Origin of the sequence: Mycolicibacterium bacteremicum, assembly GCF_002086115.1 — a bacterium.
In the GTDB taxonomy this organism is placed as follows: Bacteria; Actinomycetota; Actinomycetes; order Mycobacteriales; family Mycobacteriaceae; genus Mycobacterium; species Mycobacterium bacteremicum.
This window is the reverse complement of record NZ_MVHJ01000008.1, coordinates 115,012-170,657: the sequence shown is the minus strand read 5'-3', so window position 1 is coordinate 170,657 and position 55,646 is coordinate 115,012. Positions and strand designations below refer to the sequence as shown.

At 68.8% G+C, this 55,646-nt stretch carries 56 protein-coding genes and 1 tRNA gene (1 of these 57 running past the window's edge); 24 read left to right on the top strand and 33 right to left on the bottom strand.

The features are described 5' to 3' along the window. Positions 1-70 precede the first annotated feature (70 nt). The 3 genes from BST17_RS12175 (at position 71) to BST17_RS12165 (ending at position 2,497) form a co-directional block, all read left to right on the top strand. Positions 71-532 carry an RNA polymerase sigma factor gene (locus BST17_RS12175; protein WP_207573623.1) on the top strand — a complete coding sequence of 154 codons (462 nt, stop codon included), beginning with the start codon at positions 71-73 and terminating at the stop codon, positions 530-532. Continuing rightward, a complete protein-coding gene (locus BST17_RS12170; RefSeq protein WP_083058171.1) occupies positions 529-1,122 on the top strand; it encodes a methylated-DNA--[protein]-cysteine S-methyltransferase in 594 nt (197 codons plus the stop codon). Before BST17_RS12175 ends, BST17_RS12170 begins: the two co-directional genes overlap by 4 nt. Positions 1,123-1,267: 145 nt before the next feature. Next, a complete protein-coding gene (locus tag BST17_RS12165) occupies positions 1,268-2,497 on the top strand; it encodes an MFS transporter (protein WP_083058169.1) in 1,230 nt (409 codons plus the stop codon). Here the strand turns inward: BST17_RS12165 and BST17_RS12160 are convergent. From BST17_RS12160 to BST17_RS12145, 4 genes are read right to left on the bottom strand one after another with little or no spacing between them, the layout of a single operon-like run. Continuing rightward, positions 2,424-4,013, bottom strand: a complete 1,590-nt coding sequence (locus tag BST17_RS12160) for an ABC transporter ATP-binding protein (protein WP_083058168.1) — start codon at positions 4,011-4,013, stop codon at positions 2,424-2,426. The genes BST17_RS12165 and BST17_RS12160 overlap by 74 nt on opposite strands. Next, entirely contained in the window at positions 4,013-4,885 is an 873-nt protein-coding gene (locus tag BST17_RS12155) for an ABC transporter permease (protein WP_083058166.1), read from the bottom strand. The genes BST17_RS12160 and BST17_RS12155 overlap by 1 nt, the downstream gene beginning before the upstream one ends. Next, on the bottom strand, positions 4,882-5,832 hold the full coding sequence (locus BST17_RS12150; RefSeq protein ID WP_083058164.1) for an ABC transporter permease: 951 nt from the start codon (positions 5,830-5,832) through the stop codon (positions 4,882-4,884). Before BST17_RS12150 ends, BST17_RS12155 begins: the two co-directional genes overlap by 4 nt. Further along, complete coding sequence (locus BST17_RS12145; protein ID WP_083058163.1) at positions 5,829-7,352, bottom strand: ABC transporter substrate-binding protein; 1,524 nt, start codon at positions 7,350-7,352, stop codon at positions 5,829-5,831. The genes BST17_RS12150 and BST17_RS12145 overlap by 4 nt, the downstream gene beginning before the upstream one ends. Before the next feature lie 186 nt (positions 7,353-7,538). On the opposite strand from BST17_RS12145, the gene BST17_RS12140 reads away from it, so the two are divergent. Beyond that, positions 7,539-7,919 carry an STAS domain-containing protein gene (locus tag BST17_RS12140; RefSeq protein WP_083058303.1) on the top strand — a complete coding sequence of 127 codons (381 nt, stop codon included), beginning with the start codon at positions 7,539-7,541 and terminating at the stop codon, positions 7,917-7,919. A 33-nt stretch (positions 7,920-7,952) separates the two neighbouring features. Next, entirely contained in the window at positions 7,953-8,399 is a 447-nt protein-coding gene (locus BST17_RS12135) for an ATP-binding protein (protein ID WP_083058161.1), read from the top strand. Here BST17_RS12135 and BST17_RS12130 read toward each other — a convergent pair. The 5 genes from BST17_RS12130 to mbp1 form a co-directional block, all read right to left on the bottom strand. Beyond that, entirely contained in the window at positions 8,385-8,831 is a 447-nt protein-coding gene (locus BST17_RS12130) for a response regulator (protein WP_083058159.1), read from the bottom strand. The genes BST17_RS12135 and BST17_RS12130 overlap by 15 nt on opposite strands. Further along, positions 8,828-10,411 (bottom strand): sensor histidine kinase, encoded by a 1,584-nt coding sequence (locus BST17_RS12125; protein WP_083058158.1) that lies wholly within the window; start codon positions 10,409-10,411, stop codon positions 8,828-8,830. Before BST17_RS12125 ends, BST17_RS12130 begins: the two co-directional genes overlap by 4 nt. Next, the gene (locus BST17_RS12120; protein ID WP_083058156.1) at positions 10,408-11,622 is read right to left on the bottom strand and encodes a PP2C family protein-serine/threonine phosphatase; all 1,215 of its coding nucleotides are present in this window, start codon (positions 11,620-11,622) and stop codon (positions 10,408-10,410) included. Before BST17_RS12120 ends, BST17_RS12125 begins: the two co-directional genes overlap by 4 nt. A 156-nt stretch (positions 11,623-11,778) precedes the next feature. Beyond that, positions 11,779-11,851 (bottom strand) — tRNA-Arg (locus BST17_RS12115). 124 nt (positions 11,852-11,975) lie between these two features. Next, positions 11,976-12,215, bottom strand: a complete 240-nt coding sequence (gene mbp1, locus BST17_RS12110) for a microaggregate-binding protein 1 (RefSeq protein ID WP_083058155.1) — start codon at positions 12,213-12,215, stop codon at positions 11,976-11,978. Between the two features lie 229 nt (positions 12,216-12,444). Here mbp1 and BST17_RS12105 point away from each other — a divergent pair, with 229 nt between their 5' ends. Beyond that, entirely contained in the window at positions 12,445-13,422 is a 978-nt protein-coding gene (locus BST17_RS12105; protein WP_083058153.1) for a GGDEF domain-containing protein, read from the top strand. A gap of 43 nt (positions 13,423-13,465) precedes the next feature. Here BST17_RS12105 and BST17_RS12100 read toward each other — a convergent pair whose 3' ends face one another. From BST17_RS12100 to BST17_RS12085, 4 genes are read right to left on the bottom strand one after another with little or no spacing between them, the layout of a single operon-like run. Then, positions 13,466-14,266 (bottom strand): TIGR03621 family F420-dependent LLM class oxidoreductase, encoded by an 801-nt coding sequence (locus BST17_RS12100; RefSeq protein WP_083058152.1) that lies wholly within the window; start codon positions 14,264-14,266, stop codon positions 13,466-13,468. 17 nt (positions 14,267-14,283) lie between these two features. Then, positions 14,284-14,997 carry an anti-sigma factor gene (locus BST17_RS12095; protein WP_083058150.1) on the bottom strand — a complete coding sequence of 238 codons (714 nt, stop codon included), beginning with the start codon at positions 14,995-14,997 and terminating at the stop codon, positions 14,284-14,286. Then, entirely contained in the window at positions 14,994-15,611 is a 618-nt protein-coding gene (locus BST17_RS12090; protein ID WP_083058149.1) for a sigma-70 family RNA polymerase sigma factor, read from the bottom strand. Before BST17_RS12090 ends, BST17_RS12095 begins: the two co-directional genes overlap by 4 nt. Next, positions 15,608-16,348: a DUF1365 domain-containing protein gene (locus BST17_RS12085; RefSeq protein ID WP_083058147.1), complete on the bottom strand. Its 741-nt coding sequence runs from the start codon at positions 16,346-16,348 to the stop codon at positions 15,608-15,610. The genes BST17_RS12090 and BST17_RS12085 overlap by 4 nt, the downstream gene beginning before the upstream one ends. Before the next feature lie 303 nt (positions 16,349-16,651). Here BST17_RS12085 and BST17_RS12080 point away from each other — a divergent pair, with 303 nt between their 5' ends. After that, positions 16,652-18,286 (top strand): amidohydrolase, encoded by a 1,635-nt coding sequence (locus tag BST17_RS12080; protein WP_083058146.1) that lies wholly within the window; start codon positions 16,652-16,654, stop codon positions 18,284-18,286. A gap of 18 nt (positions 18,287-18,304) precedes the next feature. Then, a complete protein-coding gene (locus tag BST17_RS12075; RefSeq protein ID WP_083058144.1) occupies positions 18,305-19,660 on the top strand; it encodes an APC family permease in 1,356 nt (451 codons plus the stop codon). Positions 19,661-19,677: 17 nt separating this feature from the next. Here the strand turns inward: BST17_RS12075 and BST17_RS12070 are convergent, their stop codons facing one another. The 4 genes from BST17_RS12070 to ku all read right to left on the bottom strand — a co-directional run bounded on the left by BST17_RS12070 (position 19,678) and on the right by ku (position 23,811). Further along, positions 19,678-20,739 (bottom strand): poly-gamma-glutamate hydrolase family protein, encoded by a 1,062-nt coding sequence (locus BST17_RS12070; protein WP_083058142.1) that lies wholly within the window; start codon positions 20,737-20,739, stop codon positions 19,678-19,680. Between the two features lie 10 nt (positions 20,740-20,749). Then, positions 20,750-21,853, bottom strand: coding sequence for an NAD(P)H-dependent amine dehydrogenase family protein (locus BST17_RS12065; protein WP_083058141.1), 1,104 nt, complete (start codon positions 21,851-21,853; stop codon positions 20,750-20,752). An 8-nt stretch (positions 21,854-21,861) separates the two neighbouring features. Further along, the gene (locus BST17_RS12060) at positions 21,862-22,653 is read right to left on the bottom strand and encodes an SDR family oxidoreductase (RefSeq protein ID WP_083058139.1); all 792 of its coding nucleotides are present in this window, start codon (positions 22,651-22,653) and stop codon (positions 21,862-21,864) included. A 216-nt stretch (positions 22,654-22,869) separates the two neighbouring features. Further along, on the bottom strand, positions 22,870-23,811 hold the full coding sequence (gene ku, locus BST17_RS12055; protein WP_083058138.1) for a non-homologous end joining protein Ku: 942 nt from the start codon (positions 23,809-23,811) through the stop codon (positions 22,870-22,872). Positions 23,812-23,869: 58 nt separating this feature from the next. Here ku and BST17_RS12050 point away from each other — a divergent pair, with 58 nt between their 5' ends. From BST17_RS12050 to BST17_RS12040, 3 genes are all read left to right on the top strand, one after another. Continuing rightward, positions 23,870-26,167, top strand: coding sequence for an ATP-dependent DNA ligase (locus tag BST17_RS12050; protein ID WP_083058301.1), 2,298 nt, complete (start codon positions 23,870-23,872; stop codon positions 26,165-26,167). A gap of 85 nt (positions 26,168-26,252) precedes the next feature. Next, positions 26,253-27,125, top strand: a complete 873-nt coding sequence (locus BST17_RS12045; RefSeq protein WP_133053541.1) for an acyl-CoA thioesterase — start codon at positions 26,253-26,255, stop codon at positions 27,123-27,125. A gap of 13 nt (positions 27,126-27,138) precedes the next feature. Next, entirely contained in the window at positions 27,139-28,041 is a 903-nt protein-coding gene (locus BST17_RS12040) for an SMP-30/gluconolactonase/LRE family protein (protein WP_083058299.1), read from the top strand. Here BST17_RS12040 and BST17_RS12035 read toward each other — a convergent pair. Next, complete coding sequence (locus BST17_RS12035) at positions 28,036-28,467, bottom strand: VOC family protein (RefSeq protein WP_083058135.1); 432 nt, start codon at positions 28,465-28,467, stop codon at positions 28,036-28,038. The genes BST17_RS12040 and BST17_RS12035 overlap by 6 nt on opposite strands. 38 nt (positions 28,468-28,505) lie before the next feature. Further along, a complete protein-coding gene (locus BST17_RS12030) occupies positions 28,506-28,832 on the bottom strand; it encodes an antibiotic biosynthesis monooxygenase (protein WP_083058133.1) in 327 nt (108 codons plus the stop codon). A 68-nt stretch (positions 28,833-28,900) separates the two neighbouring features. Between BST17_RS12030 and BST17_RS12025 the strand changes: the two genes are divergently transcribed. Further along, positions 28,901-29,332, top strand: a complete 432-nt coding sequence (locus BST17_RS12025; RefSeq protein WP_083058131.1) for a MarR family winged helix-turn-helix transcriptional regulator — start codon at positions 28,901-28,903, stop codon at positions 29,330-29,332. Here BST17_RS12025 and rnhA read toward each other — a convergent pair. Together rnhA and BST17_RS12015 are read right to left on the bottom strand one after the other, a co-directional pair. Then, entirely contained in the window at positions 29,329-29,793 is a 465-nt protein-coding gene (gene rnhA / locus BST17_RS12020) for a ribonuclease HI (RefSeq protein ID WP_083058130.1), read from the bottom strand. The genes BST17_RS12025 and rnhA overlap by 4 nt on opposite strands. A 9-nt stretch (positions 29,794-29,802) precedes the next feature. After that, positions 29,803-30,462 (bottom strand): VOC family protein, encoded by a 660-nt coding sequence (locus tag BST17_RS12015; RefSeq protein ID WP_083058128.1) that lies wholly within the window; start codon positions 30,460-30,462, stop codon positions 29,803-29,805. A gap of 163 nt (positions 30,463-30,625) precedes the next feature. Here BST17_RS12015 and BST17_RS12010 point away from each other — a divergent pair, with 163 nt between their 5' ends. Next, the gene (locus BST17_RS12010) at positions 30,626-31,690 is read left to right on the top strand and encodes a GGDEF domain-containing protein (protein ID WP_234807645.1); all 1,065 of its coding nucleotides are present in this window, start codon (positions 30,626-30,628) and stop codon (positions 31,688-31,690) included. Here the strand turns inward: BST17_RS12010 and BST17_RS12005 are convergent. Further along, the gene (locus tag BST17_RS12005) at positions 31,687-32,235 is read right to left on the bottom strand and encodes an Rv1733c family protein (protein ID WP_083058126.1); all 549 of its coding nucleotides are present in this window, start codon (positions 32,233-32,235) and stop codon (positions 31,687-31,689) included. The two genes, BST17_RS12010 and BST17_RS12005, sit on opposite strands and share 4 nt — an antisense overlap. A gap of 208 nt (positions 32,236-32,443) precedes the next feature. On the opposite strand from BST17_RS12005, the gene idi reads away from it, so the two are divergent. Continuing rightward, positions 32,444-32,995 (top strand): isopentenyl-diphosphate Delta-isomerase, encoded by a 552-nt coding sequence (gene idi / locus BST17_RS12000; RefSeq protein WP_083058125.1) that lies wholly within the window; start codon positions 32,444-32,446, stop codon positions 32,993-32,995. On the opposite strand, the gene BST17_RS11995 is transcribed toward idi, so the two are convergent. Genes BST17_RS11995 through BST17_RS11970 form a run of 6 tightly spaced genes read right to left on the bottom strand, consistent with a single transcriptional unit; the run spans position 32,916 to position 39,791 of the window. Beyond that, the gene (locus BST17_RS11995; RefSeq protein WP_083058123.1) at positions 32,916-33,989 is read right to left on the bottom strand and encodes a DUF5914 domain-containing protein; all 1,074 of its coding nucleotides are present in this window, start codon (positions 33,987-33,989) and stop codon (positions 32,916-32,918) included. The two genes, idi and BST17_RS11995, sit on opposite strands and share 80 nt — an antisense overlap. Then, a complete protein-coding gene (locus tag BST17_RS11990; RefSeq protein ID WP_083058122.1) occupies positions 33,986-35,521 on the bottom strand; it encodes an FAD-dependent oxidoreductase in 1,536 nt (511 codons plus the stop codon). The genes BST17_RS11995 and BST17_RS11990 overlap by 4 nt, the downstream gene beginning before the upstream one ends. Continuing rightward, the gene (locus BST17_RS11985) at positions 35,518-36,222 is read right to left on the bottom strand and encodes a class I SAM-dependent DNA methyltransferase (RefSeq protein WP_083058120.1); all 705 of its coding nucleotides are present in this window, start codon (positions 36,220-36,222) and stop codon (positions 35,518-35,520) included. Before BST17_RS11985 ends, BST17_RS11990 begins: the two co-directional genes overlap by 4 nt. Then, positions 36,219-37,160, bottom strand: coding sequence for a phytoene/squalene synthase family protein (locus BST17_RS11980; protein WP_083058295.1), 942 nt, complete (start codon positions 37,158-37,160; stop codon positions 36,219-36,221). Before BST17_RS11980 ends, BST17_RS11985 begins: the two co-directional genes overlap by 4 nt. A gap of 13 nt (positions 37,161-37,173) precedes the next feature. Next, positions 37,174-38,685, bottom strand: a complete 1,512-nt coding sequence (crtI, locus tag BST17_RS11975; protein ID WP_083058294.1) for a phytoene desaturase family protein — start codon at positions 38,683-38,685, stop codon at positions 37,174-37,176. Further along, entirely contained in the window at positions 38,685-39,791 is a 1,107-nt protein-coding gene (locus BST17_RS11970) for a polyprenyl synthetase family protein (protein ID WP_407937744.1), read from the bottom strand. The genes crtI and BST17_RS11970 overlap by 1 nt, the downstream gene beginning before the upstream one ends. Positions 39,792-40,005: 214 nt before the next feature. Here BST17_RS11970 and BST17_RS11965 point away from each other — a divergent pair, with 214 nt between their 5' ends. Continuing rightward, entirely contained in the window at positions 40,006-40,398 is a 393-nt protein-coding gene (locus tag BST17_RS11965) for a DUF5709 domain-containing protein (RefSeq protein ID WP_083058117.1), read from the top strand. Here BST17_RS11965 and BST17_RS11960 read toward each other — a convergent pair. Next, positions 40,385-41,602: an MFS transporter gene (locus BST17_RS11960; RefSeq protein WP_083058116.1), complete on the bottom strand. Its 1,218-nt coding sequence runs from the start codon at positions 41,600-41,602 to the stop codon at positions 40,385-40,387. The genes BST17_RS11965 and BST17_RS11960 overlap by 14 nt on opposite strands. A gap of 79 nt (positions 41,603-41,681) precedes the next feature. On the opposite strand from BST17_RS11960, the gene BST17_RS11955 reads away from it, so the two are divergent. Beyond that, on the top strand, positions 41,682-42,839 hold the full coding sequence (locus tag BST17_RS11955; protein ID WP_083058114.1) for an ROK family transcriptional regulator: 1,158 nt from the start codon (positions 41,682-41,684) through the stop codon (positions 42,837-42,839). Between the two features lie 3 nt (positions 42,840-42,842). Here the strand turns inward: BST17_RS11955 and BST17_RS11950 are convergent, their stop codons facing one another. Next, positions 42,843-43,718: an LLM class flavin-dependent oxidoreductase gene (locus BST17_RS11950; RefSeq protein ID WP_083058113.1), complete on the bottom strand. Its 876-nt coding sequence runs from the start codon at positions 43,716-43,718 to the stop codon at positions 42,843-42,845. A 50-nt stretch (positions 43,719-43,768) separates the two neighbouring features. Here BST17_RS11950 and BST17_RS11945 point away from each other — a divergent pair, with 50 nt between their 5' ends. Beyond that, on the top strand, positions 43,769-44,974 hold the full coding sequence (locus BST17_RS11945; protein WP_083058111.1) for an MFS transporter: 1,206 nt from the start codon (positions 43,769-43,771) through the stop codon (positions 44,972-44,974). On the opposite strand, the gene BST17_RS11940 is transcribed toward BST17_RS11945, so the two are convergent. Then, positions 44,932-46,125: a diiron oxygenase gene (locus tag BST17_RS11940; RefSeq protein ID WP_083058110.1), complete on the bottom strand. Its 1,194-nt coding sequence runs from the start codon at positions 46,123-46,125 to the stop codon at positions 44,932-44,934. The two genes, BST17_RS11945 and BST17_RS11940, sit on opposite strands and share 43 nt — an antisense overlap. Positions 46,126-46,230: 105 nt before the next feature. Between BST17_RS11940 and cobF the strand changes: the two genes are divergently transcribed. Both cobF and BST17_RS11930 read left to right on the top strand, forming a co-directional pair. Then, entirely contained in the window at positions 46,231-46,971 is a 741-nt protein-coding gene (gene cobF, locus BST17_RS11935) for a precorrin-6A synthase (deacetylating) (RefSeq protein WP_083058108.1), read from the top strand. A gap of 5 nt (positions 46,972-46,976) precedes the next feature. Further along, a complete protein-coding gene (locus BST17_RS11930; protein ID WP_083058107.1) occupies positions 46,977-47,372 on the top strand; it encodes a phage holin family protein in 396 nt (131 codons plus the stop codon). Here the strand turns inward: BST17_RS11930 and BST17_RS11925 are convergent. Continuing rightward, entirely contained in the window at positions 47,369-48,967 is a 1,599-nt protein-coding gene (locus BST17_RS11925) for an FUSC family protein (RefSeq protein ID WP_109750115.1), read from the bottom strand. The genes BST17_RS11930 and BST17_RS11925 overlap by 4 nt on opposite strands. A gap of 39 nt (positions 48,968-49,006) precedes the next feature. Here BST17_RS11925 and BST17_RS11920 point away from each other — a divergent pair, with 39 nt between their 5' ends. The 5 genes from BST17_RS11920 to BST17_RS11900 all read left to right on the top strand — a co-directional run bounded on the left by BST17_RS11920 (position 49,007) and on the right by BST17_RS11900 (position 53,976). Beyond that, positions 49,007-49,876 (top strand): Fpg/Nei family DNA glycosylase, encoded by an 870-nt coding sequence (locus BST17_RS11920; RefSeq protein ID WP_083058105.1) that lies wholly within the window; start codon positions 49,007-49,009, stop codon positions 49,874-49,876. A gap of 14 nt (positions 49,877-49,890) precedes the next feature. Then, positions 49,891-51,387 (top strand): MFS transporter, encoded by a 1,497-nt coding sequence (locus BST17_RS11915; protein WP_234807644.1) that lies wholly within the window; start codon positions 49,891-49,893, stop codon positions 51,385-51,387. Beyond that, entirely contained in the window at positions 51,377-52,597 is a 1,221-nt protein-coding gene (locus BST17_RS11910) for a threonine/serine exporter family protein (protein ID WP_083058103.1), read from the top strand. The genes BST17_RS11915 and BST17_RS11910 overlap by 11 nt, the downstream gene beginning before the upstream one ends. A gap of 41 nt (positions 52,598-52,638) precedes the next feature. Further along, complete coding sequence (locus BST17_RS11905) at positions 52,639-53,388, top strand: SDR family oxidoreductase (RefSeq protein WP_083058101.1); 750 nt, start codon at positions 52,639-52,641, stop codon at positions 53,386-53,388. Positions 53,389-53,451: 63 nt separating this feature from the next. Continuing rightward, positions 53,452-53,976 carry a hypothetical protein gene (locus BST17_RS11900; protein ID WP_207573621.1) on the top strand — a complete coding sequence of 175 codons (525 nt, stop codon included), beginning with the start codon at positions 53,452-53,454 and terminating at the stop codon, positions 53,974-53,976. Between the two features lie 187 nt (positions 53,977-54,163). On the opposite strand, the gene pgi is transcribed toward BST17_RS11900, so the two are convergent. Then, positions 54,164-55,646 carry the 3' portion of a glucose-6-phosphate isomerase gene (pgi, locus tag BST17_RS11895; protein ID WP_083058099.1) on the bottom strand. 167 nt of this gene lie beyond the right edge of the window, so the window shows 1,483 of its 1,650 coding nt (coding positions 168-1,650); its start codon lies off the right edge, out of view; it ends in the stop codon at positions 54,164-54,166.

Here is a 55,646-nt window from a genome sequence, read left to right as displayed (position 1 = left end):
TACAACTAAGAGAGTTACTCGAGGACCGATCTCACGTTCCGCTGTCGCCGGCCGTCTACACAATGTGAGAGTGCGACCGTTCGAAGACATCGTGACCGAGTACGGCCCGATGGTGCTGCGGGTATGCCGGGCCGTTCTGGGCCCGGCCGATGCCGAGGACGCCTGGTCGGAGACCTTCCTGTCGGCCATGCGCGCCTACCCCGGGCTCGACCCGCACGCCAATGTGGAGGCCTGGCTGGTGACCATCGCGCACCGCCGCGCCATCGATGTCGGCCGCACCCTGACCCGGGCTCCCGCCCCTGTCGAGCGCCTACCCGATGCCGGACGCTCCGACAGCTACGACCCCGACCTGTGGGCGGCGCTGGGGACACTGCCCGACAAACAACGCCGCACGCTGGCCTATCGCTATCTGGCCGGGTTGCCCTATGCCGAGATCGCCGGCCTTCTCGGCGGCACCACCGAGGCCGCCCGCCGCGCCGCCGCCGACGGCCTCAAGACCCTGCGCACCACCTACCTGGAGGAGGCTCTGTGACCGAGATCTTCGATCGGCTGACCGCCGACGACGCCACCCTGGCGCGACTGCGCGCCAAGCTGGCCGGCGATGCGCAGCGTACCGGTGTGCTCGATGTGGCCTACCGGACCGTCGACACGTCGGTGGGCCCGCTGTTGCTCGCGGCGACGACCACCGGGCTGGTACGGGTGGCCTTTCTGGAGCAGGCCACCGAAGAGGCCGAGCTGCAACGGCTCTCGGACAAGGTCAGCCCCCGGGTGCTGCGCGCCCCGGCCCGGCTCGACGATGCCGCCAGCCAGATCGAGCAGTACCTGGCCGGCGCCCTGAGGGCGTTCGACCTGCCGCTGGACCTACGGCTCGCTGACGGGTTCCGCCGCACGGTCGTCGAGCAGCTGCGCCACATCGGCTACGGGCACCGGGCGAGTTACGCCGCCATCGCCGCCGCTGTCGGCAACCCCAAGGCGGTTCGTGCGGTCGGCAGCGCCTGTGGGCACAACCCACTGCCGTTGGTGATTCCGTGCCACCGCGTGGTCCGCACCGACGGATCGATCGGTCAATATGCCGGTGGGGCGGCGGTCAAGGCGAGGTTGCTTGCGTTGGAGGCGGTATGAACGCGTAAATGGAGGAACTCGACGCCGACGCCGCGTGACGTTCGCGCCGACGGTGCACACAGATCGAGAAGATGGCCGAGATCACGGTCCTGATGCACCGTCGACGGTCCAGCAGAACCGCCCGGTGCCGGTACGCTGAGGTACCGTGACGACGCGCCTGGGCAGAGCCAACACCCTGCGCCTGAGCCTGCTCGCACTCGCGCTCTTCATCGTCGGTACCAACGCCTTCGTCATCGCCGGCCTGCTCCCGAAGATCGGGCAGGGTCTGGGCGTCGGCCCCGGAACGGTCGGCTACGCCATCTCGGTCTATGCCGCCGTGGTGGCCGTCGCCTCCCCGGTGGTGTCGGTGGCCTGCGGTCGCATGCCCCAGCAGCGGGTGATGGCCGCCGGGCTGATTCTCATCGCCATCGGAACATTCCTGGCCGCGGCCGCCGGCACCTTCGCCGTCTTCACCGCGGGCCGGGTGATCGCCGCCCTCGGCGGTGCCGCGCTGGTGCCGACGGCCATCGCGGTGGCGCCGGTGCTGGTGCCCGCCGAGGTACGCGGGCGGGCTATCGCCCTGGTGGGGATGGGCTTCACGCTCGCCATGGCGATCGGATCGCCCATCGGTACCGCGCTGGCCGCTGTCGGCGACTGGCGGCTGCCGCTGGCACTGCTGGCCGGGTTGGCCGCTGTGCTGGCGCCGGTGCTGCTGCTCGTCGTGCGCGGCGTGCCCGGCGCCGACGGGGTGAGCCTGCGCGACCGGGCCGCGGTGATGCGCAACCGGCACATCGTGTTCGCCGTCGCCGCATCCCTGCTGATGATGTTGGCCTTCAACATGGTCTACATCTTCAGCGCGGTCATCACCCACGAGGCGACCGGTGGCGACAGCTCACGCACGGCGCTGCTGCTGCTGGTGTACGGCATGGCCGGGATCGCCGGGAACTTCCTGGGCGGCCGGCTCTCGGACCGCATCGGCAGCCGGCGCACCCTGCAGGTCGTCCTGGTCGTCCAGTGCGCGGCCTTCCTCACACTCATCCCGGCGCACCAGTCGATGGTCGCCACCGCGGCGGTCTTCGCCTGCTCCGGGGTGGCCGGGACGGCGGCCTCGGTGGCCATCCAGTACCGGCTGGCCGTCATCGACGCCCGCTATGCCGGTGTCGCGCTGGCCTGGTATTCGACCGCGATGTACATCGGCATCTCGATCGCACCGCTGATCGGTGCGGCCACCCTGCCCTACGGCTTCGCGGTGCTGCTGGCCGCCGCGTCGGCCTCCATCCTGATCGCGTTGCTCGCCTCGGAGCTGGGCCACTTCCGCGAGGTCAGGACCGAGTCGGCCGTGCCGGGGGAACTGCCGCCAACAGAGCTCGGGTGTAGTCCTGCTCGGGTGCGCTGAACAGCTCGGCCGCACTGCGGTATTCGACGGTGCGACCCGACTGCAGCACCAGCACGTCGTGGCTCATCCGTTCGATGACCGCCAGATCGTGACCGATGAACAGATAGGTCAGGTTCAGCTCGTCCTGTAGACGGGCCAACAGATCGAGCACCTTCGCCTGCACCGAGACATCCAGCGCCGCAGTGGCCTCGTCGAGGATCAGCAGATCCGGCTGCACCGCCAACGCCCGCGCGATGCTGATGCGCTGGCGTTGCCCGCCGGAGAGCTCGTGTGGATAGCGGGTGGCGAAGTCGGGATCCAGTCCCACCATGTCCAGCAGTTCGGCCACCCGGGCCCGGCGCTGCGCGCGACCGTCGGCCAACCCGTGCACCACCAGCGGCTCCTCGATCGAGACGCCCACGGCCATCCGGGGATTGAGCGAGGCGAACGGGTCCTGGAACACCATGCTGATGCGCCGCCGGTCGGCCCGGCGGCCGAGAACATCGACACCGTCCAGGCGTGCGGAACCGCCGTGCGGTGTGACCAGACCGGTCAGCGCCGCGGCGACGGTCGACTTGCCCGAGCCGGATTCGCCCACCAGCCCCAGCGTGGCGCCGCGGCGGATCTCGAAAGACACGTCGTCGACCGCGTGCACACCGGAATAGCGCACATCCAGACCCTGCACGGCCAGCAGCACCTCGGCGTCCGCGGGCGCCGTCCGCGGGCCGGCCCCGTCGAGCAGCGGCCGGGCCGCCAGCAGTTCGCGGGTGTAGTCCTGGCGGGGTTCGTCGAAGATGGCCTCGACCGCACCCTGCTCGACGACGGCGCCGTCGTGCAACACGGTCACCGTGTCGGCCACCTCACCGATGACACCCAGATCGTGGCTGATCCACACCACCGCCGTGCCGAAATCGCGTTGTAGATCCCGCACCATCGCGATGATCTGGGCCTGCGTGGTGACGTCCAGCGCGGTGGTCGGCTCGTCGGCGATCAGCAGCTCGGGGTCACAGGCCAGCGCGATCGCGACCATCACCCGCTGCCGTTGGCCACCGGAGAGCTGGTGCGGATAGGACTGCAGCCGCTCGGCGGGAGCCGGCAACCCCACCGCGGTCAGCAGTTCCAGGGCCCGGTCGCGCGCCGCGCGCCGGGTCAGCCGGCGGTGGGTCTCCAGCGATTCGGTGATCTGGCGTTCGATGGTCAGCAACGGGTTCAGCGATGTCCCGGGATCCTGGAAGACGAAGCCGATCCGGCCACCGTGCAATGCCCGCAACACCCGCGCCGACGCGCCGATGATCTCCTGCTCGCCGCCGAGCACACTGGACCCGGTCACCACGGCGCCGGGCGCGTCCAGCAGTCCGGTGGCCGCCAGCACCGTCATGGACTTGCCCGACCCGGACTCCCCGACGATGCCCACCGTCTGCTCGGGTTCGACCGTCAACGACACGCCCCGCACGATCTCGCGGCGCCCGATCCGTACGCCGAGGTCGTCGATCGCCAGGATGCTCGCAGACTGTCCGTTCTTCGCGCGAGCGCTCATCACCGCGCCCTCCGGGCCTCGATCATGGTGCGCTGCTTGGGATCCAGCACATCACGCAGTCCATCGCCGAGCAGATTCAGCGCCAGCACGATCAGGAAGATGGCCAGGCCGGGGAACACCGCCATCCACCACGCCAGCGTCACGAAGCCCTGCGCGTCGAAGATCATCCGGCCCAGCGAGGGCTGCGGCGGCTGGATACCCAACCCGAGGAAGGACAGCGCCGCCTCGGCCAGGATCGCGAACGCCAGCGACAGCGAGGTCTGCACGATCAGCGGTCCGCTGATGTTCGGCAGGATGTGCCGGGTCAGGATGTAGCGGGTGCCGGTGCCCATCGTGTAGGACACGGAGACATAGGGTTCCACGCGTACCGACAGCGTGCTGGCCCGCGCGACGCGGGCGAAGATCGGCGTGTAGACGACCCCGATGGCCAGCATGGTGGTGCCGATGCCGGGGCCCAGCACCGCGACGATGGCCAGCGCCAGCAACAGCACCGGGAAGGCGAACATCACGTCGACGATCCGCATCAGCACGGTGTCCAGCCAGCCGCCCTCGCGCCCGGCCAGATACCCCGCGATCACGCCCACCGTCACCCCGACGACCGCGGCGAACGCGACACTGACCACCGCCACCTTCATCGAGGCCTGCACGGCGACCATCACCCGCGACAGCACGTCGCGGCCCAGTTCGTCGGTGCCGAACCAGTGCGCGCCGCTGGGCGCCTGCAGGGCCTGGGGGACATCGACATCGTTGACGCCGTACGGTGTGATCCATTGCGCGGCAACGCTGATCACCACCACCACGGCCAGTACCAGCGCGCTGAGCACGGTCACCGGATTACCGGCCAACAGCCGCCAGGCGTTCACTCGGGTCATGACAGCCGGATCCTCGGGTCGACGATCGCGTACAGCAGGTCCACCAGCAGATTGATCGCCAGAAACGCCACCGCGATCAACAACACCGCGCCCTGGATGACCGGATAGTCGCGGGCGGCCACCGAGGTGTAGACCAGCCGACCCAGACCGGGCCAGGCGAACACGACCTCGACGACGATGACACCGCCCAGGATGGTGCCCAACTGGATTCCGGTGATGGTCAGAATCGGCACCAGCGCATTGCGCACGGTGTGGCGCAGCGTCACCGTGCGCGGCGGCAGGCCCTTGGACCGTGCGGTGCGCACATAGCCCATGGCCGCCACCTCCAACACGGCCGACCGGATGTAACGGGTCATGATCGCCGCGGCCACCAGACCCACCGTCAGCCCGGGCAGGATGATGTGCCGCACCCAGCCGCCCGGATCCTCCAACAGCGGTCGGTAGCCCGACGTCGGCAGCCAGCCCAGCGTCGTGGAGAACAGCGAGATCAGCAGGATGCCCAGCCAGAAGTCCGGGACCGAGACCCCGAACTGGCTGGTCACCCGGACGAGCGCATCGCTGCCGCGGCCCTCGTGCAGCGCCGCCCACGTCCCGGCCGGCAGCGCGATCAGCAAGGCCAGCGGGATGCCGACCAGCGCCAGTGACACCGTGGCCGGCAGACGCTCCAGCAGGATCGCGGTGACCGGGTCGCCGTTGCGGAAGCTGACGCCGAGGTCGCCGGTCACCGCGTTGCCGAGATACCCGAAGAACTGCGCGGCCATCGGCTCGTCCAGACCGCTGGCGGCCCGCAGCGCCGCGTAGGCCTCCGGGGTGTACCGGGTGCCCAGCGCGATGCGCACCGGGTCGCCGGGCACCAGGTGCACCAGCGCGAAGACCACGATCAGCACCCCGACCAGTACCGCCGCCGAGTAGGCGAGTCGCCGCGCCAGGAATCGCACGATCGTCACGAGGCCGCGCCCCCGGGGGCCAGTGCGGCGTCGCGGAACCGGATGGCCTTGTCGCGGCGGGCCTCGTAACCGGTCAGGCTCGGGGTCCAGGCCTGGATGACCGCCGGGTTGTAGAGGAAGATGTAGCTCACCCCGTCGGCGATCAGCGTTGCCGCGGTGGCGTAATCCTGTTTGCGCGCCTGCGGATTGGTCTGCGTGCGGCCGGCGTCCAGTGCGGCGTCGACGCGGGGGTCGGAGAACTTCTGGGCGTTGTTCGCGCCGTCGGTGTGGTGCTGGGCGTAATAGAAGTCATCCGGGTCGATGTTGCCCAGCCAGCCCATCATGAGCATGTCGAAGTTGCCATTGTTCTGCTCGTCGAGCCAGGTCGCGAAGTCGACGGTGCGGATGTCGACGGTGATGCCCAGCGGTTCCAGGTTGTCGGCGACGACCTGGGCCGCCGTCACCGTCTGCGGGTATTCGCTGGTGACCAGCATGTCCATCCGCTGCGGGGCGGCGCCGGCCTCGGCCAACAGCGCCTTGGCCCGGTCGATGTCCCGGCTGTAGCGGTCGTAGCCGGTGAACCACGGGTTGCCCTCGGGGATGGCCAGCTGGTTGGCCTGCGCCGTGCCGTAGCTGGTCGCCTGCACGATGGACGGCCGGTCGACGGCGTAGGCGACGGCCTGGCGGACCCGGACATCGTTCCATGGCGCCCGCGCCGCGTTCAGCGCGAAGTACCAGTAGTCGTTGCTCGGGGTCACGGCCAGGCGCAGTGAGTCGTCGCCGCGCAGCTGCGGCACGCGCTGGGCGGGCACCGCATCGGTCCAGTCGACCTCGCCGGCCTGCAGGGCCGCCAGCGCCGTGGACGTCTCGCTGATGAACCGGAAGGTCACCCCGGGCAGTTTCGGGGGGCCGCCCCAGAAGTCGGGGTTCGCGGTCAGCGTGATCGAGTCGCCGCTCTGGCGGCCGGTGAAGGCGAACGGTCCGGTGCCGATCGGGTGGGTGGCGATCGAACCGTCCTCGACATTGCGGCGGGACACGATCGCCATGCCCTTGAAGCCACCCAGGTTGGTCAGCAGATTCGGGGTGGGCCGGGACAGTGTGATCCGGACGGTCAGATCACCGACGGCCTCGACGGCGGTGACGGCGCTGAACTTGTCGACCGTGGACAGCTGCTCGTCGATGATGCGCCGGTAGGAGTAGACGACGTCGGCGGCGGTGAACGGGCTGCCGTCGTGGAACCGCACCCCGGGGCGCAACTGGAAGGTCCAGGTCAGCTGGTCCGGGGAGGTTTCCCAGGACTGCGCCAGCGCCGGCGCCATGGTCAGGTCGGCGGCCGGCTCCACCAGGGTGTCGAAGACGTTCTCCAGCACCTCGAACGAGAAGTAGGCGCTGGTCTTGTGCGGATCGAGCTGGTCGGGCTCACCGGCGATGACCGCGATGAGGTTGCCCGACCCCTGCCCGAGATCGACGCGCTGACCCGGCGAACACGACAGGGTGGCCAGCAGAGCGACGGCCGCGAGAATGGCCCCCAGCATCCGCATGCGAATTTCTGTACCCGCTTGTGCGCCGAACTACACAGCCGCTGACCTGTACGAACGACGGTGGCTGCGCACAGTGGCCGATATCTGCAGCTAGACGCGAATACCGGGTTGGCGGCAGGGCCAGGTAGTCCGGATAGACTTTGGCGGTTGCCACCTACGGGTGGGTCAGGAATGTCGGAGGTATCGATGAGTAGCCAGCAAGACCCCGCTCCCAGCCGTGCTGCGGCTGTCGGGGAGGTCGAGGAACGTCGGGTCGGCGATATCAGCGTGGTTGCTGTGAGCGGAACGGTCGACATGCTGACGGCACCGAAGCTGGAGGCGGCGATCAACGCCGCCGCGCAGAGCTCGCCGTCGGCCGTGGTCGTCGACTTCACCGCCGTGGAATTCCTGGCCTCGGCGGGCATGGGTGTGCTCGTTGCCGCCCACGGTGACCTGGCGCCGGCGGTCAAGCTGAGCGTCGTTGCCGACGGGCCGGCCACCAGCCGTCCGCTGAAGTTGGTCGGCATCGCGGACATCGTCGACCTCTACGCCACGCTCGACGAGGCGCTGGCCGCATTGCAGAGTTAGAAACTCCGCGGAACGGGTAGCCAGCAGGTCGATATGACAGAGCAAGGCGCCTCCGCAAGCTTCGCCAAGGTCGGCGTCGTCGCCGACCCGCAACTCGCCGCCCAGGTGCGTGAAGAGTTCGCGCAGTGGCTGCGGACCCACTTCCGGTTGGACCCCGAGAAGTCCAGCGATGTGTTGCTGGCCGTCTACGAGGCATTGGCCAACGCCGCCGAGTTCGCCTACGTGGGGGCCGGGCAGCCCGGCCTGATGCACCTGAAGGCCGACTATGATTCCGGGCTCGGCAGTCTGACCGTCACCGTCTCCGACGAAGGCCGGTGGCGGACCAAGGACGAGTCCATGGTGAGCACCGCGCGGGGACGGGGTCTACCGCTGATCCATGCCTTGGCCGACGATGCCGATATCGACACCACGGCCGCCGGGACCTGCGTCCGGCTGCGGTGGGATCACATCCCGCAGGGGCTCAGCTCAGAACTGCGGTAGCCGCACCACCTGGACGAAGAACTCGTCGATCTGTCGCACCGCGCTCATGAACTGGTCCAGGTCCACCGGCTTGGTCACATAGGCGTTGGCGTGCAGCTTGTAGCTGCGCAGGATGTCCTCTTCGGCCGAGGAGGTGGTCAGCACGACGATCGGGATGTGGCACAGGTTCTCGTCGTTCTTGATCTGCTCCAGCAGCTGCCGACCGTCGTACTTGGGCAGGTTCAGGTCGAGCAGGATCAGGTCCGGGCGCGGCGCATCGGCGTATTCGCCGCGCCGGTACAGAAAGTCCAGGCCCTCCTGCCCATCGTGGGCGACGTGCAGATTGTTCTTGATCTTGTTGTGCTCGAAGGCTTCCCGGGTGATCAGCTCGTCGCCGGGATCGTCCTCGACGAGCAGGATGTCGATGGCGCGACCGTCGTCGGGGAGCTTCATCGGGTGGTTCCTTCCAGCTGGGGTTCGGGCACCGCGTCGGGCGCCAGGTTGGGCTCGGTGATGGGGGTCTTGGGCAAGGTGAACACGAACCGCGTGCCGTCGGTGTAGTCGGTGTCGATGTAGATGGTGCCGCCGTGGTACTCGACGATCTTCTTGCACAGTGCGAGCCCGATACCGGTGCCAGTGTAGGCATCCCGGCCGTGCAGACGCTGGAAGATGACGAACACCTTGTCGACGAACTCGGCGCTGATCCCGATGCCGTTGTCGGTGACGGTGAACACCCAGTTCTCGGCGTCCTCGCCGGTGCCGTCGCGGAAGTCGATCAGCACCCGTGGCGCGACGCCCGCGCGGTGGAACTTGACGGCGTTGCCGATCAGGTTCTGCCACACCATGATCAGCAGGGTGGGGTCGCCGTCGATGGTGGGCAGCGGCTCGTTCGGACGGATGATCTCGGCCCCGGACTCCTCGATCGTGCTGCTGAGGTTACTCATCGCGGCGTCGACGGCGGCGTCCAGCGGGACCTCGGTGGTGGTCGAATTGAGCCGGCCCACCCGTGAGAACGTCAGCAGGTCGTTGATCAGGATCTGCATCCGCTTGGCGCCGTCGACGGCGAAACCGATGTATTCGGTGCCGCGTTCGTCCAGTTTGTCGCCGTAGCGCTTCTCCAGCAGCTGGCAGAACGAGGCAACCTTGCGCAGCGGCTCCTGCAGATCATGGGAGGCGACATAGGCGAACTGCTCCAGCTCGGCGTTCGACCGGCGCAGTTCATCGGCCTGCTCGTCGAGCGCCGCGCGGGCGGCCCGCGAGGTTTCCAGCTCGTCGACGATGCGCTGGCGCATGTCCTCTACGTCGGCGGCCATCGCGCGAATGTCCTTGGGGCCGCTGGGAATGATGCGTTCACCGAAGTTGCCCTGGGTGATCCGCCGGCACGCCGCGGCCAGGTTGGACAGTGGCTTGTTGACCGCGGTGCGCATGACGACCGCGAGCAGGATCGCGGTCGTGACGAACGCCAGGATCATGGCGATCAGGGCGGCGTCGCGCCAGCTGCGGATCTGGTCGAGCTGGGCCAGTCCCGCCGCGCGGGCCTCGGTGAGGTGATCGTTCTGGACCGTGAAAAGCGCGCGGAGGCGGTCGAAGAGCGCCTTGCCCTCCTCGATCCCGGCGTCATCGTCGGGGCGGGTGGGGGTGGCACTGGCCAGTAGCGGATCGGCGTACTCGACACGCCAGGTCTGCGCGGCGGCCTCGATGTTGTCGAGGTCGACAAGGAGGTCGGGATGGTGCGCAAGGCTGCGTCGGATGTCTTCTGCCGCAGTGACTTCCGCGGTGCGGCCGGCATTGTAGGGCTCGAGGAACCGGTCGTCGGCGCTGATCACGTAGCCCCGGACCGCGGTCTCCTGATCGCGCAACGCCGCCTGCAATTGGTATGCGGCGACGCGCGCGGGCTGCACGCCGTCGCGGATGCGGTTGGACACCTTGTCGGCCTGGCTCACCAGAATGGCGGTGGCGATCGCGCAGGCCAGCACCGCCGTGCCGATGACTGCGAGGACCAGGTTCTGCCACCCCTGCACCGTCAGCTTCATGTCGATGATCGTTCCACCCGTATCACTGCGATGTCATCGGTGAGCCCGCCGTGCTGATGGGCCCGGGCCTCGGCGTGCTCGATGAGCGCTTCGACGAAGTCCGATCCGGGCAGGGTGGCCAGCGACTGGGCCATGGTGAGCAGACCATGCTCGCCCAGGCGTTCGTCGCCGCGGCCGGAGTGGCCCTCGAAGAGCCCGTCGGTCAGAAAGACCAGTCCATGATTCTCGGGGAGCCGGTAGTTGTTGACCGGCCACTCCCGGGCGCCCAGCCCGAGCGCCTTCCCGGCGACCGGTTCGATCCACTCCACCGTCCCGCCGCCTTGCAGCAGCAGCCCCGGGTGGCCCGCGCGCAGCACGGTGTACTCGCCGGTGTCGGGTTCCAGCGCGACGCTGGACAGCGTGGCGAAGATTCCGCGGTGTGGCCGCTCGCTGGTCAGGATGCGGTCCAATTCGCGCATCCTTTCGTTTCCGCGTAGCCCGGCGAAGGTCAGCGCGCGCCAGCCGATGCGCAACGCCACCCCGAGCGCCGCCTCATCGGGGCCATGACCTGCGACGTCGCCGATCATGATGTGCACCGTGCGGTTCGGGGTCTGCACGACATCGAAGAAATCACCGCCGACGAGGGCGTCCTGGCGGCTCGGCCGCGAACGGGTCACGATATCGACGCCGGGGGAGTCCAGCAGCACCGGCGAGGGCAGCAGGCCCCGTTCGAGGCGGGCGTTCTCCATGGCCCGCATCTGGCTGGAGTGCAGGTCGACGGTCGCGATCTCGGCGCGTTTGCGCTCGATGGCGTAGAGCACCGCGCGGCGTAGCATCTCGGGGTCGACCCGGTCCTTGACCAGGTAATCCTGGGCGCCCGAGGACATGGCGTGTACGCCGAAGTGCTCGTCGGAATGCCCGGTCAAGACGATGATCGGGATGGAGGAGTCCAGCCGGCCGATGCGGTGCACCGCGTCCATGCCGTTGGCGTCGGGCAGGTTCAGGTCCAGCAGCACGCAATCGGGCCGGTGCTGGCCGAGCAGGTTCTCCGCATCGGCGATGGTCTCGGCCCAGCGGAACTCGAACCCGGCGCCCGCGTCGATGATGAGTTCCTCGACCAGCAACGCGTCACCGCGATCGTCTTCGACCAAGAGCAGGGACAACTGCGCTCGCCCGGCGGGTGAGGCAACGTTGAGGCCCGGAGAGGCCAGCGGATGCTGGGGTGCGGGCATGAAAGGTAACTGTCCCCCACCTGGGGCATTGGCCCCGGTCGCGCCGAAATCCTGAACTGCTGACAACCTACGACCCTACCCATACGTCAGCCCTGCGCAGTGCCCGACTGATCTTGTTTGTCGCGGATTGGCCGACTGTCTGGAGCCCCGCCTGAGTGCCCCCGGCAGGATTCGAACCTGCGACACCGGCTTTAGGAGAGCCGTGCTCTATCCCCTGAGCTACGGGGGCGGCACCTGCTTTGACAGGCGTGCAGCAGTCTAGTTCACCGGGGACGCGCCACCGCTCCGGCCGCAGCCGGCAACACAAAGGGGACAGTCCGTGCGGACTGTCCCCTTTGAGAAAGAGTGTGCTGTTACTTCTCCTGCTCGGCCTTCTGCCGCGCCTCGTTGGCCTCGGCGGCGCCGCGGGCAGCCTCCGCCTCGGCTTCCTTCTTGGCCACGTCGCGCTGCGCGTCGGCCTTGTCCTGCTGGGCCTCGCCCTCGCGGCGCAGGCCGTCGTTGCCGGTCACGGCGCCGGCCGCTTCCTTCAGCTTGCCCTTGACGCCCTCGACCGCGCCCGAGATACCTTCTGCGGCACCATTGCTGTCAGCCATGTCGGCTCCTCACTGTCGGTGATCGGCGGGCTGTGTCCTCAACTCCACCATTCGTCTGCACTGGCGGGATTCCCGAATGCCGGGGCCGGAAAACCTGCCCTGGACGGTGGCGCACGTCACGCTATAGTCACCGCACAGGGGCCGGCGCGTGATGATGATGTGGGGTTGATCGATCAGGGGGTTGAAATCGCTTGCGATCTGGTGGAATACGCCGGATCAATTCGAATCCATGACCGCGTTGCTGCGCGAGCGTCGGCTGTTGCGGTCGGCGCAGTTCATCATGGTGCTCATCGCGGCGTCCTCGGCGCTGGTCCCGCTGTCGCACCTGATCATCCCCCGGCACCTGTCTCCGGCGGCGCTGGCGGTCAGCGTCGCCTCGGTGGTCTTCACCATCGTGATGACCACGTTCTGGTGTCGCAGCTGGCCCACCCGTCGGGGCTCGGAGGCCATCGCCCTGATCGGTGCCACGTTCATCGCGTGGTGGAGCCTGGTCCAGCCCGCACCCGGGGTGGGGGCCCTGGCCTGTTCGGCACTGGCCGTCACCGGTGCCTATCTCGCGTTCCTGCACAGCCCGCGCAGTCTGCTGATCAATCTGGCGCTGGCCACCGTGGTCGCGGTCATCGTGGCGCGGCGGCTGGCCGCCGAAACCGATGTCGCCACCGCGGTCTCGGCCTTCTGGGTCATCTGGTTCATGAACACGACGCTGCCGATCGCGGTGCGCGGGATGTCGCGGGCGATGGGCATCTACGCGACGCGTGCCGATGAGGACGGGTTGACCGGGCTGCTGAACCGCCGGGCCTTCGAAGAGAGCGTGGGGCGCCTGCGCCGGGCGGACCCGCGGGCGGGTCTGGCGGTGCTGATGGTCGACATCGACGACTTCAAGCGGATCAACGACACCTTCGGTCATGCCGCGGGGGACCGGGTGATCCTGGCCGTTGCCGCGGCGTTGCGTGAACACACCCCGGACCGGTCCGCGATCTGCCGCGCCGGTGGCGAGGAGTTCCTGGTCGCCGTGGCGGAGCCCGCCGCCGCGCAGGATGTCGCGGCCGCCGTGTGCGCGGCGGTCGCCGGGCTGCCCGAACAGGTGACCGCGAGCATCGGCATCGCCGAAACCGTCACCGGAGACGAGACCCTGGCGCATCTGATCGGCGGCGCGGACGCCGCGATGTATCTGGCCAAACGCAGCGGCGGCAACACCGTCCGCTGACGTAGAGCCGCTGTGCGTCGTCAGCGCAGAGCCGCTGTGCTTTTCAGCGCAGAGCCGCGATGACCTTGCCGAAGGCCTCCGCGTGCGCGGCCTGCACCACCAGATACCGCGCGCCGTACTCGTCATGCAGGCGGCGCACCTTGGCGGCCATCTCGTCCACCGAGCCCGACAGCACGCCGGGCAGGGTGAGCAGCTGCTCGTCGGTGCGGTCCGGTGCGTAATGCCGCGTCATCGACAGGTTGGGCATCCCGGACCCGTCGGTGGGCACCGCGGTGATCGCCACATTGAGTTCGATATCGGTGAAGCGCTCACCGGCCGCCTCGCGTAGGAAGGAAATCCGTTCGGCGAGTGGATCTTCACCGCTGCCTCCGGTGACGCCGACGATCGCCGCCCAGCGGGCCGCCACGGTGAGCAGCCGGTCACCGCCGCCGGCGATCATGATCGGAACGTCCGGGACGTGCTCGGCCAGGTATTGCGTGAGGTGTTCCAGATATTCGATGCGCCGGCGGGCCGGCAGGAACGGCAGCTCGGCGGCGTCGAACTCCTCGCGCACATAGCCGGCGCCCAGCCCGACCTCGAATCGGCCGCCGGACAGTTCGTGCAGCGCGGCGACATCGCGGGCCAGCAGCGCCGGCTTGTAGAACCCCGCATTGAGGACGAAGGTGCCCAGCGTCAGCGTCTCGGTGACCGCGGCGACCGTGGCCAGCACCGGGAATGGTGCCGGCGCCCCGAGGTGGTCGGGCACCAGGATGACGTCGTAGCCGAGATCCTCGGCCTGCCGCGCGGCGTCGCGCACCTTTGCCGCGCTCGAGGTGTCGCGCAGGCCCATGCCGAATCGGAACATGGCCCGATGGTAGGCACTCAGGTCAACGGCAGGGAGGCGAACGGGATTCCGGTCGGCTCGGCCGACCCGGTGCCCGGTTCGACGGTGAATGCCAGAGTGAGCGAATCGCCCAGATCCGGCAGCACCGACGTGGTCGACGGTGAGATCGCCTGCGCGTCCATCACCCCGGCCGAATGCGGTCCGGAATCGTCGATCAACCACATCTGGTAGACGGTGCCGTCCGCGGGCGGGGCGACGTCGTTCATGACCAGCACGGCCGCGTTGCGTTCGCGGGAGAACACCACCGTCGCGGTGCCGCCGGTCGGGATGTTGCCCGATACCGTCCGCACGTCGGGAGCGGCGAAGATCTGTTCGGCGGTGGTGGTGGCCGGCTCCGGGCGCAGCCACCAACCGATGCCGAATGTGGTGGCGCCGACGATGATGGCGGCCGCGGCGGCGGTCAGCGCGGTACCCCAACGCTGACGGCGCGACGGGCGCAACTGCCGGACCGGGTCGTCGGCGACCGCGGCGAGCACGCGGTCGCGCAGGCCGGCAGACGGTTCGGTGGCGGTGGTCGATGCGACGGTCGCCATCGCCTCGCGGACCTGTTGCACCTCGGCGGCGAACGCGTCGGCGACATCGCCGGGTGCATCCCGGAGGCGGCGCTCGATCTCGGCGCGTTCGGCATCGTCGACGGCATGCAGGGCATACGGCGTCGCCAACGCCATCAGGTCGTCATGCGGATGTGTCATGCCGCCCCCAGGCAGTTACGCAGGCCGCGGATCGCGTCGCGCATGCGGGATTTCACGGTGGCCAGGTTCGCCGACAACCGGTCCGACACCTGGACGTAGGTGAGCCCGTCGTAATAGGCCAGCTCGATGCACTCGCGCTGCTTGTCGGTCAGCGCGCCCAGGCAGTGGGTGATCTGCCGGTAGTCGTCGTTGTCGATGACCTGTTCGCTGACCTGGTCCACCGGCGGCTCGATGGTCGCGGCCCCGTAGCGGGATTCCCGGTCGGCGCCGGCCTGCTCCGAGCGGACCCGGTCGACGGCGCGGCGATGGGCCAGGGTCATCAGCCAGGACAGCGGTGATCCGGCCGACGGGTTGTAGTCACCGGCATTGCGCCAGACCTGAAGGTAGATGTCCTGGGTGGTTTCCTCGCTGTAGCCGGGATCCCGCAGCACCCGCAACACCAGACCGTAGACTCGCGTCCGGGTCTGGTCGTAGAAAGCTGCGAAGGCATCGACATCGCGTTGTGCCACCCGACGCAGCAATGCGTCGAGGTCTGCCGTCACGCTCCGTAGGATAGCGTCAGCGCCGGGCAGCGTCACGCAATGCCGCGTTTCCTGTGCGCTGTCGACGATCATCGGCGGACGGCCTCACCGATCGACTCGGTGTCCTCGTGCGGGACCACTGCCAGTCCGCGTCGCCACAGCGAAATGCCGTGCAGCCGAGTCTGTATGGCACCGGCCAAGGGGGCGAGGGGTCTGGTCAGCTGCAGGGTGGCGATCTGCGACGTGGAGGCGGGCACGCGCCGCCCGTGCAGGGATGCCGAGAACACCAGCTCGTTGTCGCGGTGCCAGGACACCGCGATGACCGCGGTGGGGCCGGGCTCGGGAACGTGCACCAGGTAGTAGCCGTCGACCTCGTTGAACGGCGAGACGTAGAACTGTTTGGGCACCGCGACCGGCCCGTCCTCGCTGGGCGGGAGCAGATAGGTGTGCCGTTGGCCGTGGGTGTTGTGCACCTCGACCAGGACATGGGCCAGGGTGCCGTCGGCCTCATGGCACCAGAACACGCTGATCGGATTGGCAACGTAGCCAAGCACTCTGGCGTCCAGCAATGCGGTGACCCGGCCGCCGCGCAGGTCGATGCCGTGGTTCGCCAGGAAATGGTCGACCCGGGTTCGCAGCGTGTCCGGGCCGGCGGGCGGCGCCAGCAGGTGGTCCGCGGCGCGGAACACCGCGAAGGGGCGCAACCAGATCGGCAGCCGGGGCGGTGCATCGAGGTCGATGTACCAGGTGTAGCCGCGGTGGCTGAAGGCGTTGTGGACCGGCGAGCGGCGCTCGTGGGTGACCCGGGTGCGGTAGATCGCGGTCATCATGGCACCGCCTGTGCGGCAAGGGCTTCGGGGAGGCGCAGGAGCAGCCCGGGCGACCTGGTGTCGGCCGGCGAGCGGGTGCGGCAGGCCGAGCGCCATCCAGGGGTGGCGACCCGGGTGCGCGAGCCGCAGATCGCCGGCCTTCCGAGGAGCCCCGCGGGCACCGTGCCGACGGCGACACCGCGTCCGATGACGGCGATGAACCGTCGCTCCCGTGGTTCCACATCAGGTATTCGTGGCCAGGCGTCCAACGGATGGGTGACATTCGGATTGCTAAACGCTGAACCCCGCGTAAGGTGCCAATCCGTGGTGTCGACCCTGTTTCGCAACGGATCCGTGTGGACGGGCGCGTCCGATCAGCCCCCGACCGACGCGCTGCTGGTCACCGACGGCGTCATCGCCGCGCTCGGCGCCGACGCGCTGACCCGAGCCCCGGCGGATGCGCGGATCGTCGATCTGCAGGGCGGCTTCCTGATGCCGTCCTTCGGCGACGGTCATGCCCACCCGCTGCTCGGCGGTTTGGAGTTCGTCGGTCCGGCGGTGCGTCCGTGCACGTCGGTGGACGAGATCGTCGAGGCGGTCCGCCGGTTCGCCAAGGACAATCCCGACGAGGAGTGGATCGTCGGCGCGTCCTATGACGGCAGTCTGGCCGAGGGTGGGCTGTTCGACGCCCGCTGGCTCGACGAGGCGGTCGCCGACCGGCCGGTCGTGCTGCGGGCCTGGGATTACCACACCGTGTGGTGTAACACCGCAGCGCTGGAGCGGGCCGGGATCACCCCCCGCACACCCGACCCGGTGCTCGGGGAGATCCCGCACCGCGCGGACGGGTCGGTGCTGGGCACCCTGCGCGAATGGGGTGCCGTCGACCTGGTCACCGCGGTCATGCCGGCCCGCGACGAGGATGTCCGGATCGCGGCGCTGGGCACGGCCGCCGACTACTACCTGGCCCACGGCGTCACCTGGGTGCAGGACGCCTGGGTGGAACCGGCCGACGTCGAGACCTACCTGGAGGCGGCCCGCCGCGGCGCGCTGCGTATCCGGTTCAACCTGGCCCTCTACGCCGACCCGCGGCATTTCGATACGCAGGTGGCGCAGTTCGCCGAGGCCAAGCGGCGCGTCGAGGAACTCGATTCGCCGCTGTTGACCGCGCAGACGGTCAAGTTCTTCGCCGACGGCGTGGTCGAGAACGAGACCGGTGCGCTGCTGCAGCCGTACTGCTCGGGCCTGCACAGCCACGGCATGACGGTCTGGGAGGGGAACTCGCTGGCCGAGGCGGCCCGCCGGGTCGACGAACTGGGCCTGCAGATCCACATCCACGCCATCGGGGACGCCGCCGTCCGGCAGGCGTTGGACGCCATCGAGTACACGGTGGATCGGAACGGCCCGCGGGACCGGCGGCCGGTCATCGCCCACGTCCAGCTCGTCGACGACGCCGATCTCGACCGGTTCGCCGCGCTCGGTGTCATTCCGTGTATGCAGCCGTTGTGGGCGCAGGAGGATGCGCTGATGAACGTGCTGACCGTGCCTCGGCTGGGCCGCGAACGCGCCGACAAGCAGTACCGGATGCGCACGCTGGCGGATTCCGGCGCGCCGCTGGCGCTGGGGTCGGACTGGCCGGTGTCCTCGGGTGCGCCGCTGGACGGAATCGCCGTGGGGGTGTCGCGCCAGACCGTCGACGGGGAACCGGCCGGCGGCTGGACACCCGAGGAGATCCTGGCCGTGGAGCGGGCGTTGGCCGCCTACACCGCAGGCGTCGCCGATCAGGCGTTCGCCGAGGGCCGGTGGGGCCGCCTGACGCCGGGGGCGAGCGCGGACCTGGTGTGGCTGGAGCGTGACCCCCGCACGGTCGCGCCGCTGGAGCTGCCCGGCATCGCCGTCCGGGCCACCTATCTCCGGGGCGAGCCCGGGTTCGTCGCGTCCACCACCCCGCAGCAGACGTAGCAGAAGGGAAACCGCCCCATGTCCTCATCGGAGCCCCTGGTCGGCATCTCGGCCGACCCGAACCAGGGAACCCTCAAACGCGCCCTCGGCGTGCCGTCACTGGTGCTCTTCGGTCTGGTGTACATGGTGCCGCTGACCGTCTTCACCACCTACGGCATCGTCACGGTGGAGTCCGGCGGCCGGGTGCCGCTGGCCTACGTGGTGACACTCGCGGCGATGATCTTCACCGCGCGCTCCTACGCCCGGATGGCCGCGGCCTACCCGGTGGCCGGATCGGCATACGCCTACACACAGAAGACCTTCGGCGCACCCGTCGGCTTCCTGGCCGGCTGGTCACTGCTGCTGGACTACCTGTTCCTGCCGATGCTCAACTACCTGGTCATCGGGCTCTATCTGAACGCCGCGGTGCCGGCGATCCCGGAGTGGGTCATCGTCGTGGTGACGATCGTGATCGTCACCGTCCTGAACATCATCGGCATCGTCTCGGTGGCCCGGGCCAATGCGGTGATCATCGCGGTGCAGGCGGTGTTCATCGTGGTGTTCCTGGTGATGGCCGTGGTCGCGATTACCGGCTCGGGCACCGTCGACGTGATGGCGCCGTTCACCGGTGACGGTACCGCGGGCGGGATGGCGCCGGTGCTGGCGGGCGCGGCGATCCTGTGCCTGTCCTTCCTCGGGTTCGACGCCGTGTCAACGCTTTCCGAGGAGGCCAAGGACGCCCGGCGTGATGTCCCGAAGGCCATCATGCTGGCCACCGTCATCTGTGGCATCTTGTTCGTGATCCTGTCCTATGTCTCGCAGCTGGTGTTCCCCTCCAACGCCTTCGCCGATGTCGACTCCGGGTCACTGGATGTCATGACCGCCGCCGGCGGTGCCTTCCTGTCGGCATTCTTCACCGCCGCCTATGTCGCCGGGGCCACCGGCTCGGCGCTGACCTCGCAGGCATCGGTGGCCCGCATCCTCTACGCCATGGGCCGCGACGGGGTGCTGCCGCGCAAGGTGTTCGGCTATGTGTCGGTGAAGTTCCGGACCCCGACGTGGGCCATCCTCGCGGTGTCGGTGATCTCGCTGCTGGCCATCGTGATCGACCTGGCGATCCTGGCCTCGGTGGTGAGCTTCGGTGCGCTGGTGGCGTTCTCGGCGGTCAACCTCACCGTGATCAAGCACTATTTCGTCGACGCCGGCGAGAAGAACGTGCTGAACAACCTGATCCTGCCGGGCATCGGCTTCGCGTTGACGGTGTGGCTGTGGACCAGTCTGTCCGGCGAGGCCCTCAAGATCGGCCTGATCTGGCTGGCCGTCGGATTCGGGTGGCTGCTGGTGGTCACCCGCGGCTTCCAGCGGCCGACGCCGGTGCTGGACATGAAGGAGTAGCGACCGGTCGGTCGTCGTCAGATCGGTCGCCACGTCTGCGCCGCCGACACCAGGCCGGCGATCAGCGCGCCGGTCGGCCGGCTCAGGCCGTCCGCGCCGACCGGCCCGCTGCGCGGGCTGATACCGCGCACCCGCGGTGCCAGCTCCAACTGCACACCGCCCCCACGGGTGCGGTTCACCGGGTTGTCCGGGTGCAGCCCGCGCAGCTCGCGGGGGATCGCTTCCAGATCGGTGATCACCTGATGCGCCGGGATGGAAAGGTGACCCGCCACATGGGCGGCCAGCTCCCGGTCGGTGCCGCCGGCCAGCAGCTGGGTGCTGCGCCCCACCCGGCCGTACCCGTGCAGCGAGACCACGTGCTCGACGTGGTCCAGGAACTCGGCCAGGCGTTCGGACTCGGCCGCCCGGTAGGCGGCCGAGCACAGGTGATACGGGTAGCCGGCGGGATGGCGCACCAGATAGACCGAGGCGCCGGCGGCCGCGGCGGCGCGTTCGGCGATCACGTCGGTCATCCGTTCCAGGCCCCCGCCGTGGATGGCCATGAAGCCGAATGTGCTTCTCAGCATAGAGGTTTCGCTGATCTGCGGGTCCGACAGCAGCTCGGTGAGCGTCTGCGGCCCCGGGGTGTCGGTGGGGGCCAGCGCCCGCGGCCAGTGCACCGGATCCCAGCGGTGCAGGAAGTCCAGCCAGCGCTGCGGGAGCCGGTGCTGGGTCGCCCCGGCGATGACGCGTTCCAGATACCCGGGCCGCGGCGCGCCGGCCTCGGTGCGGTGGTCGATGTAGATCCAGGCCTCCCGCGACCCGGCGTCGGTGTGCACGGTGCGCAGGTCGCGCCGGTAGCGCACGGGCACTCCCTCGGCCCGGTCCAGCACGGCGAGGTCGGCATCGCTGATCCGCCACAGCACGCCGTGCACCTCGGCGCCGTCTGCCGGTTCGACGGTGGCCACGCCGCGCTCGTTGATCAGCCAGTCGTGGTCGGCCAGCGTTGCCGGCACCGGGCCGTCGGCGTCCGGGCAGCGCAGTGCCATCTGGTCCACGCACAGATTGGATCCGTAGGCGAAATACAGATGTCCGGCCATCGGCCCCAGCCTAAGGGGCCGCGTACAACCCCTTACCGGTGACCAGCGGCAGGTCCAGTGTCGTCGTGATTCCCGGAGCGGCCGCGACCACCGCAGGGATCGCGTTGACCACGCGGGCGGCGGTGGCCACCAGCCCGGCATGGTTGTGGTCGCCCTTGCGGCTGCTCAGGCACAGATCCAGCGCGTAGGACGGCTCACCGGTGACCTCGACGCGGTAGGAGCCGCCCTCCTGGGCGGGCTGCGGCCATTCCGGGCACAGGTCTTGGCGCAGCCGGGTGACGTGTTCGAGCACGACGGCGGGATGGCCGTTCACCATGCCACGCACCTCGAAGCGCATGGCGGCGGTGCTGCCCTTCGGGATCGGCCCGGCGGCGATCTCGAAGTCCTCGGGCGCGGGCACCCGGGTGTGGGTCTCGGTGACCTCGTCGAGTTCGATGCCAAGGCCCGCGGCGAGCTGGCGTACCACCGAACCCCAGGCCAGGCTCAGCACGCCCGGCTGCAGCAGCATGGGCAGTTCGTCGGTGCTCTTCCCGAAGCCCATCACGTCGAACATCACCGTCGCGCTGTCATAGGTCGCGTAGTCCACGATCTCCATGCACCGGATCTGCTCGACACTCTGACAGGTGCCGGCGAGGGCGAGCGGCAGCAGGTCGTTGGCGAAGCCGGGGTCGATGCCGTTGACGAAAATGCTGGCACCACCGGTCTTTGCGGCGTTCTCGATCGGGTCGACCAGCTCGGCGGGTAGCACCTGCCACGGGTATTGCAGGAACACCGCGGCGCTGCCCACGACATTGATGCCGGCGGCCAGCAGGCGCCGGTAGTCCTCCAGCGCATCGGGCAGCCGATTGTCGGCCATCGCCGTGTAGACGGCGCAGTCCGGCTTCCCGGCCAGGATGTCGTCCAGCTGGTCGGTGGCGGTGATACCGGTCGAAACATCGAGTCCGGCAAGCTCTCCGGCATCCTTGCCGGCCTTGGCTGCCGAAGACACCCAGACGCCGGTGAGCTCGTAGCCGGGATCCTCGATGAGTTGACGCAGGGCGTGGCGGCCCACGTTCCCGGTCCCGATGGCGGCGACTCGGATGGGCTTCGTCGGTGCGGCTGACAGATCAGGCATGGGGGTCCTCACAGATCCGGGATGGGCAGGTCGAGGTTGGGGAAGGTGAGGCCGCCGTCGACCTCCAGGGTCTTACCGGTCAGGTAGTTACCGGCCGGTGAGGCCAAATAGACTGCGGCAGCGGCGATATCGCTGGGATCGCCGAGGCGTCGCATCGGAGTGGCCTTCTCCATCGGGTCGCGCAGGGCCTCGTTGGAGGCCACCACGTCCAGTGCCGAGGTGAGGATCGAGCCGGGGGCGATGGCGTTGACGCGGATGCGCGGGCACAGGTCCAGCGCCGAGAGCCGGGTGTAGTGCGCCAGCGCCGCTTTGGCGGTGCCGTAGGCCGCGAAGGCCCGGCCGGCCAGCCGGCCCATGGTCGAGGTGATGTTGATGATCGACCCGCCGCCGGAGTGCTCCAGCATCAGCGGAACGGCGGCGGTGGTCAGCGCGTGCGCGGTGCCGACGTTGAAGGTGAACGCGTCCTTGAGATCCTTGGTGGACGTGTTCAGCAACGGCCCGGGCATGGTGCCGCCGACGTTGTTGACGACGATATCTAGTTTTCCGAACGCCTCGACCGCCTGGCCCGCCAGGGCGGCGGTGGACTCCGGATGCGCCAGATCGGCGACCACGATGTGAGCGCGTCGTCCGGTCGCCTCCACCTGGGCGGCGACCTCCTGGAGTTGGGTCTCCGTGCGGGCGGCAATCAGCACGTCAGCACCGGCTTCGGCGAAGGCCACCGCGATTGCCGCGCCGAGACCGCGGCCGGCGCCGGTCACGACGGCGACCTGATCGTCGAGCCGGAATTTGTCCAGAATCATGCCTGCTCCATTTCTGCCTCGGCGTCACCGTAACAAGGGCGGGCGAACGCCGGAAGCACTTTCTGGAACACGTTCTAATTTGTCGGTGGCTGTCAGTTCCGGCGCGGGCATGGCGGTGCGGGCCCGGTGTCCTCTCCTCTGCGCGAGCGACCGTGTCGGTGCGCCGACACGCCGACGCCGAGGACACTTTGCGGTCGCTCGCGGTCCGGAAGGGTGCTACTTCTTGGCGGCGGCCTTCTTGGCCGGCGCTTTCTTCGCGGGCGCCTTCTTGGCCGCGGCCTTCTTCGCCGGCGCCTTCTTGGCGGGCGCCTTCTTCGCGGGTTCCTTCTCCGACTTGTCCGATTTCGCTGTCTTGTCCGACGATCCGGATCCGCGCGCCTTCACGCTGGCCTCCAATTTGGCCAACAGGTCGGAGACATCCTCGGTCTCGTCCAGGTCGGTCGGCTGCTCCTCGACGGTGAACGCTTCGCCGCCTTCGAGTTTGGCCTGCACCAGTTCGTGCAGCTGCTCCTGGTAGTCGTCGCGGAACTGGTCGGGTTTGAAATCGTCGGTCATCGATTCGACCACCTGGCCGGCCATCTTCAGCTCGGCCGGTTTGATGTCGACATCCTTGTCCAGCGAGGGGAAGTCGGGGTCGCGGATCTCGTCGGGCCACAGCAGCGTGTGGATGACCATGACATCGCGCTTGCTGAAGTCCTTGACCCGAAGTGCCGCCAACCGGGTCTTGTTGCGCAGCGCAAAATGGACGATGGCCACCCGGTCGGTCTCGGCCAGCGTCTTGGCCAGCAGTACATACGATTTCGTCGATTTGGAGTCCGGCTCCAGGAAGTAGCTCTTGTCGTACATCATCGGATCGAGCTGCTCGGCCGGGACGAACTCGACCACTTCGATCTCGCGGCTGCGTTCCTCGGGCAGGGTCGCGATGTCCTCGTCGGTGATGATCACCGTCTGGCCGTCATCGGAGTCGTAGGCGCGGGCGATATCGCGGTATTCGACCACCTCGCCGCACACCTCGCAGGTCCGCTTGTAGCGGATGCGTCCGTTGTCCTTCTCGTGCACCTGGTGGAACTTGATGTCGTGGTCCTCGGTGGCGCTGTAGACCTTGACCGGCACATTGACCAGACCGAAGGAGACCGAGCCTTTCCAGATCGACCGCATACGCAACGGTATCAGCGGGCATTGCCATCCGGTGGAGGGCGAGAAATATCATGCAGAGGTGGAGCGCTTCGGCCGGGTCAAACTGACCAATCCGGACAAGGTGCTCTATCCGGCCACCGGCACCACCAAGGCCGAGGTGTTCGACTACTACCTCGCCGTCGCCCAGGCGATGCTCCCGCACATCGCCGGCCGTCCGGTGACCCGCAAACGGTGGCCCAACGGGGTCGAGCAGGCCGACTTCTTCGAGAAGCAACTCGCCTCCTCGGCACCGGACTGGCTGCGCCGGGGCTCGGTGACCCATCGGTCGGGAACCACGACCTATCCGATCATCGACACCGCCGAGGGGTTGGCCTGGATCGCCCAGCAGGCGTCGCTGGAGGTGCACGTCCCGCAGTGGCGGTTCGACGCGGGCGGGGTGGGTGACGGTACGGGCGGTGAACCCGGGCCGGCCACCCGCATCGTGTTCGACCTCGACCCCGGTGAGGACGTGACCTTCCGTCAGCTGTGCGAGGTGGCCCACGAGGTGAAGGGCTACGTCGAGGACATCGGGCTGACGGCCTACCCGCTGACCAGTGGCAGCAAAGGTCTGCACCTGTACGTGCCGCTGGCCGAACCGATCAGCTCGCAGGGCGCCTCGGTGCTGGCCAAGCGGATCGCGTTGGCGCTGGAGAAGACCATGCCGAAACAGGTCACCGCCACCATGACCAAGAGCCTGCGGGCCGGCAAGGTGTTCCTGGACTGGAGTCAGAACAGCGCCGCCAAGACGACCATCGCGCCGTACTCGATGCGGGGACGCGCGGAGCCCACCGTGGCCGCACCGCGCACCTGGGCGGAGATCGAGGATCCCGACCTGCGCCACCTCAGCTTCGCCGAGGTACTGGAGCGGGTGGAACGCGACGGTGATCTGCTGGCCGATCTGGACGAGCCGTTGCCAGGTGCGGACCGGCTGACCACCTACCGCAGCATGCGTGATGCCGGCAAGACTCCCGAGCCGGTTCCGGCGGCGTCGCCGGCGGTCGGGCAGGACAACACGTTCGTCATCCAGGAGCACCACGCGCGCCGCCTGCATTACGACTTCCGGTTGGAACGCGATGGGGTGCTGGTGTCCTGGGCGATCCCGAAGAATCTGCCCGAGACCACATCGGTCAATCACCTTGCCGTGCACACCGAGGACCATCCGCTGGAGTACGCGACTTTCGAGGGCGATATCCCGGCGGGCGAGTATGGCGGCGGAAAAGTGATCATCTGGGACTCCGGCACGTACGAGGCGGAGAAGTTCCGCGACCCGGGTGTCGACGGCGACAAGCCGATCGACGGTCGCAAGGGAGAAGTGATCGTCACCCTGAACGGCGCCAAGGTGCAGGGTCGCTACGCGCTTATCCAGACCGGTGGCAAGAACTGGCTGGCACACCGCATGAAGGAGCAGCCGGTCGCGACCACCGACGATCTCAAGCCCATGCTGGCCACTCATGGGTCGGTGACGAAGCTGACCCCGGGCAGCTGGGCCTTCGAAGGCAAGTGGGACGGTTACCGGCTGCTGGTCGAACTCGATCACGGTGAGCTCATGTTGCGCTCGCGCAGCGGGCGCGATGTGACCGCGGAGTTCCCGCAATTGCGCTCGTTGGCAGCAGATCTCGCCGATCACCACCTGGTGCTGGACGGGGAGATCGTGGCGCTGGACGCCAAGGGTGTGCCGAACTTCGGGGCCATGCAGAACCGTGCCTCGGGTAGCAACATCGAATTCTGGGCCTTCGATCTGCTTGCCCTGGACGGGCGTTCGCTGCTGCGCGCGAAGTACCGCGACCGGCGCAAGCTGCTGGAGCTGGTGGCTCAGGACGGTCCACTGATCGTGCCGGACCTGCTCGACGGCGACGGTGCGGAGGCCATGCGCTACGTCCGGGCGCACGGGTACGAAGGGGTGGTTGCCAAGAAGTGGGATTCCACCTATCAGCCGGGACGGCGCTCACAGTCCTGGATCAAGGACAAGGTGTGGCTGACCCAGGAGGTGGTGATCGGCGGCTGGCGTGCGGGTGAAGGCGGGCGCAGCAGCGGGATCGGGGCGTTGGTGGTCGGGGTGCCCGGCCCGGACGGGTTACAGTTCGCCGGCCGGGTCGGCACCGGCTTCACCGACAAGATGCTCAAGGATCTGCGCTCGACGCTGGCTCCGTTGGAGACGGCGGAGTCACCCTTCACCACAAGGCTTTCCGGTCCCGACGCCAAAGGGGTGACCTTCGTGCGCCCGGACCTGGTGGGGGAGGTGCGCTACAGCGAACGGACCTCGGACGGCCGGTTGCGGCAGCCGAGTTGGCGGGGTCTGCGTCCGGACAAGACACCCGATGAGGTCGTCTGGGAGTAGGGGCAGCCGGTCCGGCGTGCGTGGCCCATCCCCGTGGTGGCGGGAGACGCCGGTCTAGGGTGAGGCCCGTGCATAGGTGTGCGAGGTGACCGGCCGCCGTCCGTTGGACGAGATCGTGGCGCTGCTCGATATCGCTGCCACCGGTGACACGGTGTTCGTCGCGCAGCACACCGAGGCCGCGGTCCAGACCGGCCACGTCTTCGGCGGCATGGTGGCGGCCCAGTCGACCGTGGCGGCCTGCCGGACGGTCGATCCGGCGCGGCCCATCCACTCGCTGCACGCCTACTTCCTGCGGCCGGGCGATCCCACCCACCCCATCGAGTTGCACGTCGAGATCACCCGTGACGGGCGGTCTTTCAGTCACCGCCGGGTCAGTGCTGTGCAGCGGGGGCGCGCCATCATGGAGATGGCCTGCTCCTTCGCCGAGCCCGAACCCGGTCTGCGTCATCAGGTTCCGATGCCACAGGTCCCAGAACCCGAGGACCTGTCCCCGGACTGGGAGGTGCTCCGCTCGTTTTCGGATGTGGTGCCCACCCTGACCCGACCCGCGCCCTTCGACATCCGGTCGGTGGGCAACCACTCGCGGGTCAGCCGCGAGCACGGGGAGACCACCGATCGCTCGCTGATGTGGATGCGCGCCGATGGCGCGGTCGCCGACGACCCGGTGTTGCACACCGCTTTGATCGTCTACGCCAGCGATATGACGGTCCTCGATCCGGTGACCCGCCCGAACGCGCGGTCGATGGCAGCCGAGGACGTGCTGCCCGCGACGATCGACCACGCGGTGTGGTTCCACCGGTGGGCCCGCGCCGACCGATGGTGGTTGTGCGACGTGGATTCGCCGTGGGCCGGCGACGGTCGCGGCTACGCCCGGGGCCGCATCTTCGACCGCAGTGGCGTGTTGGTGGCCCAGATCGCCCAGGAGGGGCTCATCCGACTTCCGCCCGGGCAGCCGTGAGGAGGGTGTGGACATGTTCACCCATCTGCTCGCGCTGAACCCGGGTCGCCAGATGATCGTGCGGATCGACATCGCCGGCGGTAATGTCGATGAATTCGTCACCGGGGTAACAGCTTTCCCGGACGGCATCGTGGTCGATGCGCGCACCGGGCTCGTCTACTGGACCAACATGGGTGCGCCGCGGCCGGCCGGGGACCGGCCACCGCGGTCGGAGGCGGATCTAAACTTCTCGGTCCGCAACGGCTCCCTCGAGCGGGTTCGACTGGACGGCACCGGACGTGAGGTCGTGGTGGCCGAAGGTGGTTTCGTGACCGGCAAGCAACTCGCCGGCGCCTGGGCACGGAACCGGCTGTACTGGTCGGACCGGGAAGGTGCTGCGGTGCGCAGCCTTTTGCTGGACACCTTCGAGGTCCGCGATGAGCTTGTCGTCGCGCACACCGAGGCGGAACGGCTATCCGAGGTCAACCAGTGCGTCGGTGTCGCCGTGGATGAGCGCAACGGTCACCTCTACTGGACGCAGAAAGGCCCGTCTGACGGGGGACAGGGACGGATACTGCGCTCGCCCCTGGACGTCCCCGCCGGGCGATACCACGACGTCGAGGTGCTGTGGTCCGGTCTGCCCGAACCGATCGATCTCGAACTCGATCTCGACGCCGGGCTGTTGTACTGGACCGACCGTGGTGCGCCGCCGCGCGGTAACACGCTCAACCGCGCCGAGATCGGAGACCCCGGCGGCGCCGTGGACATCGTGGCGGACGGTTTCCACGAGGCGATCGGTCTGGCGCTGGATCCGGCCGCCGGCGTGGTGTACGTCAGCGATCTGTCCGGAGAGATCCGTGCGGTCGACATCGCCGGCGGCGCCGAGCGCACCGTGGCCCGGGTGCCGGGCGGGGTCACCGGGATAGCCGGGCTATGACAGCGGTGCCGTCAACTCGATGTTGATGTCGTCGGGATCCTGGAACGACAGGATCGCGATGCCGGCATCGTCGAGATCGGTGATGTCGCCATGCGGGATACCGGCGTCAGCGAGTGCCCGGTGTGCCGACTCGAGCGCCGCGCGGTCCGCCACGGCGAAGCTGATGTGATCCAATCCTGTTCTGGTGGAATCGAATCGGCCATCACCGACGGGCCGCAGGCCGAACAGCGTGCCCTGCGGGGTCTGGTAGACGACACCGCCGTAGAACTGCTCCTGCGACTCGGTGACGCCGGGTTCGTCGGCCTTGTCGGATGCGTCGACGGCGGTCGGCCAGCCGAACACCGCGTCGTAGAACTTCTTCGATCGCGCGATGTCGGTGACGGTGAGCCGGACGTGGGCGAACCCGCTGCTGTCGATGTATGCCATCACCGATCAGTACCCGCGGCGGGCCGGGGCGAATCTGCTCACCCGGCGGAGTGCACCGATGCCACGACGTACAACTTGGGGTCGAAACTGTTCGCGAGCGCGGCCGCCCGGCCCATGTGTTCTGTGACCGTGGGGTTGTCGAAGATCGTCGCGTACGCCTGCGCCGAGGACCACTGCGCATAGTTCACGACCCGGGTGCGGTCGGCGCTGACGTGAATATTGGCCGACACGAATCCGGGCAGGTGGCGCATCACCTGTTCGGAGGCGGTGGTGAGGACCTCCACGAGTTGGTCGGCCCGTTCCGGGGCGACGTCGAACACATTGATCAACGTCGTGTGGTCGGGTTCGGTGGTGATGGTCGTCATGGCAGGTATCCGTTCTTATTGTCAGGTTCCTTACATAGGTCACGGTAGCACTGTGTAAGGTTCCTGTCATGGGCGTGGAATCGGCCGAGTTGACGGTGGGTTATCTCGTCAAGCGTGTACAACAGGCGCTGCGCCGCAATTGCGATGCAGCGCTGCGTCCGATCGGGCTGTCGATGGCGCAGTACTCGGTGTTGCGGGCGCTGGCCGACCACCCGTCGGCGTCGGCCGCGCAGTTGGCCAGGTTGTGTTTCGTGACCCGGCAATCCCTGCAGGATGTGCTGAACGGGCTGCGGTCCGACGGCCTGGTCGACACGGCGCCCGGTCCGTCCAGCGGCCGGGCGGTCCCGCTGGCGCTCACCGCCCCGGGCCGTCGGCGGCTGGCGGCAGCCCACCGAGCGGTATTGGCGGTCGACGCCGCGATGGTGGCGGAGCTACCCGCGGGCGCAACGGCGCAAATGACGCAATGGCTGCTGTCCTGTGCCGAAGAGCTGGAAGGCTAACCGGTGGGCGCCGCGCCGGTGACCGCCTCCTGCAGACCCCGGGTGGCCAGCACATCGGCCAGTTCGTTGTCGGCCACTCCGGAGTGGCCCTTCACCCAGAACCATTCGACCTCGTGACGCGCACACGCGGCCTGCAGTCGCTGCCACAGGTCGACGTTCTTCACCGGTTCCTTGGCCGCGGTCAGCCAGCCGTTGCGTTCCCAGCCACGGACCCACTTGGTGATTCCGTTGCGTACGTAGGTGCTGTCGGTATAGAGGTGCACCGTCACCGGCCGGGTGAGCGCCTCCAGCGCCATGATCGGCGCCGTCAACTCCATCCGGTTGTTGCTGGTCTGCCCGGGCTCACCGCCGCACATCTCGCGCACGTGGTGGCGCTGACGCAACACCGCGCCCCATCCGCCGGGACCGGGGTTGGGCCGGCAACCGCCGTCGGTGTGGATGATGACGGGGTCGTCGGTCATCCGCTGAGATTAGCGCGCGGAACCGGGCTGGGTGATGAACGCCGTGCGGACCGACATGCCTGCGTCGCGGTGCCGCAGGGTGGTGATCCGCCGTCCGGGTTGGACGGCGTCCTTGACCCGGCCGGTCCGGTCGCCGAAAAAGGCCGCGGTGGAATCGATGTCGGCGACGTTGTAGGTGAGGCCCCACAGCTCGGCGGGGCCGTCCCCGCTCGCCCCCGGGGTGCCCACCACCTCCAGGATGACCTCGCCGAGTCGGTAGAAGATCTGCCGGATGGGTCGTCCGCCGAGTTCGGCGTCGCGTTCCCGACGGGGTTGCTCACCGGCATCGTGCAGTGCCGCGACGGTGCGCGCCAGATCGGGGGACATCAGCACGATGTGATCGATCCCGACCACACCGTTGGGGTGCTCTGGTGCCGGCGTCGGCGGAGCCGACTGTGAAGCCTGCGTCGGCGGCGCCGACTGTGAAGCCTGCGTCGGGATGCCGTCGAGGTCTGTCCCGGTGAAGCCGCGCAACGACCATCCGATGATGCCGGTGCCGGGACCGGAGCCGATCAGCCGCAACCGGACCTCGCCGATCCGGCAGACATCGTCGGCGTCCACCGCGAAGCCGGCCGTCGCCCACGCCGCGGCGGGATCGGCGATCAGGATCTCGTCCACGGTGAGCGTCACGACTGCGATCCTAGAAGGCTTTGCTGTTATCGACGCCGCCGGATCGGGCCTAGTGTCTCGCCAGTACCCTGACGCGAACGTCAAACTGTTGGTAGCCTCGAATCGGTTTGCTGAGGGGGAGAATGGGGCGATGACGGTGACGGCCACTCACACACGGAGGTGGTTGGCACGGACCAACCACTACGAGTGGATCACCGACTATCTGGCCGCCCGCGGTGCGACCGGTGCGGTGCGGGCCCTGATGGCCACGATCGCTGCGTCCCTGACCATCTGTCTACTGGTGCTCCTACTCAGCGTCGACACCCCACGGCCCGGCATCCCGAAGGCGATGATGTGGACCGCTTTCGCCGGCGGTGTCGCCGGGGCGGTGCTGTGGACTTTGCGGTGGCCGTCGCGGCGGCAGTCGTTGGCGTTTGCTCTGGTGACCAATGCGTCGGTGGCGCTGGCCTGTCTGTCCTATCCGAACCCGCACGGCGCCCTCTTCGGCTGCATCGCGTTCGCGACCACCGCGGCCTATATCGGCTTCTTCCACTCCACCGCGTTGGTGGCCTACAACTTCGTGGTCGCGGCGACGGTGGCCGTCATCGCCGCGCTGCGGGTCGCCCAGACCGGGCACGTGGCGCTCGCGGTCGTCGATCTGTTTCTGATCACCCAGATCAACATCGTCATGCCGGTGGCCATCCATCTGCTCATCCGTTCGCTGGGAGTCGACCTGGAACGGGCCGGGCGCGATCCGCTCACCGGGCTGCTGAACCGCCGCTCGTTCCAGCGGTACACCGCCAAGATGCTCGACGAGGTGGCTATCGATCCCGACGCACACCTGGTCGTCGTCATGGTCGACCTGGACAATTTCAAGCGCATCAACGACACCCGCGGACACCAGGCCGGCGACGATGCGCTGGTGGCCGTCGGACGGGCGCTCGGCCAGGCGGTCGCCGACACCGTCGCGGTGGTGGCGCGCAACGGCGGCGAGGAGTTCGTCGTCGCGGCCGCCTACGAGACCAATGACCCCGAGCCGCTGGCCCGACGGGTATGTGAGGGCATCGCGCGCTTGCCGATGTCGATCACCGCCAGCGTCGGCACCGCGTCGGTGCCGATCCGCAACCTGCGGCGCACACCGGCGCATCTGCGGTCCAGCGTCGATCGGTTGGTCGGGGCCGCCGATGAGGCGATGTATGCGGCCAAGCGCGCGGGCGGCAACCGGCATCACCACGCGGCATTGAACTAGTGGGGGCGGTTGGCCCAGCCGTCGTCGTTGTATGCCCAGAGTCGCAGTTCGCGGTCCCAGGCACGGTCCCGTGACCGCTCGAGAATGCGGCAGACCACGCAGGCGAGCAGTGCGCCGACCATTGTGATGCTGGTCCAGGCGGCCACTCCGGCGACGACCGCCTGCAGTTGTGCGTCACCGGCCTGCATGGGGGCGGCCACCACCTTGCCGCGCTCGTCGAGCCAGATCGTCATCTGATCGCCGGGCTTGACGGTGGCCACGCCGGCCACCGATTCGGTGCGCTCACGATTGTGCTCTTGCCACTGCACGCGCACCGAGGCCGGCGTCTCCAGATCGGTGGGTAGCCCGACGCCGGCGACGACGGTGGCCTGCACCGGATGTCGGTTGCTGATCTCCTGTTGCGACGTCTGCAGTCCCGATCGGTGGACGATGCCGCCGGCCGCCAATGCGGCGGGGATGGCCACCAGCGCGATCACGAGGACCCCGAGTATCGCGAAGGCCTCCAACCGGTCGGCGGTGCGGACCAACGGATGGCGGGTGCACACGCGGCGGATCCAGCGTAGCCGGGCAGCAAACCCTGTGACGTCGGTAACAGGGCCGGGACGGCGGCTTTCGCTGGAGTTCGCAAACATCCATCCCAGCGTGACACCCGCCGGGGCCCGTCGCAAAGTCGCACGACGGACATCACACCCGGCGGGACGGGCAGAAGCGCATGGGATTGCCGCCGTCCCGGCGTGGGTAACCAGCACCGCTGTGAGTGACGAGGAACTGGTCGTCCTACTCGACGATGCGGGCAGATCGGTCGGCAGCGCGGCGAAGGCCACCGTCCACCACGCCCACACCCCGCTTCATCTCGGGTTTTCCTGCTACCTCTTCGACGACGCCGGCCGGGTGCTGCTCACCCGTCGCGCCCTCGGCAAGAAGACCTGGCCGGGGGTGTGGACCAACTCGTTCTGCGGACACCCCGCCCCACACGAGCCGACGGTGGACGCCGTGCACCGTCGCGCCGCACAGGAACTCGGCACCACGCTGCACGACGTGCACTGTGTGCTGCCCGAGTTCCGCTACCGCGCCACCGCCGCCGACGGCACCGTCGAGAACGAACTGTGCCCGGTGTTCTGCGCCCTGATCGACGGACCGCTGGACGTCGCACCCGACGAGGTGATGGACCTGGCCTGGGTGAGCTGGGACGAGATCCGCGCGGCCGCCGCGCTGGACTGGGCGATCAGCCCGTGGGCGCAGACTCAGGTTCCGTTGCTGGAGTTGGCGGAACTGCCATCTTGGGCCCGGCGCTGGGCGGCGTGAGCAACCCCGCTCTGCCATCGGCGTCCTGGCGCCGGACCTCCTGCAGGCGCTCGGCGTACTCCAGATCGTCACGCCACAACCGGTTGGCGGCGTGGCGCATGAACGGGGTGATCACGGACCGGAACGGCAACGCCTTGGCGAAACCCGGTCGGTCCGAATGCGCGATGACCGCCTCGATCACCGTGCTGCGCGGCTGACCGTCCGGACCGGCGCCCAGCGGCGTCGCGTGGGTCTCGACCACACTGCCTGCGCCCTCGCCTTCGACGATGCGCATCGTGAGGGTGCGCGGCTCCGGACTGGTGAACTCCGCGATCACCGGAATGCCCACGCGCCCCAGGTGGAAGGTGACCGCGACCAGGAAGCGGTCCTCCTCCTCGGGGAGATCCGGATCCTCCGGGGGTGCGCTCAGCACCTCGAGCTCGGCGAACGAATACGGGTGGAACCAGGCACCGTGCCACGGGTCCATCCGGTTGGCGATGATGTCCTGCGGTTCGCACGAGCCGACCATGGCGGCCACCGCCGAGATGCGCGGAATCCCAGGCCGGGCAGGCAGAATCGGCGCCTGGGTGGGTTCCTCGCCGCCGATGCGGTCCAGCCGCACCCACACCAGCACACCGTCGTCGTGTACCGGTACCGGCGACCAGTCCGGCCGCGACCGGCCGGTGAGCTGCAGCCCGTGCCAGGGGCAGATCAGGTTGCCCCGCTCGACCACTCCGGTACACATGTCCGCGCCCAAGTGCGGGCAGCGGGCCGGCCCGGCGTGCAACTGCCCGGAATCATCGCGCCAGCAGACCAATTCGGCCCCGGCCACGGTTGCCCCGAATGGCTTGGTGGTGATGTCGGTGCCGGCACCCACCACGAACCAGTTGCCGCTGGGCCGGTTCTGCGAGCGGGCCAGCGCGGCGGCGATCAACGACGGTTCGGTCTGCCGGAAGGTCGGCCGCTGCCGGCTCCACCTGGCCCGCGGAAGCAGCTGGAACGGCCACGCCTTCATGTCCACACCCGTCCTTCCGCGCGATCGGCGAGGTGCCGCAGCAGGGACGACCGCCCGCGCACCGGCACCGTGTACATATCGTTGCCCCGCAACCCGAAACGTTCAAGCAGGGCGTTGGCGGCCGCCAACCCGGTCGTCGCGGCGCGTTCCATCAACGCGACCGGCAGATCGATGCGGATACCGTCACCGGCGAGCACCAATCCCTCCTGCGGGGTGCGCACGCCCGGCCGCCGGGCGAAATCACCGGGCGCCAACCGCGGGCAGTCGTTGCGGCACAACGTGATCTCGTGCACCGTCCGGGCCGTCGCGGTCTCCGGATACAGCTCGTGCAGCCGGGCATCCAGCGCGCTACGCACCGCGGGGGTGTCCTCGGATATCGAGTAGGCGTGCAGTTCCACCACCGACCCGCGGCGCCGGCGCGCCCAGGCCTGCGCATCGCGTTCGTAGCGTTCCAGCACGCTGATGTTGTCCAGCGGCGGCAGTCCGCCGGTGCCCAGGAACGCCGGACGGTGTGCGTGCACCGGGCGGTCCAGCCACAACCTGCGCACCAGAAACGGTGCGGCGGTGCCGAGTCCGCCCACGCTGCCCCGCCATTCGGGATCACCGAGGCCTGCCGACTCCGAGACGATGCGCTGCAGGGCGGGCACCTCGGTCGCGAGTACCACCCCGTCACATCGCGTGGTGGCATCCGAATCGTCGGTCACCGCGAACTTCCCGTCTTCCTCGGGCACGACGCTGCGGGCGCTGACACCGGTGCGGATCTGGGCGCCGTGGCGGGCCAGGTGCCGATGCAGTGGGTTCCACAGGGCGGTGTCGAAGTTCTCGGCCGCCACATCGAAGACCAGGCCCTCGCTGGACCCGAGGAAGTAGATGTGGAACATGGTGGCCAGTTCGGCGGCCGAGAGCGACTCGGGTCGGGTGAAGAAGCTGCGGGAGAACACCTCGAAGGCCAGATGTTGGGCAGCGGCCGGGAAGTTGATGTCGCGCAGGAACGTCTCGGCATCCAGATCATCGAGGCGCCAGTAGGTCTCGGGAACCGAGACGCTCGCCAACGGGGCCGCGGCCTTGGCGTCCACCCGGACCAGATCACGTAACCGGAAGGTGGGGCTGCGCAGCGCGAACGCCATCGCGTTCAGCGGTGGGGTGCGGGGCAGCCCGCGGAAGGTGTCACGACGGCCTTCGCCATCGATCAACGGGTAGTCGTCCAGACCGGTGAACATCGCGAGGTCGGGGCTGACATGGCGCAGCATGGTGCGCAGGTTGTAGTACTGGCGGAAGAACGCGTGGAAGCCGCGGTTCATCGCGACCTCGGATCCGTCCGGCAGCGTCTCGGTCCAGCCGCCGACCCGGCCACCCAGATACGCTTCCCGCTCCAACAGGTGCACCGCCACCCCGCGATCGGTCAGTGCGGTCGCCGCGCTGAGCCCGGCGATACCACCCCCGATCACCACAACGGTCGGGCGGTGCGGCAACTGCGCCGCATGCGGCAGTCCGGTCGACGCGGGATGACGCACCCGGCGACGATCGGTCACGACACCGCCCGGCCCAGGAAGGTGTGCACGATCCCGTTCTGCCAACCGGGCACCGTCTCACTGCGCACATCTGTGAACCCGTTGCGTTGCAGACGTTCCCGGAACTGCGCGGCCCCGTCGAACCGGTTTACGCTGCGGCGGAGATAGCGGTAGAGCTCGCCATCGCCGGTCTTGATCCGACCCGCCGGGATGATGATCGTGGCGCACACCAGATTCCAGGTGACCCGGGCCCGGGGTGAGTCGCGCACCGAGTACTCATGGGCGGCGAACACCCCGCCGGGAGCCAACAACGCCAGTAGAGCGCGCAGGACCGGATCGGGGTCGGGGAGGTTGCGCACCAGATATGCGGCCAGGATGCCGTCGAAGGGCCCGGTGACCCCGGCCTTGGCCAGATCCTCGGCCCGGCTCTGCACGAAGGACACCGTCGACGGCCAGGATTTCGCGCGGGCCTGCTCGAGCATGCCGGCAGACCCGTCGACACCGGTGATCTCCGCATGCGGGGCCACGCTCAGCAGGGCGGCCGTCGACAACCCTGTGCCGCAACCGATGTCGAGTAGCCGTAGTCCCCGCCCGCCGTTGGGTAACTGCATCCGCTGGGCCGACAACCGCAGGTGGTCGTTGTATCCGGGGTTGGCGCCGACCAGGCCGTCATAGGCCGATGCGCCCGCGTCGAACGCCTCCGGGACGTCGTATGTGCTCACGCCACCGGCCGCAGACGGGCACGCCAGGCACGGGTCAGTCCGCGGGCGGCGACCTGCAGTCGCCGTCCGTTGGACACCGTCGCCCGCTGCTGGAACACCTCGAAGTCCAGTGTCTCGATGCGGTCGAGGATCTCCGAGTACAGCGTGAGCGCGGCTTCGATGCACGGCCGCGACTGCGGGGCCAGCATGGGGATACCGAGTTCGGCGTGCTCGTAGACCTTGCGGGTGATCGCATGCTGCTCCACCAGGGCGGCGCGCAACCGGGCATCGGTGCGCCGATTGCGTTGGCACCACTGCAGCAGCTCACGGTCCACCCCGTGCGCGGCGATCTCATCGGCGGGCAGGTACACCCGGCCGCGGGTCAGGTCCTCGTCGATATCGCGCAGGAAGTTGGTGAGCTGGAAGGCCTTGCCCAGCGCCGCGGCGTGCGGCGCGGCCTCGGCGGCCGGCACCACGGTGCCGAGGATCGGCAGCAACTGCAGGCCGATCACCTCCGCCGAGCCGTACATGTAGCGGTCCAGCGCGGCCCGGTCCGGATAGTCGGTGATGGTCAGGTCCATCCGCATGGCGGCCAGGAAGTCGTCGAACAGCTGCCACGGCAGACCGTAGTGACGCGCGGTGTCCACGACGGCGTCGAGCACCGGATCGTCACCGGCCAACCGGTTCTCGACCAGCCGGCTGTACAGGGCGTCGGAAAGCCCCCGGAGTTCGTCGGCACGGTCGGCGGTGCTGCGGTCGTCGAACCCGTCGAGCACATCGTCGGCGCGCCGAGCGAACCCGTACAGCGCGTGCACCGCCGGTCGCTGGCCCGGTGCGAGCAGCCGGGTGGCCAGGAAGAAGGTCTTGCCGTGCGCGGCGTTGAGCGCCCGGCAGCGTTGATAGGCCTGGCGCAGTTCGCGCCCACGTACACCCGCCGCGTCCAGCTCCGAACCGAGCATCATCTGGTCCTCCTCATCGGGTGACGATCCTGGGGCGGGCCGTGGACGCGACGCCGGTGACCCGGTCCGCGGCCAACCGGCCCGAGACGATGGCGGTCGGGATGCCGACGCCGGGCACGGTGGACGACCCGGCCAGCACAGCGTTGTCGATACCCCGAACGGTGTTGCCGGGCCGGAACGGTCCGGTCTGGCCGAAGGTGTGTGCCAGCGCGAACGGCGTGCCCGCGATCATGCCCTGACGGGCCCAGTCCTGCGGAGTCACGACGTCCAGGATTTCCGGGTCCGCGCCCAGGTGTGGCAGCCGGGCGCTGACGGTGTCCAGCATGTGCGCGGTGTAGTCGGACCGTTGACTGTCCCAATCTCGTTGTCCGACAGCCAGATTAGGGGTCGGGGCCAGCACGTAGAGCAGATCGCGGCCGTCCGGCGCCAGGCTGGGATCACCGGCGGTGGGGCGGGTGACCAACAGCGAGGGGTCCACCATCGGGACACCCTGGTCGATGATCTCGTCGAAGGTCTGGCCCCATTCGTCGCCGAACAGGATGGTGTGGTGCGAGGCGTCGGCGGCGGGGTCGGCGGCCCGGCAGCCGATATGGGCCACCACCGCCGAGGGGGCCGGCCGCAGCTTGGTCAACCGCCGCGGGGTGCGCCCGAGCAGCCGGTAGGTGTCGGGCAACTCAGTGGTCAGGATGACGGCGTCGGCGGCGAAGCGCCGACCGTCCGCGGTGCGCACCGCGGTCACCCGGTCGCCCGTGCGCTCCAGGTCTGAAACCGCTGCGTCATAGTGGAATTCGACACCGGCATCGGCGGCCGCGGCGGCCAGCGCGTCCGGTAGCGCGCGCATCCCACCCTTGGGGAAGTACACCCCGGACACGGTGTCCATATAGGCGATGACAGCGTAGGCGGCGAGCGCCCGCTTCGGCGGGACGCCCACGTAGAGCGCCTGGAAGGTGAAGACCCGCAGCAGGCGTTCGTCGGTGATGAACCGCCGGACCATGGTCTCCCAGCCGCGGAAGCCGCCGATGGCGGTCAGCTTGGCCAGCTGCGGTGTCAGCAGCGACAGTGGCGAGTCGAAGTTCGAGGAGATGAACCCTTCGAACTCCACCTGGTAGAGCCGGGTCAGCCAGTCCCGCAGGCGCAGATACCCGTCGGCCTGCGCGCGGCCGGCGAACCGTTCGATCTCGGCCGCCATCGCGGTGGCGTCGCTGTGCACGTCGATGCTGGTGCCATCGGCGAAGGACGCGCGGTAGGCCGGATCGACCGGGTGCAACTCCAGCCGGTCGGCAGTGGATTCGCCGACGGCGGCAAAGGTTTCGTCGATGATGTCGGGCATCGTCAACACCGTGGGCCCGGTGTCGATCCGGTAGCCGGACAGGTCGGCGCGGCCGACACGGCCGCCCGGATGGGATCCGCGTTCGACGACGGTGACCCGCCGCCCCCGGCCGGCCAGGTGCAGGGCCGCCGACAGACCGGACAGTCCGGCACCCACCACCACGACGTGATCGGTGCTGCCGGGCACGGTGCGCATCAGGCGGTCCGCTCGGTGCACGCCGACGCGGTGGCCAGCAGCGCCGTCCGTACCTCGTCTTCCAGCCGCCCACCGGGCAGACTGTCCAGCGCGTCCGCCGCGGCGGCATATCTGCGCTGGATCAACTCTTCGATCCGCTGCACGGTCCCCACCTCCAAGATCAAAGTCTGCCACCGAGTGATGTCGTCGGCACCAAGATTTTCCGCTGTCATGAATTCCTTGAATTGACGCTGCTGCATACCGGTGGCCAATTCGTAGGCGGCGACGACGACCGTGGTCGCCTTGCGCGCCACCAGATCGGTGCCGATGGGCTTGCCCGTCGTTTCCGGGGCACCGAAGACACCGAGCAGGTCATCGCGCAACTGGAAGGCCTCACCGATGTTCTCGCCGTACCGGCTCAGGACATCGAGCACCTCGGGCGCGCACCCGGCCAGCGCCGCGCCGATCTCCAGTGGCCGGCGCACGGTGTAGTTGCCGGACTTGCGGCGGGCCACGTCGAGCACCCCGTCCAACGTCGGGAACCCGGCGGTGTCGTTGACCAGATCGGCGAACTGACCGACGGCGAGTTCGGTGCGCATATCGTCATAGCGCGGCCAGGCGCGCGTCAGCGCCGCCCCGTCGAGCCCGCTGTCGCGCAGCATCTGCTCGGCCCAGACCAGGCACAGGTCACCGAGCAACACCGCCGCCGATTCACCGAACCGCGCCGAGGAACCGGGCAATCCCCGTTCCCGGTGCCATGTCTCGAACGCCCGGTGCGCGCTGGGCCGGCCGCGCCGCATCGGTGATTCGTCCATCACATCGTCCTGGACCAGGGCGAAGGCGTGCAGGAATTCCAGGCTGCCCGCGGCCCGGACGGCCGCCGGATCTGCCTGGGCGCCGCATCGCCAGCCGAGATACAGGTAGGTCGAGCGCACACACTTGCCCTCGGCGAGCAGGCCGCGCAGCACGTCCTCGGCGATGTCGACGTGGCTGCCGTGTAGCGCAGCGGCGCATTGGGCATCCAGGAATGCGGTGACGGCATCGAGCACGTCGGAGCGCAGCGTAACGAGCCACGCGGGGGGCGGATCGCTGCGCGCGGATATTGCAGCCTGCATACCTGAAGCCATCGCGGGGAATGTACCCACTTTCCCAGATTTCACGCCTGCCGAAATCAGGTTTCTCGACGGGGGCCCGGCCCCTCGGTCACCCCGGCTCGTTTCTGCTCGATGTGTGACGTCGGCGCAGCGCTTCACCGGCACAACCCTATTGGGGCTGTCGCCGTCGTGCTCGCCGGCGACGCCCGGGCACGGCTACTTCGACGTGGTGGGTAGCGTTGATGCCATGACGAGCGCAGAACTGCCCGAAGACGATCAGGGCTACAGCCCGGAGGAAGAAGACCAGCTCTCCGCCGAGGACACCCTGCTGGACCGCGGCGTCGACGATCTACTCGACGAGGGCTACTCGCCGCCGGAACGCTGGCAGGAGCCGCGTGAGCACGAGACGCTCGACGAGCGGCTGGCCGACGAGCAACCCGATCCGGCGCTCGACGAGGACTACCGACCCGACGAGCAGGCCGGCGATGACGAGGTCGGGGACCGACGCTCCGGCCGGTTGGTGGCGCCCGATGAGGGCTTCGGCGAGGACACCGAGAAGGACCTGCTCGGCCGTGATGTGGGCATCGACGGGGGAGCGGCGTCGGCCGAAGAGGCCGCTATCCACATCATCGACGAGTAGCCCGGCCCAGGGCGACGGAGACGGTCAGCACCAGCAGGCCGCACACGGCGAGCACCGATCCGGCCGCCGCCGGGGCGGTGTAGCCGTATCCGGCGGCGATCACCAGACCGCCGACCCAGGCGCCGGCCGCGTTACCGATGTTCAGCGCGGAGTGGTTGAGCGCCGCGGCCAGTGTCTGGGCGTCGTGGGCCACGTCCATCAGCCGGGTCTGCAGCGCCGGCCCGACGGCCGAGCCCGCGGTGCCGATACCGAACAGCACCAGCAGTGCGGTCCACGGGTTGTGCGCGGCGGCGACGAAGATCAGCAACACCACCGCCAGGGCGCCCATCGACAGGTACAGCGCCCGCACCACCGAGGTGTCGGCCAGCCGTCCGCCGACCAGGTTGCCGACCACCATGCCGAGGCCGAACACCATGAGCGCCAACGGAACCAGTGACCGGGGCAGACCGGCGACATCGGTCATCGTGGTGCTGATGTAGGTGTACACGGCGAACATTCCGCCGAAGCCGATCATGCCGACCATGATCGCCAGCCAGACCTGCGGCCTGCGCAGCGCGCCGAGTTCGGTCAGCGGGCTGGTGACGTGCATGGTGCGCAATTGAGCCGGTAGCCAGAACCACAACGCGGTCAACGTGATCAGGCCGATGACCACGACCAGGCCGAAGGCGCTGCGCCAGCCCAGCGCCTGACCCAGCCACGAAGCGACCGGCACACCGAGCACTGTCGCGACGGTCAGGCCGGACAGCACGTAGGCGACCGCCTTGGCGCGGTTGCGCGGGCCCATCAGGTGCGCGGCGGCCAGCGCGGCGATGCCGAAGAACGCGCCGTGCGGCAGTCCGGCGATGAAACGGGCCGCCACCAGCGTGGGGTAGGAGGGCGCGAGCACGCTGGCCAGGTTGCCGAGGGTGAACACGGCCATCAACCCGAGCAGCAGGGCGCGCCGGGGGACCCGGGCCGTCAGGGCGGCGATGGTCGGCGCGCCGATCACCACGCCGAGTGCGTAGGCGGAGATGACGTGGCCCGCGGTGGGTTCGGAGATGCCGAAGCTCGCCGCGATATCGGGCAGCAGCCCCATCGCGACGAACTCGGTGGTTCCGATGCCGAAGCCGCCGAGCGCCAGCGCGAGCACCGCGAGGACGCGCACCGTGGGGTCGGCGGCCACGACGGACTGCGGGCGGGTGGGTCGGTCGATGCTCGGGGTCACGGGACCAGCCTAGGAAACATACGTCCCGTACTCAACTCAGTTTTGATTTTTTCAGACAAAAGTGGCGCAGCTTACGCACATGTGGTGCAATCGAAGCGTGGCCAGCGTCGGTGAGGTTTTCGCCCTGATCAGGGGACGGGGTGAGATCACCCGAACCGAGATCGCCGCGTTGACCGGGCTGTCGCGGACGGCGGTGGGTGCCCGGTTGGCAGTGCTGCTCGATTCCGGGCTGGTCAAGGAGTGTGAGCCCGCGGCGTCCACGGGTGGCCGGCCGGCCACCCAGCTGAGCGTGGCGTCGGATGCCGGGATCGTGCTGTCGGTGGCCGTCGGGCTCAGCCGCACCCGACTGGCGATCTGCGATCTGGCCGGTGCCGTGCTCGCGCTGGCCGATATCGACTCCGAGGTGGCGCTCGGCCCCGACGATCTGATGCCCGATGTGGTCAAGGGCCTCGATGTGCTGCTGCAGGATTTTCCCGGCGCCACGGTCTACGGCGTGGGATTGAGCCTGCCCGGCACCGTCGACGCCGCGCGCGGGTGCAGCTGCGGGTCGGCGATCCTGCGGGGTTGGGACGGGGTGGCGCTGCGGCCCTATCTGGCGGCCCTGCCGAGCATCGGCGACGCACCGGTGGTCCTGGACAACGATGCCAATGCCATCGCACTGGCCGAACGCGGTGACGATGACGACGTGCTGGTGGTCAAGGCCTCCAGTGGTCTGGGCGCCGGCATCATCGCCGGCGGTGTGCTGCTGCGCGGTGCCAACCAGGCTGCCGGTGAGTTCGGGCACAACAAGGTCGTTGCCGCACAGGGTGTTCCGTGCCGGTGCGGGGACACCGGCTGCCTGGAGGCGATCGCCGGCGGCTGGGCGATCGTGCGGACGCTGCAGCAGCAGGGTCGCTCCGTCCGGCATCTGCGCGATGTCGCCGAACTGGCCACCGACGGCGATCCCGAGGCCCGCCGGCTGGTACGCGACAGCGGCCGCGCCGTCGGTGCGGGCATCGCACCCGCGGTGAACCTGCTCAACCCCGCGGTGATCGTGATCGCCGGCGATATGGCCGGTGTGCACGAGATCTTCGTCGCCGGGCTGCGAGAGACGTTGTACGGCAACGCCACCGCCGAGGCCACCGGAGCGCTACTGGTGCGCCCGGCGACGCACGGCGACCGCTCCGCGACGATGGGGACGGCGAAGATGGTGCTCGATCAGGTGCTCAGCGTGCCGGCGATCGACGCACTGGTTTAGCCGTCAGGCTTTCGCGATCACGTTCTCCGCGAACCACTCCAGGTTGCGGATCTTGTCGTCGAGTGGCTCGGTGTCCTGTCCCATGATGTAGGGGATCCGGAACCCGACGATGACATCGGTGACGCCCTTGTCCTCCAACCGCTTGACGCCGTCGAGGGTGAACCCGTCAATGGAGATGACGTGGATCTCGAACTCCTCGGCCTTGCCGATGCGCTCCTCCTCCTCGCGAAACTTCGCGAGCTTGGCCAGCAGCGGGTCGAGTTCGGCCGGGTCACCGCCGCCGTGCATCCAGCCGTCGTTGCGGGCGGCGCGGCGCAGGGCGGCATCGGCATGCCCGCCGACCAGGATGGGCACCGGCTTCGTCGGCGCCGGGGTCATCTTGGTGCTCGGTATGTCGTAGAACTCGCCGTGATACTCGAAGTACTCACCGGAGGTCAGGCCGCGGATCACGTCGATGCACTCGTCCATCCGCTTGCCGCGCCGGGCGAACGGCACACCCATGATCTCGTAGTCCTCCGGCCACGGGCTGGTGCCGACGCCGAGTCCGAGGCGGTTGTCGAACATGGCGGCCAGTGACCCGGCCTGCTTGGCCACCAGTGCCGGCGGGCGGATCGGCAGCTTCAACACGAAGATGTTGAAGTGCAGTTTCGTCGTGACGGCCGACAGCGCACCGATCAGTGCGAACGACTCGATGAATGACTTGCCGTCGAGAAACTCCCGGTTGCCGTCCTCGGTGTAGGGATACTTCGAGTCCGACACCTCGGGGTAGGCGACGCTGTCCGGGATGGTCATCGCGTGATATCCGGCCTCGTCAGCGGCTTTCGCCAACGGGATGTAGTACTTCGGATCGGTCATGGCTTCCGCATAGGTGAACCGCATGGACCCGATACTAGAACACGTTCTAATTCTGCGATGCGGAATGGTCGGGCATGATCAGCCGCGTGCCACGTGCCTGGCTGACCCGCAACGTCCGCATCCTGTCGGCGGTCTCGTTCCTGCAGGACGCGGCGAGTGAACTGCTCTATCCGCTGCTGCCGATCTACCTGACCACCGTGCTGGGCGCCCCGCCCGCGGTCGTCGGCGCCATCGAGGGCGCGGCCGAGGGTGCGGCGTCGCTGACCAAGCTGGCCTCCGGTCCGCTCGGTGACCGGTACGCGCGGCGCCCCCTGATTGCCGGCGGTTACGGCATGGCGGCCCTGGGCAAGGTGATGGTGGCCGCGTTCGCCACGTGGCCCGGTGTGCTGGCCGGCCGCGTCACCGACCGGCTGGGCAAGGGCTTGCGCGGTGCGCCGCGCGATGCGCTGCTGGTCGACGGTGTCGACGCCGGTGCGCGAGGACGGGTGTTCGGTTTCCACCGCACCATGGACACCCTGGGTGCGGTGGTCGGACCACTGATCGGCCTGGCCGGGTACGAACTGCTCGACCAGCAGATCGCCCCGCTGCTCTGGATCGCCGTCGTCCCGGCCGTGCTCAGCGTCGCACTGGTGTTCCTGGTCCGCGAACGCCGAAGCGTACAACCGAAGCAGCGGCCCCCGATCTTCGCCCGCGTCAAGCATCTGCCGCGGCGATACTGGCGAATTACCGCGGCGCTGGTGGCCTTCGGGTTGATCAACTTTCCCGACGCGCTGCTGCTGTTGCGCCTGTCCGAGATCGGCTTCTCGGTCACCGAGGTCATCCTGGCCTACGTGGGCTACAACCTGGTCTACGCCCTGTCGAGTTATCCCGCGGGTCTGCTCGCCGACCGGATCGGACGGCTCCCGGTGTTCGGCATCGGTCTGGCCTTCTTCGCGATCGGCTACGGCGGGCTGGGGCTGACCGCCGATCCGGTACTGGCCTGGGTGCTGATCGGTGCCTACGGCCTGTTCACCGGTTGCACCGACGGGGTCGGCAAGGCGTGGATCTCCTCGCTGGTCGGGTCGGACCTGCAGGCCAGCGCGCAGGGGGTCTTTCAGGGCGCCAGCGGTTTTGCGATCCTGTTCGCCGGCATCTGGGCGGGTCTGGCCTGGGGTGCCGAACCCGGCGACGGCACCGTGCCGCTGCTCGTGTCCGGGGTGCTCGGCGGCGTCTTTGCCGCGGCGTTGTTGGTGACGGCCTACCGCGGGAAGGGCGGGGTCCCGACCCCGGCGATCGAGTAGCCGCCCTGCTGGCTGCGCTCGGTGAACCTCGCCGCGGCGGTCCGCTCGCCGATGGTCACCGACACGGGGTTGCGGGCACCCTCGGGCAGCGGCTCCAGAACAGTTCCCTGCCAATGGTATTGACCATCGATCGGGTCGAGGTGGCCGGCCAGCAGTACCTGCACGTCGCGGCCGTCGACGGTGGCGGGTCCGTTGTAGAGGTCGTCGTCCTCGGCGATCTCGGCGCGGCCCGTCGGCTGCACTGCGCCAGTGGGCAGGAACCCGCTGCGCCGCCACATCCGCCGCGCGATCGGACCCATCAGGCCGACCTCCTCCAGAAACGAGGCCAGCGGCGCGAACCCGGCGATCTGGACCGCGTGCCGGTGTGGCGAGCGGCGTGCCATCCGGCGCGCGGCCTTCCCGTCCAGGCCGACCCGGCGGTACTGCACCTGATTGGTGAACAGGAACCGGAAGAACGGTCCGCCCAGCCCGTTGAGGTTGCCGATCCACATCCGCTTGGCCCGCGACATCGACGGCGTGCGCTTGCGTAGTCCGTCGCGGGCGAACTGGATGTGGCGGGCCTCCTCGGTGACGTGGATGCGCATCAGCCGCTGCACCATCGGTTGCAGCTCGTCATCGTCCATCATCTGGCGCTGCAGCGAGTCGAAGATCTCCTCACCGATCAGCGCGGCCACCCACAGCACCGAGCCGCGGAACCCGAACGGCAGCGCGTTGATGATGATCCGCTGGTACAACCGTGGCCGCACCGGCTCGGCGCCCACCTTGGCGATCGCCTTCCCGAACATCACCATGTGGCGGGTCTCGTCACCCAGTTCGGTGAGTTCGTAATGCGTGGTGGCCGCGGTCGGGTCCTGATGCATCATCTTGCGCAGCAGTGCCTGGTTGAGGATGTTCTCGAACCAGATGCCCGCCGACAGGGTGTTGACGAGCTCCTGGCGGGACAGCTCGATCTGCTCGGCCCGGGTCATCGAATCCCACAGCTCGGTGCCGTAGAGCGATACCACCTTCGGTGGCAAGAAGAACTTGTCGGGATCCAGGGGTGCATCCCAATCGATATCGACGATCGGCGCATACGACTTGCGTACCGATCCTTTGAGCAGGCGCTCGGCGAACTCCGCGCGCGTGGTCTGGGCCTTCACCGAAGCGGTCATCGTCCGACTCTCCTTTGAGCTGTCCGAAGCTCCGACGGTAAGCCCGATACCGGCGGTAGTCAATACCTGCGGTACCGGATAAATCGGATCGACTAACCTTTGCGGGTGCGCACTATCCATGTGATCGGTATCGGTGCAGGCGACCCGGACTACGTGACGGTGCAGGCCATCTCGGCGCTCAACGACACCCAGGTCTTCTTCGCCACGGACAAGGGCGACACCAAGGACGACCTGGTCGCGCTGCGCCGACTCATCTGTGAACGCTTCATCGAGAAACCCGGATACCGGTTCGTCGAACTGCCCGACCCCAAGCGGGCCGTGGACGTGCCCTATGAACAGGCGGTCAACGACTGGCATGCCGCCCGGGCAAGGCTGTGGGCGCAGGCCATCGAATCCGAACTACCGGACGGCGCCACCGGATCCTTCCTGGCCTGGGGCGACCCGTCGCTCTACGACAGCACGCTGCGCATCCTGGACCGCGTCGCCGACCATGTCGACTTCGAGTTCGACGTCATCCCCGGCATCACCGCCATTGCGGCGCTGACCGCCCGACATCGGATCCCGCTCAACGACATCGGCGAACCCGTGCTCATCACCACCGGCCGCCGGCTGCGCGCCGACGGCCTGTCCGGTGCGGCCGTGGTGATGCTCGACGGGGACTGCTCGTTTCGCGACTGCGCGCCCGACACCCGAATCTGGTGGGGCGCCTACCTGGGTACGCCCGACGAACTGCTGGTCACCGGGACCGTCGGCGAGGTCGCCGAGCAGATCACCGAAATCCGCGCCGCCGCAAGGGAACGGCACGGCTGGATCATGGACATCTACCTGCTGCGGGCGGCAGACTGACGGCCATGGGTTTTCTGCTGCGCGCCGCACTGACCGGAGTCGCGTTGTGGGTGGTGACGCTGCTGGTGCCCGGGATCAGCATCGTCGGCGGCGACACCAGCCTGCACCGGGTCGGCATCATCTTCGTCGTCGCGGTGGTCTTCGGACTCGTCAACGCGGTGATCAAGCCCATCGTGCAGTTCATCTCGATACCGCTCTACATCCTGACCCTCGGCCTCATCCACATCGTCATCAACGCCTGGATGCTCTGGATCACCTCGTGGATCACCGAGCACACCACCCACTGGGGGCTGCAGATCGACGACTTCTGGTGGACCGCGATCTGGGCCGCGATCGTGCTGTCGGTCGTCAGCTGGCTGCTGTCGATCCTGGCGTCAGACCTGAAAAGGTCGCAGCGCTAACCGTTCTCCGGATGCTCGTACACCCAGCACGCCGCCAGGGTCCGGTACGCGTCCTGTTCGGTGGCCGCCACAGTCGGCCACAACCGTTCGGCCTCGGCGCGCTGGGCGGCCGACCCGCCGATCGCCGCCTGGTAGGTCTCCAGCAGTGCCATCGCGCTCAGTTGCAGATCCCGGCGGGCGGCGCGGGCCGGGGCGCTGGTGACCGCGCCCGCTCGCAGGTGCACCGCGGTCCGCTCGATGGCCGCGCGGGCGCGTTGGACGGCCGCACTCACCGGCGCGGGACCATGTCGGCGCAGCACCACCCAGTACACCGAAAGTGCGACGACACAACCGATCACGGTGTCCACGCCGCGGGTGAGCAGGAAATGGTGCAGATCGGCGACCGGCTTGCCGCCGGCCGCGATGGTCAGGGCCAGGGGCGTGATGAAGACGACGGCGAGGGTGTAGTTGCGCACCACGAACATCTCGATGGCGAACTGCAGCAGCGCGATCACCGCCACCAGCCACCAGCCCTGCGGATGCCAGGTCAGGATCGCCGCGGCCAGCCCCAGCCCGAGCAGCGTGCCGACCATGCGTTCGGCGCCCCGCTGCACCGTGCGCGACCAGTCGAAGCCCTGGTACAGCACCAGCACCGCGGCGGCCATCGCCCAGTAGGAATGGTCGGCGGTGTACATCAGGGCGGCCACACCGGACAACGCCACCGCCACCCCGACCCGCAGGGTCAGCCGCAGTGAATCCGAGCCGGGCGCCACTGCGCGGCGCAGCAGCGTGAGATTACCGGGTCTGCCCAACGGCAACCGGAAGTCCTTCGCGACCTCGACCCCGGGCGCGTCGAGAGCCGGGACGTCGGCGGCCGCGACGGCGGCACCGAACACCCGGTGCAGGTGCAGGTTCTGCGCCCGCAACCGGTCCAGTGTCGCGTCGGTGCGCCGCCGCGACTGGAAGTTGACCAGGGTGGTCCACGATTGATGCAACGCCTTGGCGGCCAGATGCCGGTCGGTGTTGTCCCGGGTCTGCAGATAACGCTCGACCGCCGTACGGGCCGCCGAGACGACACGGACCTCCGGGCCGTGCTTTCCCCCGTCGCTTCGCTCGCCCAGCAGCGGTTCCCACAGCGCACCGACCATGTGCACCACCCACGAGAACGCGCCGCCGGCGAGCACCAGCAGCCCGGTCTGCCACGGCGGCAGATGGGCCGATGCGGTGGCGGTGCCGGCGGCGCAGCCGAGCACGAACATGAACGCGCCGGGCGGCCCGACCGACAGGGCATGACACACCAGCACCGCGACCATGGCGATCACCGTGACGGTCAGCAGGCCCAGCCAGGGGATGGCCGCCGCCCAGTCACCGAGCGTGACCGCGGCCGCGAAGCACACGGCGATGCCCGCGAGGTAACCGGCCCGGTTGCGATACGGTCTGCCGCTGCCGTAGAGCGAGGTGAACCCGCCGATGACGGCGATCAGGCCCGCGCCGGTGTCCCCGAGCAACCAGCCGACGAGCACCGGTGCCGCCATGCAGACGCCGGCCCGCAACGAGAACTTCCAGCGCCCCGGCGCGGGGTTGATGACCAGCAACCGCCGCAACGCTGTCCGCACATCAGAGACGATATCGGTGCCGTCCTGCACACTGGACCCATGCCCGAGCTTCCCGAGATCGAGGCGCTCGCCGACCATCTGCGCCGCCACGCCGTCGGCCGCCAGGTCGTGCGGGTGGACATCTCCGCGCTGTCGGTCCTCAAGACGTTCGACCCGCCCGTGACCGCACTGCACGGGCAACCGGTGAGCGGCGCCCAGCGGTGGGGCAAGTACCTGGGCCTGGTGGTGGCCGACATGTATCTGATCACCCACCTGTCGCGGGCCGGCTGGCTGCGCTGGTCGGACAAGCTCGCGCCGGCACCGCTGAAACCGGGCAAGGGACCGATCGCGCTGCGGGTGCATCTGACCGGGGACGAGCCGGCCCAGACCGTCGGCTTCGACCTCACCGAGGCCGGCACCCAGAAACGGTTGGCGGTGTGGGTGGTCCGGGACCCGATGGACGTCCCGCAGATCGCCGCGCTCGGTCCCGACGCCCTGGCACTGGGTCCCGAGGAACTGGGGGAGGTGCTCGCTGCCCACGGCGGCCGGATCAAGACCGTCATCACCGACCAGAAGATCATCGCCGGGATCGGCAACGCCTACAGCGACGAGATCCTGCACGTGGCCAAGCTGTCGCCGTTCGCGACCGCCAACAAACTCTCCGCGGCCCAGCTCGCCGATCTGCACGACGCGATGTCCTCGGTGCTCACCGATGCCGTGACGCGCTCGGTGGGGCAACAGGCCGCGACGCTCAAGGGGGAGAAGCGCTCCGGGCTGCGGGTGCACGCGCGCACCGGGCTGCCCTGCCCCATCTGTGGTGACACGGTCGCCGAAGTGTCCTTTGCGGACAAGTCTTTCCAGTACTGTCCCACCTGTCAGACCGGTGGCAGGAAGCTCGCCGACCGGAGAATGTCGCGCCTGCTGAAGTAGCTGCGAGGAGCCCGGTGGCCAGTCCGAACTCGGTGTCCGGTACCGCCGCGACCATGACGATCCTGGCGACGGGTCTGGGATCGAGCATCACCTCCGCCGATCCGGTGATCCTGTCGGCCAACATCTCGGCGGTGCGCGACGGGCTGGCGCTGTCGGCGGGCACCGCGAGCCTGGTCGCCAGCATGGCCACCCTGGCGCTGGCCGCCGGGGTACTGGGGGCGGGGGCGCTGGGCGACAAGTACGGCATGCGGCGGATGTACTCGCTGGGCCTGCTGGGCACCATGGTCTTCGGGGTGGCGGCCACGCTGGCGCCGAACGCCGCGGTGCTGCTGGTGGCGCGGGCCGGTATCGGGCTGGCTTTCGCCTTGCAGCTGGGACTGGCGCTGGCCATCGTCAACGTGGTGTTCCCACCCGAGCGCCGGTCCGCCGCCATCTCGCTGCACCTGGGTGCCGGTTTCGCGGTGGCCGTGCCGATGCCGGCCATCGGGTCCCTGCTCGTGGAGCACATCGGTTGGCGGAGCGCGTTTCTCGTCGCGCCGGTGCTGGCGCTGATCGCCCTGGTGATGGTGCGCAGATACGTGCCCGAGACGCCCCGCGGGGAGCGCCGACTGGATGTGACCGGCCTGCTGCTGGTGGCCGTCGCCCTGCTGGCGATCGTCTTCGGGTTGTCCCGGCTGCAGAGCGGACTCGACGCCGGTGTCGTCGGGGTGCTGGCCGTCGGGTTGGTCGCGGCGGTCGCCTTCGTCATCGTCGAACGGCGCACCCCGAGCCCGGCACTGGATCTGCGCCTCTTCCGGTCCGGTCCCTTCGACGCCGCCGTCGCCGCCGGCATGGCGTTCAACTTCCTGTCCGGCGGCGTGACGGTGCTGCTGGCCTTCTACCTGGTCGCCGTCCGCGGCGAAGCGCCGACCCTGCTGGGTCTGCTGATGGCGCCGGCGGCGCTGCTGTCGGCGGCCGCGGCCGCGGCGGCCGGTCGCGCCGCGGTCCGGCTCGGGCAACGGGCGGTACTGATCGGTGGTCTGGTGCTGTTGGTCGCCGGCCTGCTGGTGATCACCCGGTTGGCCGAGAACAGCTCGCTGTGGCTGCTGTTCGCGGCGGTCGCGTGTAACGCCGTCGGTGCCGCCGTCGTCGAGACCGTCGAGGCGACCATCATGTTGCAGACCGCGCCGGTGGAGCTCAGCGGTGCGGTGGCGGCGGTGAAAAGTGCTGTCGGACAGGCGGCCTACTCGATGGGTCCGGCGGTGTTCGCGCTCATCGGCACCAGTGTCTTCGTGCACTCCGCCGGTATCGATACCGACCAGGCGCGCGACGCGTTGCGGGTGGCCCAGGGACACAACGTGCTCGACCCGCAGCGGGCGCGCGCGGTCGTCGACGGCGTGCACGCGAGCATGATCGAGGCCATCCACACCCTCGGGTGGACACTGACCGTCGTCCCGGTGGTCGCGATCGTGGTGGTGGTGGCGACCCTGGTGCGGCCGGTGCGGACGCCGGGGGCAGCCCATGTCCGATGAATCGGTCACCGTCGAATTCATCGCCCGGCTCGGGTCGGCGATGCTCAGCGCCGACTACCCGGTGACGATGGTCCGGCACACCCTGGAGCGGGTGGCGCAGCGACAGGGTGCCGACTGCCCGGTACTGGTCCTACCCAATTTCATCCAGGCGGGCGACCGGCAGCACACCACGGTGGCGCGCGGCGCGGCGTTGCGTTATGACCAGACCTTCCCGCTGGGCGAGCTGATCGAGCAGGCCCAGAGTCGCAGGCTGGACCCGGCCGCCGGGCTGGCCGAGCTGGACCGTATCCACGCGCTGCCCCGCCGGTTCTCCGGCTGGGTCGGCGTCATCGGATACGGATTACAAAGTGCGGCTTACGGATTGATCCTGCAACCGACAGTGGTGTCACTGGTAGCCGCGACGGGTTTCGGCCTGGTCGTCGGACTGCTGGAGTTGCTGACGCGCCGCAACGCCGCGCTGCGCCAGTTGCTGCCGGTACTGAGCGCCTTCCTGGTCACCTATGTCGCCTTCAGCCTCGGCCGGCTCCTGCACCTGGGTCACGACAGCCTGCGCGTGCTGATCGCGCCGCTGACCCTGTTCCTGCCCGGGGTGGCCATCACGCTGGCCGTCATCGAGTCCTCCACCAGTGAGGTGGTGTCGGGCTCGGCGCGGCTGATGGCCGGGCTGATGCGCCTTGCCCAGCTGGCCCTGGGGATCCTGCTGGCCGTCCAGCTGCTCGGCCTCACCTGGTCCGAACTCGCCGATGCCCCGGCGAACACGCTCGGCAGCTGGGCGCCCTGGCTGGGCGTGGCGGTGTACGCCGTCGGCATCATCCTGCACCTGGGGCCGCCGCGCGGGTTCGCGCCGTGGCTGACATTGGTCCTGTTCACCGCGTACGCCGCGCAGCTGGTGACGAACGCGTGGTTCGGCGGGTACGTCAGCGGCTTCGGTGGCGGGCTGATCCTCATCCTCTGTGCGCTGACGCTGAGCAGATTGTCGATGACACCGGTGGCGCAGGTGATGCTGGCGCCCGGATTCTGGCTGTTGGTGCCCAGCTCGATCGGCATGATCGGAGTTGCCGAGCTGGCGTCGGGGCAGGGCGGTGCGGCGATCACCGTGATGCTGGTGTCGATGATGTCGATCGCCCTGGGCTTCACCACGGGATACGCGGTGTGGAACGCGTTCACGCGCCGGGGTGGTCAGGATGCCGATTCGGCCGCCGAGCTGTGACCGTTTCTTGACAGCTGTCTAACTCGGTTATCCTGCTCGCCATGACCCGCCAGAAGATCCTCATCACCGGTGCCAGCTCGGGCCTGGGAGCCGGCATGGCCCGCGCCTTCGCCGCCAAGGGACGGGACCTGGCGCTGTGCGCCCGCCGCGTCGAGCGCCTCGAAGAGCTGCGCGCCGAGATCCTGGACAAGCACCCGTACGCCAAGGTCGCGATCGCCGCGCTCGATGTCGATGACCACGAGGCCATCCCGCGCGTCTTCAATGAGCTGTCCGACGAGCTCGGCGGCATCGACCGGGTGATCGTCAACGCCGGCATCGGCAAGGGCTATCGGATCGGCGCGGGAAAGCCGTGGCACAACTCGGCGACGCTGACCACCAATCTGGTCTCCGGCCTGGTGCAGATCGAGTACGCGCTGCAGCTGTTCCAGAAGACCGGCAGCGGGCACCTGGTGCTGATCTCCTCGGTACTGGGCAACACCGGTGTGCCCGGGACCAAGGCGGCCTACGCCGCGTCGAAGGCGGGCATGACCTCCCTCGGCGAATCGCTGCGCGCCGAATACGACAAGGGCCCCATCCGGGTCACCGTGATCGAACCGGGCTACATCGAATCGGAGATGACGGCCCAGGCCGCCAACACCCTGCTGATGGTCGACAACGAGACCGGCGTGGCCGCCATGGTGGCGGCCATCGAGAAGGAGAAGGGGCGTGCGGTGGTGCCGAGTTGGCCGTGGGCGCCGCTGACCCAGATCATGCGGCTGCTGCCGCCGAAGTACACCAAGCGCTTCGCCTGATCTCGAAAGCATTGCGATCCGGGTGATGTTTAGCCCGGCTTAGTCAGTGGTAACTCTCATTTCATGATGGTGAAACTGACGAAGATGACGCCCCTCTTGTTCGCAGGCGCCGCCGGAGCGGCCATCGCCTTCTCGCCCCTCGCCGGGGCCGAGCCGGCCCCGCCGCCGTGCTGGAACCCCGACGGCACCCCGTGCGCCAGCATCGGCACCGCCGGTCCCGGCGGCGCGACCGGTGCCATCCCCGGCGGACCGGGCGGCACAGCCGGACCCGGTGGCGCCAGCGGTGTGATTCCGGGTGGACCCGGCGGTGAGGCCGGACCGGGCGGTGCCAGCGGTGCCGTCGCTCCCGGCGGACCCGCGGGTGAAGCCGGCCCGGGTGGCGCCAGCGGCGTGATCCCCGGCGGCCCGGGTGGTGCGGCCGGACCCGATGGCGCGACCGGCACGATCCCCGGTGGCCCGGCCGGAACCGCAGGACCCGGTGGCGCGAGCGGCTCGCTGGCTCCCGGCGGACCCAGCGGCACCGCCGGACCGGGTGGCGCCAGTGGCTGCATCCCCGGCCTGGGCTGCGCCACGATTCCCGCCCCGTAAACTCACAACCCCTCGCGAACACGCGGACCCGTTGCTTCCTCGGCAGGCAACGGGTACGCGTGTTTCGGCGTGTGTCCGGAGGGCGGCGGCGAGAGTGACGCTATGGCTGCGCCGAGGTGCGTCCCAGCAGCCATAGCGTCACTCTCGGCGAGATCGGCTCAGGCCGGTCGACCTCGCTCCGCTCGGCTCAGGCCGGTCGACCTCGCTGCGCTCGGTAGTGCCGCACCAGGGCATCGGTGGAGGTATCGCTCTGCGCCGCCGGGGACGCAGCATCGGTGAGCACCGGCAGCAGCGCCTTGGCCTGGGTCTTGCCCAGCTCCACACCCCACTGGTCGAACGAATCGATGCCCCATACGACGCCCTCGGTGAACACCTGGTGCTCGTAGAGCGCGATCAACTGTCCGACCACCGACGGGGTCAGCTTGGTCGCCAGGATCGAGGTGGTCGGGCGGTTGCCGGGCATCACCTTGTGCGGGACGACGCCGGCGTCGGTGCCCTCTTCGGCGATCTCCTCGGCGGTCTTGCCGAAGGCCAGCACCTGGGTCTGGGCGAAGAAGTTGCTCATCAACAGGTCGTGCATGCTGCCGGTGCCGTCGGCGGTGGGCAGGTCGTCGGTGGGCTGGGAGAACCCGATAAAATCAGCCGGGATCAGTCGGGTGCCCTGATGCAGCAGCTGGTAGAACGCGTGCTGACCGTTGGTTCCCGGCTCGCCCCAATAGATTTCGCCGGTGTCGGTGCTCACCGGTGTGCCGTCGGCGCGCACCGACTTGCCGTTGGACTCCATCGTCAGCTGCTGCAGATACGCGGCGAACCGGGACAGGTCATTGGAGTAGGGCAGCACCGCGCGGGACTGTGCGCCGAAGAAGTTGTTGTACCAGAGCCCGATCAACCCGAGCAGGGCCGGCGCGTTCTCGGCCAGCGGGGCGGTGCGGAAGTGCTCGTCGACCAGATGGAACCCAGCCAGGAACTCCGCGAAGCGCTCCCGACCGATCACCGCCATGACGCTCAACCCGATGGCGCTGTCCACCGAGTAGCGCCCCCCGACCCAGTCCCAGAATCCGAACATGTTCGCGGTGTCGATGCCGAACTCGTCGACCAGCTTCTTGTTCGTCGACACCGCGACAAAGTGCTTGGACACCGCGTCATCGCCGAGGGCGGCGGTGAGCCAACGCCGCGCGGCGGTCGCATTGGTCAGCGTCTCCAGCGTGGAGAACGTTTTCGAAGCGACGATGAAAAGCGTTGTGGCCGGGTCCAGTCCGGCCAACGTGGCAACCAGGTCGGCCGGGTCGACGTTGGAGACGAAGCGCGCCGAGATGCCGGCGTCGGCGTAGTGGCGCAACGCGTCGTAGACCATCACCGGCCCGAGGTCCGAGCCGCCGATCCCGATGTTGACCACCGTGGTGATACGGGCCCCCGTCGCGCCGGTCCACTCGCCGGAGCGCAACCGGTCGGTGAACTCGCCCATCGCGTCCAGGACGGAGTGCACGTCGGCGACCACGTCCTGTCCGTCGACGGTCAGCTGCCCGTCCCTGGGCAGGCGCAGCGCGGTGTGCAGCACGGCCCGGTTCTCGGAGGTGTTGATGTGCTCGCCGGAGTACATGGCGTCGCGCCGCTCCTCCAGTCCGGCGGCCGTGGCCAGATCGACCAGCAGGCCCAGGGTTTCGCGTGTC

Coding starts and splice junctions, on each gene's coding strand:
- BST17_RS11920 (WP_083058105.1), top strand. CDS start 49,007: ATGCCCGAGCTTCCCGAGATCGAGGCGCTCGCCGACCATCTGCGCCGC.
- BST17_RS12065 (WP_083058141.1), bottom strand. CDS start 21,853: ATGCCTGATCTGTCAGCCGCACCGACGAAGCCCATCCGAGTCGCCGCC.
- BST17_RS11910 (WP_083058103.1), top strand. CDS start 51,377: ATGTCCGATGAATCGGTCACCGTCGAATTCATCGCCCGGCTCGGGTCG.
- BST17_RS12120 (WP_083058156.1), bottom strand. CDS start 11,622: ATGCCCGCACCCCAGCATCCGCTGGCCTCTCCGGGCCTCAACGTTGCC.
- crtI (WP_083058294.1), bottom strand. CDS start 38,685: ATGCGCACCGTGCCCGGCAGCACCGATCACGTCGTGGTGGTGGGTGCC.
- BST17_RS11945 (WP_083058111.1), top strand. CDS start 43,769: ATGATCAGCCGCGTGCCACGTGCCTGGCTGACCCGCAACGTCCGCATC.
- rnhA (WP_083058130.1), bottom strand. CDS start 29,793: ATGACCGACGACCCCGTCATCATCCACACCGACGGCGGTTGCCGGCCC.
- mbp1 (WP_083058155.1), bottom strand. CDS start 12,215: ATGGCTGACAGCAATGGTGCCGCAGAAGGTATCTCGGGCGCGGTCGAG.
- BST17_RS11970 (WP_407937744.1), bottom strand. CDS start 39,791: ATGGCTTCAGGTATGCAGGCTGCAATATCCGCGCGCAGCGATCCGCCC.
- BST17_RS12090 (WP_083058149.1), bottom strand. CDS start 15,611: ATGATCGTCGACAGCGCACAGGAAACGCGGCATTGCGTGACGCTGCCC.
- BST17_RS12105 (WP_083058153.1), top strand. CDS start 12,445: ATGACCGCGTTGCTGCGCGAGCGTCGGCTGTTGCGGTCGGCGCAGTTC.
- BST17_RS11980 (WP_083058295.1), bottom strand. CDS start 37,160: ATGCTCGGTTCGGAGCTGGACGCGGCGGGTGTACGTGGGCGCGAACTG.
- BST17_RS12085 (WP_083058147.1), bottom strand. CDS start 16,348: ATGATGACCGCGATCTACCGCACCCGGGTCACCCACGAGCGCCGCTCG.
- BST17_RS11930 (WP_083058107.1), top strand. CDS start 46,977: ATGGGTTTTCTGCTGCGCGCCGCACTGACCGGAGTCGCGTTGTGGGTG.
- BST17_RS11940 (WP_083058110.1), bottom strand. CDS start 46,125: ATGACCGCTTCGGTGAAGGCCCAGACCACGCGCGCGGAGTTCGCCGAG.
- BST17_RS11955 (WP_083058114.1), top strand. CDS start 41,682: ATGTGGTGCAATCGAAGCGTGGCCAGCGTCGGTGAGGTTTTCGCCCTG.
- BST17_RS12100 (WP_083058152.1), bottom strand. CDS start 14,266: ATGTTCCGATTCGGCATGGGCCTGCGCGACACCTCGAGCGCGGCAAAG.
- BST17_RS11905 (WP_083058101.1), top strand. CDS start 52,639: ATGACCCGCCAGAAGATCCTCATCACCGGTGCCAGCTCGGGCCTGGGA.
- ku (WP_083058138.1), bottom strand. CDS start 23,811: ATGCGGTCGATCTGGAAAGGCTCGGTCTCCTTCGGTCTGGTCAATGTG.
- BST17_RS12160 (WP_083058168.1), bottom strand. CDS start 4,013: ATGAGCGCTCGCGCGAAGAACGGACAGTCTGCGAGCATCCTGGCGATC.
- BST17_RS12030 (WP_083058133.1), bottom strand. CDS start 28,832: ATGACGACCATCACCACCGAACCCGACCACACGACGTTGATCAATGTG.
- BST17_RS12075 (WP_083058144.1), top strand. CDS start 18,305: ATGTCCTCATCGGAGCCCCTGGTCGGCATCTCGGCCGACCCGAACCAG.
- BST17_RS12025 (WP_083058131.1), top strand. CDS start 28,901: ATGGGCGTGGAATCGGCCGAGTTGACGGTGGGTTATCTCGTCAAGCGT.
- BST17_RS11950 (WP_083058113.1), bottom strand. CDS start 43,718: ATGCGGTTCACCTATGCGGAAGCCATGACCGATCCGAAGTACTACATC.
- BST17_RS12125 (WP_083058158.1), bottom strand. CDS start 10,411: ATGAAGCTGACGGTGCAGGGGTGGCAGAACCTGGTCCTCGCAGTCATC.
- BST17_RS12040 (WP_083058299.1), top strand. CDS start 27,139: ATGTTCACCCATCTGCTCGCGCTGAACCCGGGTCGCCAGATGATCGTG.
- BST17_RS12130 (WP_083058159.1), bottom strand. CDS start 8,831: ATGAAGCTCCCCGACGACGGTCGCGCCATCGACATCCTGCTCGTCGAG.
- BST17_RS12145 (WP_083058163.1), bottom strand. CDS start 7,352: ATGCGGATGCTGGGGGCCATTCTCGCGGCCGTCGCTCTGCTGGCCACC.
- BST17_RS12135 (WP_083058161.1), top strand. CDS start 7,953: ATGACAGAGCAAGGCGCCTCCGCAAGCTTCGCCAAGGTCGGCGTCGTC.
- BST17_RS12060 (WP_083058139.1), bottom strand. CDS start 22,653: ATGATTCTGGACAAATTCCGGCTCGACGATCAGGTCGCCGTCGTGACC.
- BST17_RS12070 (WP_083058142.1), bottom strand. CDS start 20,739: ATGGCCGGACATCTGTATTTCGCCTACGGATCCAATCTGTGCGTGGAC.
- BST17_RS12035 (WP_083058135.1), bottom strand. CDS start 28,467: ATGGCATACATCGACAGCAGCGGGTTCGCCCACGTCCGGCTCACCGTC.
- BST17_RS12095 (WP_083058150.1), bottom strand. CDS start 14,997: ATGACACATCCGCATGACGACCTGATGGCGTTGGCGACGCCGTATGCC.
- BST17_RS11995 (WP_083058123.1), bottom strand. CDS start 33,989: ATGAAGGCGTGGCCGTTCCAGCTGCTTCCGCGGGCCAGGTGGAGCCGG.
- BST17_RS11965 (WP_083058117.1), top strand. CDS start 40,006: ATGACGAGCGCAGAACTGCCCGAAGACGATCAGGGCTACAGCCCGGAG.
- BST17_RS11900 (WP_207573621.1), top strand. CDS start 53,452: ATGATGGTGAAACTGACGAAGATGACGCCCCTCTTGTTCGCAGGCGCC.
- BST17_RS12155 (WP_083058166.1), bottom strand. CDS start 4,885: ATGACCCGAGTGAACGCCTGGCGGCTGTTGGCCGGTAATCCGGTGACC.
- BST17_RS12140 (WP_083058303.1), top strand. CDS start 7,539: ATGAGTAGCCAGCAAGACCCCGCTCCCAGCCGTGCTGCGGCTGTCGGG.